Below are 55,925 nucleotides of genomic sequence, written 5' to 3'. Positions count from 1 at the left end.
GGGCGCGTCGTCGTATCCGGCGACGCGCCAGGTGCGCGAGCCGTGGCGGGAACAGGGCCACACGCTGGTCCGTACGGTGTCCTTCGCGGGCCGCGGCGTCGCCGAACTCGCCGTGGACTACGGCGGCTTCGCACTGCCGCTCGGTGACGCCTTCCTGGAGCGGGCCTTCGAGTGCTGGGTGCACGCGTGGGACATCGCGGACGCGGTGGACTACCCGTACGAGCCGCCGTCCGGGCCGCACCTGCACCGGATGATCGACCTGGCGGCCCGGCTGCTGCCGGGCGCGCTCGCGCAGCGGCGACGCGCGGGCCTGGCCGCCCCGGCGCGTGGCCTGGTCGCTGCGGGAGCGCCCGGGCGGACCCTGCACCTGGAGATCGAGGGCGCGGGTGGTGGCGGCTGGGACATCGCGCTGGACTCGCCGGGGGCGAAGCCGTCGGTGGAACGCACGGTGGCGGAGATCGCCCTGGACGGCATCGAGTTCTGCCAGCTGGCGGCCGGCCACATCTCGCCGGAGGACGCGGCGGTCGGCCAGCACGGCGACCGCGAGGCGATCCGCGACGTCCTGTTCGCGGCGGCCTCCCTAAGCCGGCTGTAGGGGGCGGGGACGGGACGGGGCTACGGCCGGTACGGGCATCTCCGCACGCGGCGCCTCCACCCACGCGGCTCCACCGCCAGGCGGGGGGTCGCGGGCCGGTGTCGGCAGGGTGAGGGGCGGCTTCGGAGGCGGGAGCTGCTCGGTCGGTAGCCGGAAAGAGGTGGGGGCTTCGGGGGGTGGGAGCCGCTCGGACGGGGTCGGAAGGCGCGGGGGACCCGAGGGGCGGGAGACGCCCGGACGGGCGCGCAGAGGGCAAGGGTGGCTTCGGGAGGTCGGGAGCCGCTTGGGCGGTGTCGGAAGGCGCGGAGGGCGCGGGGGGCGGGAGACGCCCGGACGGGCGCGCAGAGGGGCAAGGGTGGCTTCGGGAGGTCGGGAGCCGCTGGAGCGGTATCAGGGATGTCCTGGGGGTTTCCCGTCAGTCCCATCGTCTCTCCGTGTCGGGCCGGTCCCTCAAGGGCGCTCGTTCCTCGCGTCGCTTCGCGATGTCGCTGCGCTCCACCCTTGACCGACCGTCCCGCCACGGAAATCCGAAAGACTGCCGGGAAGCCCCCGAAGGAACGGGCCGGGGATCGAGCAAGAGACGGGGCGGCCAGCGATGCGCGGGCGGAGCCCGGTGCGCCCCAAATCGCTACGCGCTCCTGTGAGACGGCGTCCGCGAGCCCCGTGGGCTGGGCATAGGCCGCCATCGATCGCTACGCGCTCCTGCCGGACGGCGTCCGCGAGTCCCGTGGGCTGGGCATAGGCCGCCATCGATCGCTACGCGCTCCCCGACGACGGCGTCTCGCCCTCATCTGGGGCTGATGGGGGGGCGATATCGAGGGGCGGAAGGGTGATCCATCGGCTCAGCCGAACTCAACCCCCGTCAAGACAACCATGAGATCCCCGCCGCCGGTACAGACGGGGACAATTGGGGTGAATTGGCGGCTCTTTGAGGCGCGCACTCACCCAGACCTGGATTGGCATCGCTCCAGCCGTCATCTGACGCTTTTCCACCCCACACAGGGGGCCGGACGCCGTCCGTGAAGAGTGGAGGAAAGTTTCTGCGGCCCGTGACCAGCCCAAGACGGATCGCAGACGCGTGATCGAGGAGCGCGCAGCGGTTGGTGGCGGCTTATGCCCAGCCCGAGGGGCTCGCAGGCGCCGTCTCGCAGGAGCGCGTAGCGATCTGTCGCGCCTATGACCAGCCCGAATGGCTCGCTGACGCCGTCTCGCAGGAGTGCGTAGCGATTTGGGGCGGCTTATGCCCAACTCGCGGGGCTCGCTGACGCCGTCTCGCAGGAGCGCGTAGCGATTGGGGGCGGCTTATGCCCAGCCCAGCGGGCTCGCAGGCGCCGTCCGGCGGCAGCGCGTAGCGATTGGGGGCGCACCGGGCTCCGCCCGGACGCATCCGACGCCCCGTCCCTGAAATCTGGTCCCGGCCCGTTCCTCTGGGGGCTTCCCGGCAGTCTTTCGGATTTCCGGGGCGGGACGGTCGGTCAAGGGTGGCCGAAGGCCATCACGAAGTGACGCGACGAAGGAGCGCCCTTGACGGGCCGGCCCGACACGGAGAGACGATGGGACTGACGGGAAACCCCCAGGACATCCCTGATACCGATCCAGCGGCTCCCGACCTCCGAAGCCCCCCCGCGTCCTTCCCGTCGCCGCCCCGGTGGCTCCCGATCTCCCGGAGCCACCCCCTGCTCTCCGTCGCCGCCCCGGTGGCTCCCGACCTCCCGAAGCCGCCGCCCCGCCCCCGCCCCCCGCCCCCTACGCGTAGCGCTCGCGCAGTTTGTATTTCAGGACCTTGCGCAGGGCCTCGTTGCGGGGGAGGGGGGTCAGGAGTTCCAGTTGTTCCGGGAGTTTGTGGGTGGCCAGGCCCTCCGTGCGGAGGTAGGCCGTGAGTTGGGGGAGGGTGAGGGGGGCGGCACCCTCGGGTTGTTCGATCACCGCGCAGACGCGTTCGCCGCGGGTCTGGTCCGGGAGGCCGATGACCGCTGCGTCCGCGACGCCCGGGAGGCGGTGGAGGAGGTCCTCGATCTCCTTGGCGGAGATGTTCTCGCCCTTGCGGATGATGACGTCCTTGCTGCGGCCGGTGAGGACCAGGTAGCCGTCCCGGGTCAGGTGGCCGAGGTCGCCGGTGATCAGGTAGCCGTCGTGGTCGAAGACCTCGGCCGACTGGTCCGGGTTCAGGTAGCCCTGGCAGACCGCCTCGCCGCGCAGGCGTACCTCGCCGTCGGTGTCCGGAGGGAGAGGGGTGCCGTCGGGGGTGGTGATGCGGATGGACATGCCCTCCGGGGGGCGGCCCTCGGTGGTGGCGAGGTTCTCGGCGGTGTCGTCCGGGGCGCCCATGGTGATCATGGGGACTTCGGTCATGCCGTAGCCGTGGGTGAGCTGGCAGCCGAGTTCGCGGACCACCGCGTGGTAGATCTCGGGGGGTTTCGGGGCGCCGCCGCCCGCGAGGAGGCGGAGGGTGGGGATGAGGGGGACGTCGGGGGCCTTGCGCTGTTCCGTGAGGAACGTGGAGTAGAAGGCGGTGGATCCGCCGGCGACGGTGACCCCGTGGCGGCGGTAGCCGTCGAGGGCGTCCGGCATCGCGAACTTCTCGAAGAGGACCGCGGGGAAGCCGTAGAGCAGCAGCATCACGGTGTAGTCCGGGCCGGCTATGTGGGCGTAGGGGAAGGCCATCGAGCCGACGTCGGACGGGGTCAGGTGCAGGGCGTGCGCGAGGCAGGAGCCGCCGGCGATGAGGGAGCGGTCGGTGTGCAGGACGCCCTTGGGGTCGGAGGTGGTGCCGGAGGTCCAGTAGATCCAGCGGACGTCGGTGCCGGAGGCGGGCGGCGGGGGCAGTACGGCCGGGTCGCCGTCGGGGAGGGAGGCGTAGGCCTCGAAGACGCCGCGGGCGCCGAGCCGCCGGGCCATGGCGGGGTGGTCGTGGCCCCGCCACACCCCGGGTGTCGCGAAGAAGTCGGCCTTGGCCTCGCGGAGTGCGAAGCCGACCTCGCGGTCGCGGTAGAAGGGGATGACGGGGGTCTGTACGGCGCCGATCCGGGCGAGGGCGACGGAGAGCAGTACGGTCTCGATGCGGGTGGGGAGCTGCCAGGCGACGACGGTGCCGGGGCGTACGCCCATGTCGTACAGGCCTGCGGCGACGCGTTCGGAGCGGTCGCGCAGTCCGCCGAAGGTGAGCGTGCGGTCGGCGGCGGGGTCTTCGGCCGCTTCGATCAGGACGGTGGTGTCCGGGGTGAGTGCGGCCCGGCGGGTGACGAGTTCCCACAGGGTGCGGGAGCGGCTCAGTTCTGTCGCGGTCGCGGTGTCCGTCATCCCAGACCTCTCTTCGGCCATCCGCCAATAACTGACGCTCAGTCAGATCTGGCGCAGAGCGTAGAGCGCCGACGCTTGTCGGTCCAGGGGTGGCGGGGCTAGCTTGTTTCTGACGATCCATCAGATCGGCATGGGATCGGCACGGAATTGGCACGGGATTCGCACCGGATTGGGGAGCCCATGGAACTGCCTCGAATCATCAGCGTCGACGACCATGTGATCGAGCCCGCGCACCTGTTCGAGGTCTGGCTGCCCGCCAAGTACCGCGACCGCGGTCCCAAGGCGCTCACGGCAGGCATCGGTGAGCTCCAGTACACGGGCGGCAAGTACGTGATCTCCATGGATCCGGACGGCCCGCCGACCGACTGGTGGATCTACGAGGACCTGAAGTTCCCGTACAAGCGCAACATCGCCGCCGTCGGCTTCGACCGCGACGACATGACGCTGGAGGGGATCACCCGTGAGGAGATGCGAAAGGGATGCTGGGACCCCAAGGCGCGCCTCGCCGACATGGACCTCAACCACGTCGAGGCCTCCCTGTGCTTCCCGACCTTCCCGCGCTTTTGCGGGCAGACCTTCGCCGAGGCACACGACAAGGAGGTCGCCCTCGCCTGCGTGCGCGCCTACAACGACTGGATGGTCGAGGAGTGGTGCGGTGACAGCGGCGGTCGGCTGATCCCGCTGTGCATCATCCCGCTGTGGGACATCGACCTGGCGGTGGGCGAGATCCGGCGCAACGCGGCCCGCGGGGTGCGCGCCGTGACCTTCTCGGAGATCCCGACCCACCTGGGGCTGCCGTCGATCCACTCCGGCTACTGGGACCCCTTCTTCGCCGTCTGCCAGGAGACGGGCACGGTGGTCAACATGCACATCGGGTCCAGCTCGCAGATGCCCGCGGCCTCCCCGGACGCGCCGCCCGCCGTGCAGGCGTCGCTCAGCTTCAACAACGCGATGGCCTCGATGATGGACTTCCTCTTCAGCGGAGTGCTCGTGAAGTTCCCGACGCTCAAGCTGGCTTACAGCGAAGGGCAGATGGGCTGGATCCCCTACGCCCTGGAGCGCGCGGACGACGTGTGGGAGGAGCACCGGGCCTGGGGCGGGGTGCGCGACCTGGTTCCCGAGCCGCCGTCGACGTACTACTACCGGCAGATGTTCTGCTGCTTCTTCCGCGACAAGCACGGCATCGCCTCGCTCGACGTCGTCGGCCGCGACAACGCGACCTTCGAGACCGACTACCCGCACGTGGACTCGACCTTCCCGCACACCAAGGAGGTCGCCCTCGACCACGTGCGGGGGCTGGACGAGGAGACGGTCTACAAGCTGATGCGCGGCAACGCCATCCGCATGCTCGGCCTCGGCCTCGACATGGACAGGGACCGGGACATGGACAGGGACCCGGACAGGGACCGGGACCGGGACCGGGGCCGGAACAAGGGCGCGGGCCGCTGATGGACCTGACGTACACCGACGAGGAGCGGGACTTCCGGGCGCGGCTGCGCGAGTGGCTCGCCAAGACCCTCCCCGAGCTGCCCGCCCGGCCGTCCCCGGACGACTGGCCGGGCCGGCGCGCCTACGACCTGGGCTGGCAGCGCAGGCTGTACGAGGCCGGGTACGCCGGCCTGCACTGGCCCGTGGACGCGGGCGGCCGCGGCGCCACCCCGACCCAGCACCTGATCTTCCTGGAGGAGACCGAGCGCGCCGGCGCGCCCTACGTCGGCGCGAATTTCGTCGGGCTGCTGCACGCCGGCCCGACCATCGCCGCCGAGGGCACGGCCGCGCAGCGGGCGCGCTGGCTGCCGCCCGTACTGCGCGGCGACGAGGTGTGGTGCCAGGGGTTCAGCGAGCCGGGCGCAGGCTCCGATCTGGCCTCCCTGCGGACGCGCGCGGTCCGCGACGGCGACGACTACGTGGTCAACGGGTCGAAGATCTGGACCTCGCACGCCGAGGTCGCCGACTGGTGCGAACTGCTCGTGCGCACCGATCCCGAGGCCCCCAAGCACCGCGGGATCTCCTGGCTGGCCATGCCGATGGACGCGCCGGGGGTGACCGTACGGCCGCTGCGCACGCTCGCCGGGTCGACGGAGTTCGCCGAGGTGTTCCTCGACGAGGTGCGGGTCCCGGTCGCCGACCGGATCGGCGCGGAGAACGACGGCTGGCGCGTCACCATGGTCACCCTGTCCTTCGAGCGGGGCACCGCCTTCGTCGGCGAGGTCGTCGCCTGCCGCCGCACCCTGGGCGAGCTGGCCCGTACGGCGAAGGCGAACGGCCGCTGGGACGACCCGGCGCTGCGGCGCCGGCTGGGCCGGCTGTACGGGGAGTTCGGCGCGCTGTGGCGGCTGACCCAGTGGAACGTGAGCGAGGCGGAGCGGTCGGCGGGCGGGGTCCCCGGCATCGGCGGCTCGGTCTTCAAGCTGGCCTACTCGCACGCCCGCCAGGAGCTGTACGACACGGCGGCGGAGGTCCTGGGGGCCGCGTCGCTGTCCCTGGAGGAGGAGTGGACCCTGGACCGGCTCTCCTCCCTCTCGTACACGATCGCGGCGGGTACCTCGCAGATCCAGCGGAACATCGTCGCCGAGCGGATCCTCGGCCTCCCGAAGGGGCGGTGAGCGGGGTGGACTTCCAGCCGACGGAGGACCAGCGGGCCCTGCGGGCGGGCGTACGGGGCCTGCTGGAGGGCCGGTACGGGCGGGAGGCGCTGCGCGCCTCGGTGGACACGGGCGTCGCCGTGGACCGCGGGTTGTGGCGGGAGCTGGGCGGGGCGGGCTTCTTCGCGCTGCGGCTGCCGGAGTGCGAGGGCGGTGTGGGGCTGGGGTTGCCGGAGGCGGTGCTCGTCTTCGAGGAGGCGGGGCGGGCCCTGGTGCCGGGGCCGCTGGTGGCGACGCACCTGGCGGCCGGCGTGGTGCCGGGGGCCGCGGCGGGAACGGCCGTGGTGACCGCCTTCGACCTGGGCGGTGACCTGGTCGCCCACCTGGGCGAGGCGGACGCGGTGCTCGGCGCGGCGGAGCTGCCGGACGGAGAGCCGGTGCGAGCGGCGGACCCGCTGACACCGCTGCACCGGGTCCCGCGGCGCGGCGACGTCGGCCCGTACGTGCCGGAGGGGGCGCTGCTGACGGCCGCGCTCCAGGTCGGGAGCGCACTGCGGACGGTGGAGCTGGCGGTGCGGTACGCGGGCGAGCGCGAGCAGTTCGGGCAGCCGATCGGGGCGTTCCAGGCGGTCAAGCACCTGTGCGCGCAGATGCTGGTGCGGGCGGAGGTGGCCCGTACGGCGGTGTACGCGGCGGCGGTGACGGGCGGGGCGGGAGAGGTGGCCGCGGCGAAGCTGCTGGCGGACGAGGCCGCCGTCCACAATGCCCGGGCCTGCCTTCAGGTGCACGGCGGGATGGGCTTCACATGGGAGGCGGACGTGCACCTGCACCTGAAGCGGGCGTGGGTGCGGGCCGAGCAGTGGCGGACGGCGGCGGAGGCGGAGGAGCTGCTGGCGGCGGAGCTGCTGGACTCGGCTGGTGGCCCGCCTGCTGCAGGGTGACCCGCCCGGTGGCCCGTCCGGCGCCCGGTTGCCCGCCGTGCCGCGGTGGCCGGGCGGCTCGGTGTGACGGGTGGGGCGGGAGGGGTGCTGGTGGGGGTGCGGGATCAACGACGCGGGACGCATGTCCGATTACAGAGAGTTGATATCGCTTTGTGTCCTTCGCCCGCGGCATTACGGCCCGGAGTCAGGGGCCTACTCCGGTACGCTCCCACGAATGCGAGCGGTTGAGCGGCGTGAGCGTCGCACAGTATGCACCACGCCTACTCCTTCGCGCGGGAATATGCCCGAAGCGCTTGTTGTGGTGACTGTACGTCAACCATGCTGCTACGCAAGGGGGTCACGTTCGGTGATCCCGCCCCGTCGCGAGGCGAAGTGTCCGCCGGTTCGGATGGTGTGAGCGGTGCAGGTGCTTCAGGTTCAGCTGGAGGTAGGCGCGGATCCCGCCGAGGTCGGCCGGGCCCGCCGGTGGGCGCGGTCCCGGCTGGCGGGGTCCGGCATAGGGGACGACGAGCCGCTCGCCGAGACACTGATCCTGCTGATCTCCGAACTGGTCACGAACGCGGTCGTGCACACGGGCTGTCCGGCCGTGCTGCGCATGCTGCTCGGGGGGCCGGGGGTGCGGGTCGAGGTGGCCGACGCGAGCGACCGGGCGCCGGCCCGTCGGCAGGCCTGCGGAGAGGACACGGGCGGGCGCGGCCTGGAGCTGGTGGACGGCCTGGCCGACCGGTGGGGCTGGCAGCGCGAGGGCGCGGGCAAGCGGATCTGGTGCGAGATCGACCGCGCGCGGAAGGCGGAGTCGGACGCTGCGACGAGCGGTGCCTCGGCGAGCGGTGCCTCGGCGGACGCCTCGTGCTGCACGTCGGAAGTTCACACTCCCGTGCGGGAACCGCGCGTGTACCTCTAACGAGGTGTTGACGGTTCGTTACCTGTTGATCACCCTGGTGTGGAGCGATTCGACGCGAGGGGACGCCAAGGACACGCCTTGACGAGTGCGGGTCGCGGGGTGGCGGCTGCCGTGCCGCGCTCGGGGCGTGCATGAGCGCCGCCGCCACCCGCATCTCTGGGCGGGTGGCGGGGCGCAGGCCGGCCGCCGGAACGCAGGCCGGCCGCCGGTGCGCAGGTCAGCCGTCGGTGCAGATCACGTCGTAGGGGCGGCCCACCGACATGGTCAGCCGAATGGGGTCGGTGGTGCCGGAGGGGCACTCTTCCTTCGTCTTGACCAGGCCGAGGACCTTGAGTGCGCCCGAGCCGCCGCAGGGGACCTCCTTGGCCTGGGAGGTCACGCAGTCGCCCTTGACGAGCTGGCCGCCGCCGGCGCCCGCGTCGCCGGGGTGGTCGTTGGACACGTTGCGGCCGCAGACGGTGTTGGTGGGGATGCCGCTCGACTTGCCGCCGTTGTAGGAGATGCTCACCTCGATCATCACGTCGGTGCCCGGCGGGCACTGGATCGAGCCCGGCAGGATGCTGGCTTCCTTGATGTCGATGGCCTTGAAGGTGGCCCCGGCGTCGGAGCAGCCGGTCCGCTTGTACGCGTCGGCGCCCTTGGACGGGTCGGGGCCGCCGCAGTCGCCGACCTTCCACGCGCTGGAGGTGTCGGAGGAGGACTCGGGGGACCCGGGGTCCTTCGCCGTGGGCTTGGCGGAGGGCGAAGCGGTGGCGGAGGTGGACGTGGACGACTTGCCGTCGTCGGCGCCCAGCACCTTGGAGGCGCCGTAGGCGCCGCCGACGACCAGGGCCAGGACCAGGAAGGGGACGAACTTGTTGCTCCCGCGCCGCTGCGGGGCTCCCGGGGTGAAGGGCGGCGGCTGCGGGGGCGGGGACGCCTGGTACGGGTTGGTCATGCGCTTCTCCAGTGCTGAGGGTGGTGAGGAGCGGGGGGTGACGCGAGAACGGTGACGCGTCATGGACACAACATGGTTCCACCCGGCGTGGCGCCCGGGCCCCCGGGGTGGTCCCACCCCTCGCTACCTGCACGGACGGGTCTCAGAGGATGGCCACCGGGGCCACTGGGGTGCCGGTGCCGCCCACGAAGGGCTCGGGCATGGCGGAGAGGAAGAAGGCGTAACGGTTCTCTTCTGCACAGGCTGTGGACAGTTTTTCGAGGTCCCAGTTCTGGCCCTGGTGCATGCCCATCTCCACGAGGTCGAGGGCGTGGACCGGCAGCCACAGGTTCTCGATCTCCGGCGGGAAGATCTCGAAGGTCAGGGTGTCGTTGGCGACGGCCGCCACGTCCCGCGCGTGGAACCACTCCGGCGTACGGACGGACAGCCCGGGGGACGGGAAGCCGTATCCGTGCTTGTCGCCCGCGAGGTAGACCTGGAGCTGGCCGGTGCGGACCAGGACGATGTCACCGGCGCGGACGGTGACCCGGCCGAACTCCTCGGCCCGCGCCAGGTCCGCCGGGGTCACCGCGTGGTCGCCCGGCAGGCGGTCCAGGCCCTTCGCGCGGGCCACGTCGAGGAGCACCCCGCGCGAGACGATGGGGGTGGCCTTGTCGATGCCGCTGAACTCGGCCCGGCCGTGCGCGGTGATGGTGCCGGCGGGACGGCCGTTGTAGATCCGGCCCGAGTGTGAGACGTGGGTGAGGGCGTCCCAGTGGGTGCCCGCCTGGAGGCCCATGCTGACGGCGTCGTCGCTGCACGCCACCGTGCCCGGACCGAAGAGCTCCTGGTTGATCTGCACCATCGTGTGCAGCGGGTTGATCCGGCCGGGGATCATGCCGACCTGGACGCCGTCCTCCTTGAGGGGCAGTGCCAGGGGGATGCGGCGACCGCTGCGGATCTCCGCGGCCGCACTCCGTACGACCTCGTCGGTGATCAGGTTCAGGGTGCCGATCTCGTCGTCGGCGCCCCAGCGTCCCCAGTTGTTGACGCGCTTGGCGATGTCGTGGAACTCGGCGGGCAGGGTCATCGGCGTCGACGGCTCCTCGCGTGGATGCGGATGGATGCGTATGCGTATGCGTATGCGGGTGTGGATGCGGATGTCGATGCGGCAACGGGGGCTTGTGCAGGTGCATCTGACTACCCATAGAATCTAACGGTCCGTCAGAAAATGCGGGAAGGGGCCGACGTGGGGAACTTCTTGGCAGGCAAGGCCGTCGCCGTCACCGGCGCCGGCCGGGGCATCGGACGGGCCGTGGCACTCGCCGCGGCCGCCGAGGGCGCCAAGGTCGTCGTCAACGACTACGGCGTCGGCATCGAGGGCGGAGAGCCCACGAGCGAGATCGCCGACGGCGTCGTGAAGGAGATCCAGGCCGCCGGAGGGGAGGCAGTCGCCGTCGCCGACGACATCTCCACCATGGCGGGCGGCCAGCGCATCGTCGACACCGCGCTCGCCCGGTACGGCCGCATCGACGGCGTCGTCTGCGTGGCCGGCATCCTGCGCGAGCGGATGCTGTTCAACATGTCCGAGGAGGAGTGGGACCCGGTGGTCGCCACCCACCTCAAGGGCACCTTCACCGTCTTCCGCGCCGCCTCCGCCGTCATGCGCCGCCAGGGATCGGGCACCCTGATCGGCTTCACCAGCGGCAACCACCAGGGCTCGGTCGCCCAGGCCAACTACAGCGCCGCCAAGGGCGGGATCATCTCGCTCGTCCGCTCCGCCGCACTCGGCCTGGCCAAGTACGGAGTCACCGCCAACGCCGTCGCACCCGTCGCACGCACCCGCATGTCCGCGGGCGTCCCCATGGAGCTCAAGGAGATCGGCGAGCCCGAGGACGTCGCGGCGCTCGTCACCTACCTCCTCTCCGACAAGGCCGTGGCCGCCGGCGGCGAGCGGATCACCGGGCAGGTCTACACGATCGCCGGCCCGAAGATCGCCGTGTGGGCGCAGCCGCGCGAGCTGCGCGCCGGATACGCCGAGGGCTCCTGGACCCCGGAGAAGATCGCCGACTTCCTGCCCGGGACGGTCGGCACCGACCCGATGCCGATGCTGGCGCAGCTGGAGGCCATGGCCAAGGCGGCGGCCGCCAAACACCGCCCCAACGCCTGACGGGGGGAGCGGCGTGGACTTCAGCTTCGGGGCCGAGGACGAGGAGCTGCGCACCCGGGCCCGGGCGTGGCTGGCGGAGCGCCTCGTGGGCCCGTACGCGCAGGCCGCCGGCCTCGGCGGGCCGGGCAGCGAGCACGAGGGAGTGGAGGCCCGGCGGGCGTGGGAGCGGGAGCTGGGGCGCGGCGGCTGGATCGGACAGGGCTGGGAGGCCCCGGCCGGTGCGTACGGGCAGCGGCGGCTCTCACTGACCGGCCAGGTGGTGTGGGCCGAGGAGTACGCGGCGCTGCGCGCGCCCGGCCGGGTCGGGCACATCGGGGAGAACCTCCTCGCGCCCACCCTCATCGCCTACGGCAGTCAGGAGCAGCAGCGCCGCTTCCTGCCCGCCATCGCGCGCGGCGAGGAGCTGTGGTGCCAGGGCTACAGCGAGCCTGGCGCCGGCTCCGACCTCGCGGGCATCCGCACGGCCGCGGTGCGCGACCCGGCCGACGGGCTCTTCCGCGTCACCGGGCAGAAGATCTGGACCTCCCTCGCCCGCGACGCCGACTGGTGCTTCGTACTGGCTCGCACCGAGCCCGGCTCGCGGCGCCACCGGGGACTGTCCTTCCTGCTCGTACGGATGGACCAGCCGGGCCGCGTGGAGATCCGGCCGATCCGGCAGATGTCGGGGACCTCGGAGTTCAACGAGGTGTTCTTCGACGGGGCGGTGGCGGCGGAAGTCGTGGGCGGGGAGGGCGACGGCTGGACCGTGGCCATGGGCCTGCTCGCCCTGGAGCGCGGGGTTTCCACGCTCGTCCAGCAGATCGGCTTCGCGGCCGAACTGGAACGGGTCCTCGCGCTGTACGCGGTGTCGGGGGCCGCTCCGGGGGCCGCTCCGGGGGCGTCGGCCGACCCGGTGGTCCGCGACGGGCTCGTGCGGCAGTGGGCCGAGCTGCGCACCATGCGGTGGAACGCGCTGCGGACCCTGGGCGCGCACGGGGATCCGGGCGCGCCGAGCGTGGCCAAGCTGCTCTGGGGCGGGTGGCACCGGCGGCTCGGGGAGCTGGCGGTGGAGGTCCGGGGGGCTGCGGCCGCGGCCGGGCCGGCGGCGTGGGCGCCGGAGCTGCCGTACGAGCTCGGACTCGACGAGGAGCAGCGCCTGTTCCTGTTCACCCGCGCCGACACGATCTACGGCGGTTCGGACGAGATCCAGCGCAACATCATCGCCGAGCGCGTGCTCGGCCTGCCCAAGGAGTCCAGGTGAGAGGCGTCGTGTTCGACGGCAAGCAGGCCCGGGTGGTCGACGACCTGGAGATCCGGGATCCGGGGCCGGGGGAGGTGCTGGTCGCGATCGGGGCGGCGGGGCTGTGCCACAGCGACCTGTCGGTGATGGACGGGACGATCCCGTTCCCGCCGCCGGTGGTGCTGGGGCACGAGGGCGCGGGAGTCGTGGAGGCCGTCGGCGAGGGCGTTGCGCACGTGGCGCCCGGCGATCACGTGTCGCTGTCCACGCTGGCCAACTGCGGGGCGTGCGCGGACTGCGACCGGGGCCGGCCGACGATGTGCCGCAAGGCGATCGGGATGCCGGGGCAGCCGTTCTCCCGGGGCGGCAAGCCGCTCTTCCAGTTCGCCTCGAATTCCGCCTTCGCCGAGCGGACGGTCGTCAAGGCCGTGCAGGCGGTGAAGATCCCGGCCGACATCCCCCTCACGTCGGCGGCGCTCATCGGCTGCGGGGTCCTGACCGGGGTGGGGGCGGTCCTGAACCGGGCCCGCGTCGACAACGGCGAGACGGTGGTCGTCATCGGCACCGGCGGCATCGGGCTGAACGTGCTCCAGGGCGCCCGGATCGCGGGCGCCACGACGATCGTGGCGGTCGACGCGAACCCGGCGAAGGAGGCGGTGGCCCGGCAGTTCGGGGCAACGCACTTCATCGACACGTCCGCGGTGGCCGACTCGTCGGCGGCGGTCCGCGAGATCCTGCCGACCGGTGCCGACCACGCCTTTGAGTGCGTGGGCAACGTCAAGCTGATCCGTCAGGCCGTAGACCTCCTCGACCGGCACGGCCAGGCGGTGCTGCTGGGGGTGCCGGGCTTCGAGGAGGAGGCGTCCTTCCTCGTCTCGTCCGTGTACCTCGACAAGACGATCATGGGCTGCCGGTACGGGTCCTCGCGTCCCCAGCGCGACATCGCGCTGTACGCGGAGCTCTACCGCCAGGGCAGGCTGCTGCTGGACGAGCTGGTGACGGAGGTCTACCCGGTCGAGGACTTCGCCAAGGCCGTCGACGACGCCCACCACGGCCGGGTGGCGCGCGGGGTGCTCACCTTCTGACCCGTCCGACACGACGACTGCCGGTCCGCTCCCAGCGGGTGGACCGGCAGTTGGCCCTTCGGCAGTCGCTCAGTCGGCGAGGCGGCCGAAGCGGCCCTTGTGGAAGAGGAGCGGATCGCCCTCTCCGGCCGCGCCCATGGCCACGACCCGACCCACGACGATGAGGTGGTCGCCGCCGGTGTGGACGGCGTGGATCCGGCAGTCGATCCAGGCGGGCACGGCGTCGAGCTGCGGCGATCCGGTGACGGGGGCCGGGGTGTGGGTCACCCCGGAGAACTTGTCCGCGCCGCTGACGGCGAAGGACCGGCACAGCTCGCCCTGTTCGGCCCCGAGGACGTTGACGCAGAACACCCCGGCGCGGGCGATCCGGGGCCAGGTCGTGGACGTACGGGCCACCATGAAGGTGACCAGGGGCGGGTCCAGGGACAGCGAGGCGAAGGACTGGCAGGCGAAGCCGGCCGGCCCGTCCTCGTCCTGCCCGGGAGGCGCGGTGATGACCGTGACCCCGCTCGCGAAGTTCCCCAGTACCGCTCGGAACTCGGCGGGGCTGACCGGGGCGCGCTCGTGCTCGCCGACTGCCCGCAGGTCGGGACGCGGCAGGGCGTCGACGGACTCGGGTTCCCGCTGCGCCGAGGCGGAGGTCGGGGAGCCGACTGACCTGAGGTACCGGACGACGGTGGCCGCCATCCCTGCATGTCCCATCACACCTCCGATTGAAGCTGACGGTTCGTCAGATTGGAAGCCCGGTGCGGGCAGGACCTCCGGTACGGGACGCGGGCAGGTGTGCCGGCTGACCGGCACCCCAACGCCGGGGAGCTGCGGATCCTGCGCCGCACCGGCGCGGCGCCGCACCCGCACGGGTGAAACCGGGCGGGTGGCCGGGCCCGTACACCCGCTCGGGGGAGGAGGCTCGGCATCGTGGCAGTGACCCCGTACCGCCGCCGTACCCCGGGAGAGACCATGCTCGGCACCGACTTCCGTACCGGATCACCCAACTGGCTCGACCTCGGCAGCCCCGACACCGACGCGGCCGCCGCGTTCTACGGGGCCGTCTTCGGCTGGGAGTTCGTCTCCGCCGGCCCCGAGGCCGGCGGGTACGGCTTCTTCCGGCAGGACGGCAAGACCGTCGCCGCGCTGGGACCGCTCACCGAGGAGGGGGCCCGGTCGGCCTGGATGCACCACTTCATGACCCCCGACATCCAGGCCACCACGGAGGCCGTCCGGGCCGGCGGCGGGACGGTGCGGACGGAGCCCATGGACGTCATGGGAGAGGGGTGGCTGGCGCAGTTCACCGACCCGCAGGGCGCCGAGTTCGCCTGCTGGCAGCCCGGGAACACCGCCGGCTTCGGGGTGGCCTCCGCCGAGAACACCCTGGTGTGGGCGGAGCTGCACGTACCGGACCCGGTGGCGGACATCGCCTTCTACGCCGCACTGTTCGGGTGGCGGCAGGCCGAGATGCAGTCGCCCGGGATGACCTACCGGGTCCTGAGCACCGCCGACGGCGACCAGGAGGACGCCTCCTTCGGCGGGGTCGCCCCGCTCGGCGAGGGTGCGGGCGACGGCCAGGAGGCGCGCTGGGTCCCCTACTTCCACGTGGCGGACGTCGACGCCACCATCGCCCGCGCCCGGGAGAACGGCGGGTCCGTTCTCATGCCGGCCGCCGACGTGCCGGACGTCGGGCGGATCGGCTGGCTCGCGGACCCCGCCGGCGCGGTGTTCGCGCTGCTGAAGCCCGACCCGCGGATGTAGGGGGGTCTTGCCGATCAGGCCGGGCGCGCGGGCCTGATCGGCAAGACACCCCCTGGGCCGCCCGGCGACGGGCTCTGATCATCGGCCGAGGTACTTGGGCGTGCGGCGCTCCACGAAGCCCGCCACGCCCTCGTTCGCGTCGGCCGTGGTCATGTTGATCTCCTGAGCGGTGGCCTCGGCGGCCAGCGCGGCCGCCCGGTCGCCATCCAGCGAGGCGTTGACCAGCTGCTTCGTCATGGCGAGGGCCCGTGTGGGGCCCTGGGCGAGCCGCTCGGCCCACTCCCGGGCGGCGGCCTGGAGCTCCTCGGCCGGAACCACCTTGTTGACCAGGCCGAGCCGTGCGGCCTCGGCCGCCGGGACGGCGTCGCCGAAGAACATCAGCTCCTTGGCCTTCTGCGGGCCGACCAGGCGGGGCAGCAGGTACGCGCCGCCGCCGTCGGGGACCAGGCCGCGGCGCACGAACACCTCGATGAAGCGGGCCCCCTCGGCGGCGATGACGAGGTCGCAGGCGAGGGCGAGGTGCGAACCGATGCCGGCGGCCGTGCCGTTGACGGCGGCGAGCACGGGCTTCTCGCAGTCGAGGACCGCGGTGATCAGGCGCTGCGCGCCGAGGCGGATCATGCGGGCCACGTCGCCGGCGACGCGGTCGCCGCCGGCGGGGCCGCCGCGCAGATCGGCGCCGGCGCAGAAGCCCTTGCCGGTGGCGGTGAGGACGACCGCTCGGACCGCGGGGTCGGCGGAGGCGTCGGTCAGCAGCGTGATGACGCGTTCGCGCTGCGCCGGGGTGACGGCGTTCATGGCGTCGGGGCGGTTGAGGGTGATCCAGGAGACGTTGTTCTCGGTGCGGTGCAGGACGTCGTCCTCGGGGGCGCCGATCATGTGAAAACTCCCGTTCGGGGCGGTCTGGTGTGGTGGGTGCGGCGCCGTTGCGGAGGCGCTGCCCGGCCCCCGCGAAGCGCACGCACGGACGGGATCCGGGGCCCCGTGGGCCCCGCCCCGGGAAACGGAGAAGGAGCGGGGCGGGAGGGGCGCCGCGCAGCGGTGGCCGGGCGGCGGGGGCAGCGTCAGCGGCAGATGGCCAGGGCGTCCAGGGCGACCGCGCCCTGGCCCCGGGGAAGGACCATCAGGGGGTTGATGTCCAGCTCGGAGATTTCGTCGCCGAACTCCAGGGCCATGCGCTGGATCCGGAGGATGACCTCCACCAGCGCGTCCACGTCCGCCGGGGGCGCTCCCCGGACGCCCTCCAGGAGGGCATGGCCGCGCAGCTCCGTGAGCATGGCGCGGGCCTGGTCCTCGCCGAACGGCGGGACGCGGACCGCCGCGTCGTGCAGGACCTCGACGAGGACGCCGCCCAGCCCGACGGTGACGGTCGGGCCGAAGAGGTCGTCCTGGGTGACCCCGACGACCATCTCCACGCCGCGTTCCACCATCTGGCAGACCAGGATCCCGTCGAGCGGGACGTTCTCGTAGCGCGCGATGTCGGTCAGCTCCCGGTACGCGTCGCGGATCTGGCTCGCGGAGGTCAGGCCGATCTTCACCAGGCCGAGTTCGGTCTTGTGGCCCAGCTGCGGGCCGGAGGCCTTCATCACCACCGGGTAGCCGACCAGCCCGGCCGCGCGGACCGCCGCCGCCGCGCTCGTCACCAGCTGCTCACGGGGCACCCGTATCCCGTAGGCGCGCAGGAGCTGCTTCGCGGCGTGCTCGCTGAGCCGCTGTCCCGGCCGCATGAGGGCCTTCGCCTTGCGGTACGAGGGTGACGGCGTGCGGGGTGCGTCCTCGAAGGGGGAGCGGTAGCCGGCGGTGAAGCGGTGGTGGCCGAGGTAGGCGCGTACGGCGGTGATGCAGTTGCCGAAGGTGCGGAAGGTGGCCACGCGGGAGGAGCCGAGGAGGGTGGTGCGGTAGGCGTCCTCGGTGCCGACGGGGGAGCCCCAGATCACGCAGATCAGCTTGTCGCTCTGCTCGGCCGCGTCCACCAGGTCCTGGGCGAGCCTGTCGCTCATCGGGGGGAAGGGGCCGGTGATCGGGCAGATCAGGACGCCCACCGAGGGGTCGGCGAGGATCGCGTCGATGATCTTCCGACCGCGCCAGTCGCCGACCGGGTGGCCGCCGTTGTCGACGGGGTTGGCGACGTTCAGGTACGGCGGGATCCACTGGTGGAGTTCGTCCTGCTTGGCCTGCGAGAGGGCGGGCAGGGTCAGGCCCGCCTCGGTGGCCAGGTCGGAGAAGTGGGCGCCGGTGCCGCCGGAGATGGAGTACACGACGACGCCGTCGGCCTTGGGCCTGCGGGCCCGGGCGAGGAGGGCGGCCGTGTCCTGGAGCTCGTCGAGGCCGTCGACGCGGATGACGCCGAACTGGCGCATGGCGGCGTCCACGACGGTGTCGGCGCCGGTCAGCTTCCCGGTGTGGGAGGCGGCCGTCCGGGCGCCGGTCTCGGTGCGGCCGACCTTGACGGCGACGACGGGAACGCCGTTGCGGGCGGCCCGGTCGGCGGCGAGGAGGAAGGACCGGCCGTCCTTGAGGCCCTCGACGTAGCAGGCGATGGCACCGACCTCGGGCTGCTCGGCGAAGTAGGAGATGAAGTCGGAGGTCTCCAGGTCGGCCTCGTTGCCGGTGGGTGCCCAGTGGGACAGCCGGATGCCCAGTTCCTGGAGGGTGTAGACGGGCCGGCCCTGGTGGCCGGACTGGGTGATCAGGGCGATCGCCGGGCCGTCGAGGTCGTCGCGGAACTCCTCGAAGGCGTTGAGGTTGGTGTTGGGGCCCAGCAGGCGCAGGCCGGAGCGCCGGACGGCGGCGGCGAGGCGTTCCTGGGCGGCGGCTCCGGCGCCGCCGGTCTCCGCGAAGCCGGAGGCGAAGGCCACGGCGAACTTCACCTTGGTGTCGGCGAGTTCCTCGATGACGGGCAGCGGGTCGGAGACCAGCAGGACGGCGAGGTCCACCTGCTCGGGCAGGTCGGCGACGGATGCGTGGCAGGCCAGGCCGAAGACGGTGGGGCGGGTGGGGTGCACGGGGTGGATCCGGGCGCCGACGCGCTCCGCCCAGCCGATGAGCCGGCGGGTGATGCCGGTGTTGGGCCTGCCCTCGGTGTCGGAGGCGCCGATGACGGCCACGGACTCGGGCCGGAAGAACCGGTCCAGGTCGGGTACGTCGGCGTGCAGGGGCCGTCCGCTGACGTCCACGGGGACCGCGTCGTCGGCGGAGGGGGCCGCCGACGAGTGGACGGCCGCCCTGGGGGTCTCCCCGCAGGCCTCGACTCGTGCGCGGAAGTCGGTGGTGAGGGTGCCGTGAGTAGATCCAAGCATCGTTCCGCCCGCTCCTGCTCGATGAACCTCGATGGAACTCAATAACTGACGTGTAGTCAGATTACTGAACTGACGTGTCGTCAGGAACAGGGCTGCGCAGGAAAGCTGGTGGAGGTGATGTGGTGAACGTTGGCAGACTCCGCCGGAACCGGTCCAGAGTGCACTTCCGGCCGAGATCACCCGCGTCTCGCCGCCGGGGACCCTGGATGGGCGCCCGTGTCCGTGTCATGATCGATCCCATGACCGCTGTCCGAAAGGCCCGTGCCGCGTAGGCGGCCCAGCGCGCTGCGCGCGCAACGAGCACTGCCCCGACCGGTGTACGCGGGCGCCGAGCACTGCCGGAGCGACCGGCCGCCCGGACCGTGGCCCGCCCGCATCGACCGGCTCTCGTCGCGGACGACCGCCGCGATCCACCGCGAGGAGTGCCGCCCGTACGACGAGGGCCTCTGGCCCGGGGCGACCCTGACCGCTCTTGAGACCTGTCGCCACTTCCTGGCCCTTCCGGGCCGCTGGTTGTACCTGCGGCGGGACTACTGCGCCTGCGAGCACTGCGACCTCCGCAACGACATAGCCGTCGCCAGGGACCTCCTCCAACTGGTCGTGAGCAGGCTTCCTCCCCGTCCGCGCCGGGAGCTGGAGGCGGTGCTGGCCGCACTGGACGGGCAGCTGTGGCGCCGCACCGTACCCGACCCGTTCGCCCGCCGGCAGCCGCACCGCAGGGGGGCGTGGTGGCACCAGCGCCTGTACGACCTGGACCACCTCCTGTGACGGGCCGACGGGCGCCACTCAGCGGTCGGCCGTCTGCCGCGCCACCGCCTTGGCGATCCTCTCCGCGTCCAGGGCCATCTCCCGGAACATGCCGCTGATGGGGTTGGTGAAGCCGGTGAAGTACAGGCCCCGCGCCCCCTCGCTCGTACGGGCGCCGTGCGCGCGGGGCCGGCCGCGCTCGTCCAGCACCCCGAGGTGGCCGACCAGCCCCTCCAGCCGGCGGCTGTACCCGGTGGCCGCGATCACCGCGTCCGGGGTGATGCGCGAGCCGTCCGCGAGCACCACCTCCGGCCCGTCGAAGGACTCCACGGCGGCCACCGGCTCCACCCGGCCGGCGCGCACCGCGTCGACCAGGCCCACGTCCTGGACCGGGATCGCGCCTTCCCTGACCCTGCTGTAGAGGCCGGTGGCGGGGCGCGGGAGCCCGTACGCCGACAGGTCCGGGACCGAGGCCCTGGCCACGAGCGCGCCCAGCCGGTCCACGAGCCCCACCGGCAGTCGCCGCACGAGGATTCCGCTGCGCTGGGCGGGCCAGCCGGCGGTGGAGCGGCGCATGATGTGCGGGGCGGTGCGCACGGCGATCCGCACGCGTGCCGCGCCGCCCTCGGCGAGGTCGGCGGCTATCTCGGCGCCGGTGTTGCCGGCGCCGACGACGAGGACGTCCTGGCCGGCGTAGGGCTCGGGGTTGCGGTAGTCGGCGGCGTGCAGCAGCCGCCCGCCGTACGAGTCCGTGCCGGGCCAGTCGGGCAGTTCGGGCGTGTGGTTGAAGCCGGTGGCGACGACGACGGCCGCGGCGGTCAGCACCCGCCCGCCGCTGGCGTGCAGGGTCCAGCCGCCCTCCCCCTCGGGGCCGGGCTCGATGCGGGTCACCTCGACGCCGGTGACGAGCTCCAGCTCGTGGAACTCGGCGTACTTCTCCAGGTAGCGCACGACGTTGTCGCGGGAGACCCAGCGGCCGAACCGGCGCGGCATCGCCAGGCCCGGGAGGGCGGAGAGCCGGCGGGTGGTGTGCAGGTGCAGCCGGTCGTAGTGGCGCCGCCAGGACGTGCCGACGGTGTCGGACTTCTCGACGACCACCGCTCGGACGCCGCGGGCGCGCAGGGCGGCGGCCGCGGCTAGGCCGCCGGGGCCGGCCCCGATCACGTACACGGGACGGGGCTGGGTGGTCATGTCGACTGCTGGTGTGGGGACTCCGGGCATGAGGTGTGATCGTATCGCCACGCTGGGTTGATGGGTCTCGGACGAGGAGGGAATCGATTGCGGATCGGTTACGGCCGGGGCTCCCGGGCCCGTGCGCGGAAGCCGTGGCCGGCCGGGGCCTTGCGGGATCGCTCCGCATCCGCTGAACTGACGTACCGTCAGATCGAGGGTGAGAGGGGTGGGTGCTGCCGATGCAGACCGTCTGGCTCAGTGGGGCCGAATGGCTCGCCGTGCTCCGGATAGGCCTCGGCCTGTGGTGGCTGGAGAGCTGGCGGCACAAGGACAAGAAGGGCTGGTTCGAACGCGGCACCGGCATCGCGTGGGCCGCCGACGTCGCGAACAAGCACCGCTGGACCTTCGTCAAGAGCGGCTTCCACCGCATCGTCGCGCCGCGGCCCAAGGCGATGGCCTACACCGTCGTCTACGCGGAACTCGCCCTCGGACTGGGCCTAGTGTCCGGCTTCCTGACCCCGATCGCGCTGATCGGCGGACTCCTGCTGAACCTCCTCTACCTGGTGCTGATGATCCACGACTGGGCCGAGCAGGGACAGAACGCGATGATGGCGCTCATCTCGCTCGTCGCGCTCCTCGCCATGTCCTGGCAGACCTGGTCCCTCGACGCGGCGATCGGACTGTTCCTGTGAGCGGCACGGCGCGCCACGACCTCCCCGAGACCGACGACTTCACCCGCCCCTACTGGGACGCGGCGGCGCAGGGCCGGCTCCTGCTGCGCCGGTGCGGCGACTGCGGGCGGGCACACCACTACCCGCGCGAGTTCTGCCCCCACTGCTGGGCCGGCGAGGACCGGGTTACCTGGGAGACCGCGAGCGGCCGGGCCACCCTCTACACGTGGTCGGTGATCCACCGCAACGACCTACCGCCGTTCGGCACGCGCGTCCCCTACACGGCCGCCGTCGTCGACCTGGCCGAAGGACCGCGGATGATGACCGAGGTGGTGGACTGCGAGGCGCCGGACCTGCGCATCGGCATGCCGCTGACGGTCACCTTCCGCGAGAGCGCGGACGGGGTGTGGACGGCGGTCTTCCGGCCGGAGCCCACCCCGGCCTGAGGGGTCGCCGGGCCCCTCACGGCCAGAGCAGCTCGCGGACCCACGACCCGCCGGCGGCGCGCCGGTAGCGCAGACGGGTGTGCCTGCGGGCGGCGTCCCCCTGGAAGAACTCCACCTCGGCGGGTGCCAGTACGTACCGCGTCCAGGTCGGAGCCGGCGCGTCCGGCTCCGACCCGGCCCGCTCCCAGGCGGCCGCCGAGGCCCGCGCCAGCTCCTCCACGGAACCCAGCACCTCGCTCTGCCGCCCCGTGAGCGCGGCCGCCAGCGCACCGCGCGAACGGACCGCCAGGTCCGCCCGGCTCTCCTCCGCGCCGCATGCGGTGACCTCGCCCCTCACCCGCACCTGCCGGCCCACCGACGGCCAGTAGAACCCGAGCGCCGCCTCCGGCCGCGCGGCCAGCTGCACGCCCTTGGCGCTCGTGGCGTGCGAGGCGAAGTGCCAGCCCCGCCCGTCGACGTCGTGCAGCATCAGCGTCCGTACGTCGGGCCGCCCCTCGCCGTCCACCGTGGCCAGGCTCATCGTGTGCGGCTCCGGCTGCCCCGCCCCCGCGGCGTGCACGAACCACTCCCGGAACAACGCCACCGGCTCGCTGGGCGCGGCTGCGGTGTCGAACTCCGGGAGCGGGGAGTCCCACACGCGCAGGGCGTGCAGGACGGCACGGAATTCCTCGTCGCTGATCTCGCTGATCTCGCTGCTCATGCCGCCCAGGCTAGTTGCGAGAGGAGACGCAGGTCACACCGGCCCGTGCCGCCGTCCATGTCACAGGGCGTCGGGCCACCTCGTCTCAGGGACGTAGCCACTGACGACGACGGAGGAGCACACCATGGACGCGCGACTGAACTACTTCGCCAGCCCGACCGCCGGCAAGGCCCTCAAGCACCTCATGTCGGCAGGCAAGGCGGTCAAGGACTCGCCGCTGCCGGCCGCGACGCAGGAACTCGTGGCGCTGCGCGTGAGCCAGATCAACGGCTGCGCGTTCTGCATCGACATGCACACCAAGGACGCCACCGCGGCCGGCGAGACCCCGGTACGGCTGCACCTGGTGGCGGCGTGGCGGGAGGCCGCCGTCTTCACCGAGGCCGAGCGGGCCGCACTGGAACTGGCGGAACAGGGCACCCGGATCGCGGACGGCGCCGGCGGGGTCGGCGACGAGGTGTGGGCGAACGCCGTCAAGCACTACGACACGGAGCAGCTCACCGCCCTCACGCTCCTGATCTCCTTCATGAACATGGCCAACCGGCTGAACGTCATCGCCCAGCAGCCCGGGGGCGACTACCAGCCCGGGCAGCTCCACTGACGAGGGCCCCGCCCTTGCGACGGGCGGCCGTCGGTCCGGATGATCACCGGAGGACGCCCGCGCCGGTGAACACGGCCGGGCCGGAGGACTTCAGGGGGAACCAGGCATGAGCAAGGTCGAGGAATTCGAGGAACTGCGGTCGCTGCTGTTCTCGATCGCCTACCGGATCCTGGGCAGCGTCGGCGAGGCCGAGGACGCCGTGCAGGAGACGTGGCTGCGCTTCGACGCCACGCAGACCCGGCCCACGTCGACCAAGGCCTTCCTGTCGGCGACGGTGACGCGCATCTCGATCGACGTACTGCGCTCCGCGCGCGTGCGGCGCGAGCAGTACACCGGCCCCTGGTTCCCCGAACCACTGCTCAACGACCCCTACGAGGACCCCGCGCGGGCGGTGGAGCTGGCCGACTCGGTGTCCGTGGCGGCGCTGCTGCTGCTGGAACGCCTCAGCCCGCTGGAGCGGGCGGTGTTCGTGCTGCGGGAGGTCTTCGCCTTCGACTTCGACGAGGTCGCCGCGGCGGTGGGGCGCTCGGAGGCCGCGTGCCGCCAGCTGCTGGTGCGGGCGCGCCGGCACATGGACGCCGGCCGGCCGCGGTTCGCGGCCGACCGGCGCGAGCGGCGGGAACTGGCGACGCGGTTCTTCGACGCACTGAAGGACGGCGACGTGGGCGGGCTCCAGAACCTGCTGGCGGCCGACGTACAGCTCGTCGGCGACGCCGGCGGCAACGCCCCGCAGCTGGCCAAGGCCGTCACGGGCGCGGCGAACGTCGCCCGCCTGCTGGCGGCGGTCTACCCCTGGCTGATGCGGATCGACGTGACGTGCGAGCCGCACGAGGTCAACGGCGAGCCCGGCGCGATCTTCCGCGACCGCGACGGCAAGGTGCTCCACGTCATGGCCCTCGACGTGCTCGACGGCCGGATCCGGACCATCCGCGGCCTGAACAACCCCGAGAAGCTCACCCATGTGGGCCCGGTCGCCGACGCCTGGGCCGTCGCCCGCGAGCTGAAGGAGGCGCGCCGCCGGACGACGGCCTGACGATCAGACGGCCCGGCCGAAGGAGGCGGCGAGCCGGGCGCCGGTGTGGCGCACGTCACTTCCGGATGCCGCTCATTCTTCGGCCCGCCGAAGGTCATCACTACAACGGCACCCTACGAAGGAGACTCGCCATGGCCGACACCGTGAAGGGCCCCGCCAGCTACTTCCCGTCGATCGAGAAGAAGTACGGCCGGCCGATCTCGGAATGGAAGGACCTCATCAGGTCCTCGCCGCTGACCAAGCACATGGAGCTCGTCGCCTGGCTCAAGACGGAACACGGCCTGGGTCACGGCCACGCGAACGCCCTGGTGGCCGACACGCTGGCGGAGCGCAACTAGGCGCCGGGCGGGGCCGGGGGGCGCGGCGGTGGCTTCGGGAGGTCGGGAGCCACTCGGGCGGCGGCGGGGAGGCGCGGGGGCTTCGGGCGTCTCCCGCCCCCGAAGCCCCCCAAGCCCCCCAAGCCCCCGCCCCCCGAGGCCCCCAAGCCCCCGCCCCGCCCTACCCCCGTCCCAGCAGGACCGTGCCCGAGGAGCAGAACCAGCCGCCTGTGCCTGAGGTCAGGGCTACCTGGGGGAGGTCGCCGCCGGGCTTGGTGACCTGGCCCGCCCCCGCCTCGCCGCGGAGTTGGCGGACCGCCTCGACCAGCAGGAACAGGCCGCGCATGCCGGGGTGGCAGGCCGAAAGGCCTCCGCCGTCCGTGTTGACCGGGAGTTCTCCGTCGCGCAGCAGGCGGCCCTTCTCCACGAAGGCCCCGCCCTCGCCCTTCGCGCAGAAGCCGAGGTCCTCCAGGGTCACCAGGGTCATGTACGTGAAGGCGTCGTAGATCTCCGCGAGGTCCACGTCCGCCGGGGTGAGCCCCGCCCGTTCGAAGGCGATGCGGCCCGAGACGGCGGCGGGGGAGACGGTGAAGTCCTCCCACTCCGACATGGTGGTGTGGGACACGGAGGTGCCCGAGCCCAGGACCCACACCGGCGCCTTGGCGGTGTCGGGCACGTGGTCCTCCGCCGCCAGGAGCACCGCGCAGCCGCCGTCCGAGCGGATGCAGCAGTGCAGCTTCGTGAAGGGGTCGGCGATCATCTCGCCGGACAGGACGTCCTCGACGGTGATCGGGTCGCGGAACATCGCGTCGGGGTTCGTCGCCGCGTTCGCCCGGGCCTGTACGGCGACGGAGGCGAGCTGCTCCAGGGTCGTCCCGTACTGGTGCATGTGGCGGCGGGCGGCCATGGCGTACTTGGAGATCAGCGTGTGGCCGTACGGGACCTCGAACTGCAGCGGTCCGCGGGCGCCGAAGGAGAGGTTCGAGGTGCGGCGCCGGGCCTTGATGTCGGCCCGGGCCGTGGATCCGTAGACCAGCAGCACGGCATCGGCGTGGCCCGCGGCGATCGCGTCCGCCGCGTGCGCGGCCATGACCTCCCAGGTCGAACCGCCGACGGAGGTGGAGTCGACCCAGGTCGGGCGCAAGCCGAGGTATTCGGCCACCTCGACCGGTGCGAGCGTGCCGAGGCCGGCCGAGGCGAAGCCGTCGATGACGGAGCGGTCGAGGCCGGAATCGGCCAGGGCGCGCCGGGCGGCCTGTGCGTGCAGTGCGTAGGGGGTGGGGCCGTCCACCCGGCCGCAGTCCGAGAGGGCGACACCGACCACCGCGACCCGCCGGCCGGGGCGGGGGGCGCTTCCAGGTGTGAGTCCAGGCATGCGAGGACGGTACATCTGACGTATCGTCAGATGCTAGGCCCCGGCCGCCGTGCCTCGACTCCGACCCCTGGGCCGCCTCCGGGGCCCCCGGTCCGCGCGCAACCCGCCGCCGTCGCCCCCTGTGCATCTCCCGCCCGCCGTCCTAACATGACGGCCCGTCAGATACGGGGAGGAGCCCGACGATGGATGCCGCCTTCACCGCGGAGCAGGACGAGATTCGGCGTACCCTGCGCGAGATCCTGGGCAAACGCTGCGGCCCCGACGAGGTCCAGGCCGCCGTCCGCACCGCTGCCGGATACGACCGCGAGCTGTGGCAGCAGCTCTCCCGGCAGCTCGGGCTGCCGGGCATCACCGTCGCCGAGGAGTACGGCGGGGTCGGCTGCGCCCCCGCCGACCTGGCTCTGGCCTGCGAGGAGACCGGGCGGGTGTTGCTGCCCTCGCCGCTGCTGGCCACCGCCGCGCTCTGCGTGCCCCTGATCGCCGCCCTCGGCACCGCCGCCCAGCGCTCCGCGCTGCTCCCGCCGCTGGCGTCCGGCGGGCTGACCGCCGCCCTCGCCGTCCCCGGCCCGGCGCTCGCCACCGCCCTCGCGCTGACCGGCGAGGACACCGCGGGCCGGTGGTCCGGCGGCGGCCGGGCCGGCGGGGTCCAGGCCCGTGCCGACACGGACGGCGACGGCTGGCGGCTGTACGGGGAGGCCGCCCAGGTGCTCGACGGGCACAGCGCGCGGTTACTGCTGGTCGCCGCGCACACCGGCGGCTTCGCGCGCAGCCGTACGCTGCTGTTCCTCGTACGGGAGGACGCGCCCGGCCTCGTACGGTCCCGGCAGACGGTGCTCGACGAGACGCGCCCACAGGCACGGATCCAACTCCGCCACGTACCGGCGGAGTTGCTCGGCGAGCGCGAGGAGGGGGCCGACGTGCCGGGGGCCCTCGCCGCCACCGGGCGCACCGCCTCGGCCGTGCTCGCCGCCGAGGCGGTCGGGGCGGCCGGCCAGGCGCTCGCGCGCACGGTGGAGTACGTGTGCCGGCGCGAGCAGTTCGGCCGGGTGATCGGCTCCTTCCAGGCGGTCAAGCACCGGCTCGCCGACCTCTACGTGCAGGTCCAGGCGGCCCGCTCGGCGGCCTACTACGCGGCCTGGGACCCGGACCAGGGCGGGCTCGCACTCGCGCAGGCGCTGGAGGCGCTGCGGCTGACGGCGGGAGAGGCGATCCAGCTGCACGGCGGCATCGGCTTCACCTGGGAGCACGACGCGCACCTCTACTTCAAGCGGGCGGCCTCCGACGAGCTGCTGTTCGGTCCGGTGCACCGGCTGCGGGCGCATGCCGCGGACCGCGCGGGCCTGTTCGCGCCGGCGCCCGCCCCCGTACCGGCCGCCGCCACCCCGCCCGCGCCCGGATCCGCCGCCGCGGCTCCTGCCGCGTCCCCGCCCCCACAAGAGAAGGTGGCCGTCTGATGGCTCGCGTGGCTCCCGGCGTCAGGCTGATGCAGAAGGTCTCCTCGACCATGCTGTTCGCCAAGATCGCACCACACTTCATCCCCGCCATGGACAAGGCGGTGCACAGGCTCACCCGCGGCAAGGTCATGCTGAGCGCCCGGATGCTGCCCGGCGTGCTCCTCACCGCCAAGGGCGCGCGGACCGGTGAGCCGCGCACCACACCCCTCGCGTGCATGCCGGAGGACGGAGGGAGGAGCTGGATCCTGATCGGGTCCAACTTCGGCCGGCCCGGGCACCCGGCATGGACCGGAAACCTGCTCAAGCACCCGGACGCGCACGTGAGTTGGCAAGGGAGGGACATCGCGGTACGGGCCCGGCTGCTGGCGGGTGAGGAGCGCGCGGCGGCATGGCGGGCGGTGCTGGGGTTCTGGCCGCCGTACGCGACGTACCAGGCGCGCATCGAGCGTGAGATCCGGCTGTTCCGCCTGGAGCGTCGCTGATCCCGGGCGGGTGGTGGCGCCGGTGCGGGGCCGGCCGGGGGCGGCGGACCCGGAGCGGGTCCGCCGTTACCTGGTCGGCTTCTTGCCGGTGATGCCGAGGTGGACCAGCAGTGCCAGGTTCGGCTTGAGCTCGGCCTGCTTGACCCCCCAGGCCTGGAAGCCCTTCTGGTGCGAGGCGACCGCGGCCAGCATCGCGACCAGCGAACCGGCCATCGCGGCGGGGCTGACGTCCTTGTCGACCTTGCCCTTGGCCTGGAGCTCCTTCACCGATTCCGTGAGGGAATTGGTGACCGAGTTCAGGATCTTCATGCGAATCTTGTAGAACCGCTTGTCGCCCTCGGCCGCGCCGAGGTCGACCACGCGCAGGATCGCGTCGTTGCGACGCCAGAACTCCAGGAAGCCGTCGACGAGTTCTTCGGCGGCTGACCACCCGGACTTGCCGACCCAGGTCCGGCCCTCGACGAGCGACGTCAACTGCGCGCCCTCGGTGGCCATTTGTTCGGCGATCTCCAGGACGGCGCCTTCGACGTCCGGGAAGTACTGGTAGAAGGTCGCGGGGGAGGTGCCGGCCTTGCGGGCGACGTCGATCACCTTGACGTCGCGGTACGGCGAGGAGCTGAGCATCTCGCCGAGGCAGTCGAGCAGCTTCTGCCGCGTCGCCTGGCCGCGCCGGCCGGCGACACGCCCGTCGACGGTGCGTACTTGTCCTGTCATGCCGTCAGCTTACCGAGGGGTGATCGGCGCGCTATTCGGCCGCCTGCAAATGGGGTTACGGGGTCCCTGGCCTGGGTGGAAGGGCGTCCAGGGCGGCCGCGGAGGCGGATTCCGGCCGGTACGGCGCGTGGTCACGGCCCGGGTACGGCGCGTGGTCGCGGGCCGGGTGCCACCGTGCTGCAACCCCCGCCGTGTCGCCTGGTTCCGCGCGGTTTCCCCCGAATAGTCTTATCAACAGGCTGTGGACAAGTTTTCGGACGGATCATGGCTGGGAGAGGGTGGGAGGGTACACACCCCCGCAGAACGGAAGGAACCGGGCCCATGGCCGCATTCGTGGAAGGCGTACCGTGCTGGGTGGACGCCTCGCTTCCGGACGTCGAGGCGGGCAAGCGGTTCTACGGCGAACTCTTCGGATGGACCTACGCGGACAGCGCGGGCGCCCAGTACGGCCACTACACGCAGGCCTACAGCCGGGGCCGCAACGTCGCCGCCCTCGCCCCCAAGCCCGACGGCCGGATGCCCACGGTCTGGGGCGTCTACCTCTACACCACCGACGCCTACGCCTGTGCCCAGCGCATCCGCGCCGCCGGCGGCCAGATGGTGATGGACCCCATGCCGGTCGGCCCGTACGGCACCGCCGCGATGGCCGCCGACCCGGGCGGAGCCGTCTTCGGGCTGTGGCAGCCCGGTACCCACCACGGCTTCGAGGCCCAGCAGGAGCCGTACACCTACTGCTGGAGCGAGGTCTACACCCGGGCCCGCGACGCCGTGGACGTCTTCTACGCGAAGGTCTTCGGCTACGTCCCGCAGGACCAGGACGACGCCGGGGTCGAGTACCGCATCTGGTCGCCGCCCGGCAGGGCGCCCGGCACGGACACCGCCGTACTGGGCCGCAGCCTGATCACGGACGCCTTCCCGGAGATCATGCCGGCGCATTTCCTCGTCTACTTCGCAGTCCCGGACTGCGACCAGTCCGTGGCGACGGCGCAGCGGCTCGGCGGCCGGGTCACCGCGGACCCCTTCGACACCCCCTACGGGAGGATCGCGGTCGTCGCGGACAATCAGGGGGCGGTCTTCGGGCTCCTGTCGGAACCCCGCACCAAGGCGGACGGATAGCCGCCGCGGACGGATCGCCGGGCAGATCACACCGGGCTGCTCGCCGTGCCGGGGCCGGACCCGCCCCGGGCCTGACAGAATCGGGTTGCGCGACCCGGGCTGCGCCCCGGAGTGAGACGCTGCACGGGGCAGGGCCCCGTGCCGGTGGGAGCGGGCCCGGTGGGTGGCCCGTACGGGGAGGTGTGGAGGCGAGTGGTGGAGCAGCTGACGCAGCACGACCCGAGACGGATCGGCCCCTTCGAGGTGCTGGGACGGCTCGGCGCCGGCGGCATGGGGCTGGTCTATCTCGCGCGGTCCGCGTCCGGACGGCGGGTCGCGATCAAGACGGTGCGGACCGAGCTCGCCGAGGACCAGCTGTTCCGCGTGCGGTTCACCCGCGAGGTGGAGGCGGCGCGTGCCGTGTCCGGCTTCTACACGGCCGCCGTCGTCGACGCCGACCCGCGGGCCGCCGTGCCGTGGCTGGCCACCGCGTACGTCCCGGCGCCCTCCCTGGAGGAGATCGTCAACGAGTGCGGGCCCATGCCCGCGCAGGCCGTGCGGTGGCTCGCCGCCGGCATCGCCGAGGCCCTGCAGTCCATCCACGGCGCCGGCCTCGTCCACCGCGACCTGAAGCCGTCCAACGTGCTCGTCGTCGAGGACGGCCCGCGCGTGATCGACTTCGGCATCGCGAGCGGTGTCTCGAACACCCGTCTGACCATGACGAACGTCGCCGTCGGCACCCCCGCCTACATGTCGCCCGAGCAGGCGAAGGACTCGCGCAGCGTCAAGGGCGCCAGCGACGTCTTCTCGCTCGGCTCCACGCTGGTCTTCGCCGCGACCGGGCACCCGCCGTACCACGGGGCGAACCCGGTGGAGACGGTCTTCATGCTGCTGCGGGAGGGTCCGAACCTGGAAGGGCTCCCCGAGGAGCTGCGGCCGCTGATCGAGTCCTGCATGCAGATGGACGCCTCGCTGCGGCCCACCCCGGCCGACCTGCAGGCGCAGCTGGCCCCGCACCTGTTCGACGGCGGCGACGACAGCGGCACCGCGTCGGCATGGCTGCCCGGCCGGGCCGTCGCGATGATCGAGGCACGGCGCGCCGGCAACCGTACGCCCGCCGCGGCGGTGCCCGCGCCCGGCCGTGACGGTGGCGGCGGTGGCGGCGCGGGAGCCCGCGGGCCGCTGTCCGAGCAGGCGACGCACCGCCGTCCGCGCGGCGGCGAGGGCTGGGTGGACCCGCGTACCGGTCAGGCCGTGCCGCAGCGTCCCCACCACCCGCCGCGGTCCCCCGTGCCCTCGGGCGAGCCCGTACGCCTGGGCGGCTCGCCGGTGCCGATCGGGCCCGGCCCGTTCGCGACGGCCGCGGCGTCGGCGGCGCACGCCTCCGCCGGGGACCCGGCGACCGGCTGGGTGCGCTCGCCCGACGGGTCCGCACCCGCCCATGCGACCGGACCGGTCGCGCCGTCCGTACCGAGCCCCGGCCCGGCGCCGGACAGCGGCCGCTGGCGGCCGTGGCGCTTCCGCATGTCGAACGAGGTCTGGGGCACCCCGACCGTCGCCGGCAACCTCCTGTACGTGACCTCCTTCGAGGTCCACGCGCTGGACGTGGCCAGTGGCCGCCGCCAGTTCAAGACACGCGACGTCGCCTGGTCCATGGCGGTCGCCGACGGCCGGATCCACGCCTCCGACGGGCCCTCCCTGTACGCGCTCGACGGCTCCGACGGCTCCGAGCGGTGGCGGCTGTCCACCGACGCCTGGGTGTACGCGCTGCGCGCCGAGCGCGGCACGGTCGTCACCGCCACGCGCGGCGGCGGCGTACAGGCCTGGGAGGCGTCCAGCGGACACAAGCTGTGGGAGCTGACCGGCGCGCAGAGCGACTTCGAGACGCCGGAGGCGGCCCCCGTCCTCCACGACGGCACGGTGTACGTGTGGCAGGACGCGCGGCTGCGCGCCCTGGACGCCCGCAGCGGCCGCGAGTCCTGGTCGTACCCGGTCGGTGACGCGGGCTCCTGCGGGAACGTGCCCGTCCGGGTCACACCCGCCCCGGACGGCAACGTCTACGTCGCGGCCGGCACCCGGGTGCTCTCGGTTGACCGGGCCTCGGGCCGGGTCCGCTGGCACTTCGAGGCCCCCGCCGTCTTCCTGGCCCCGCCGGCCTTCGCGCCGGGCGCGGCCGTCACGGGCGGCGGGGTCTACCTCGCCGACTACCTGGGCACCGTCTACGCCCTCGACGCCGCCACCGGCCAGGACCGCTGGCGGATCGCGACGGAGTCGCGGCAGTCCTCCGACCCGGTGCTGGTGGTGGGCGGCAACGTCCACCTGGGCGCGGGCAGCGCGCTGTACACGCTCGACGCGGTCACCGGTACCCCGAAGTGGCGGTTCGCGGCGGGCGGGGAGATCACGGGCCTCCCGGCGGTCGCGGACGGCCGGGTGCACTTCGGGTCGGCCGACCACTGCCTCTACACCCTGGACGCGGCGGGCGGCCAGCTGCGCTGGAAGCTGGCCACGGGCGGCGAGATCACCGGTGCCCCGGTCGCGGAGGCGGGCGTGGTGTACGCGTGCAGCAAGGACCGCTGCGTGTACGCCCTGGACGCGGCGAAGGGCACGGGCACCCGTACGAGCGGGTGACCCGACAGGGGTCGGGGACGGCCCCGCCGGGTAGCACCGCACCGGGAGTGACAGGATGTACCCCATGAGCAACGTCTACTTCGACATCAACATCAACGGCGAGTCCGCGGGCCGCATCGTCTTCAAGCTGTACGACGACGTCGTCCCGAAGACCGCGCGCAACTTCCGTGAGCTGGCCACCGGCCAGAACGGCTTCGGCTACGCCGGCTCCGGCTTCCACCGCATCATTCCGCAGTTCATGCTCCAGGGCGGTGACTTCACCAACCACAACGGCACCGGCGGCAAGTCCATCTACGGCGAGAAGTTCGAGGACGAGAACTTCCAGCTGAAGCACGACCGCCCGTACCTGCTGTCGATGGCGAACGCCGGCCGCAACACCAACGGCTCGCAGTTCTTCATCACCACGGTCGTCACCCCGTGGCTCGACGGCAAGCACGTCGTCTTCGGCGAGGTCGTCGAGGGCTCGGACCTCGTCGACAAGATCGAGGCCCTGGGCTCCCAGTCCGGCGCCCCCAAGGGCAAGGTCGAGATCGCGGCCTCCGGCACCGTCGCCTGATCACCACCCGCCTGTACGGCCGGTCGGCCCCGCCCCCACCCGGGGGCCGGGGCCGCCGCCGTTTCCGGCGAGCCCCGCGCACGGCCGACGGGACGCGTCAGCGCAGGCGGGGCTGCGGGGCCGTGCGGCGGTTCGTGAAGAGTTCCGCCTGTTGTTCCGGCCGGAGGTTGCCCAGGGCGATCAGTGCCGGGGCCTGGGCCAGGGCCTGGTGGAGCGCGGCCTGCTTCGCCGACCACAGGGCCCGTACGGTGCCCTGTACGGCCTGCGTCGGGAAGCCGGCCAGGGTCTGGGACGCCCGCAGGGCAGCCGGGAGCAGCCCGTCCGGCTCGGCCAGCTCCGAGACCAGGCCGATCTCGTGCGCCCGGCGTGCGGAGAGCCGTTCGGCCGTGCCCATCAGGGCCATCCGGGCGGCCTCGCCGAAGGGCATGCGCTGCGCCATGTAGACGGCCTCGTACGCGCTGACCATCCCGTAGGCGGTGTGCGGGTCGAAGAAGGTGGCCGTCACGGAGGCGATGAGGAACTCCGACTCGCCCAGCAGGTAGAAGGCCCCGCCGCAGGCCATGCCGTTGACGGCGGCGATCACCGGCTTCCACAGGTCGCAGGACTTGGGGCCGATCGCGAGGAGCGGGTCGTCGGCCGAGTAGGGCGAAGCGGGTTGCGGCACCTCGACGCCGCGGTCGATGCCGGTGCAGAAGGCGGCCGTTCCGGCGCCGGTCAGCACGACCGCCCGTACCTCCTCGGCGAACCGGAGCTCCCGCCACGCCTCGCCCAGTTCCGCGGCGGTGGCCAGGTCGACGGCGTTGTGCCGGTGTTCCCGGTCCAGGGTGACGACCGCGACCCCGGTGGCCTTGTCGCGGTCAACCCGCAGGGTCATGACTTCTCCAGGAGCCAGCGCGGCACCGTCATACCGCCCAGCTCGGTGAAGGCCACGTGGACGCGGGCGCCGATGCGCAGCCGGGCCGGGTCCACGGAGTCGAGCGGGGCGTCGGCGGAGGCCACCAGGTTCCCGGCGAGCCGGATGTGCGGGGCGTCGGAGAGCTCGACGAGGATCACGTTGTACGGGGCCTGCGCGGCGTAGGCGGGGAGCAGCGGCGGGTGGGGCCGGACGTAGGACCAGATGCGGCCGCGGCCGCTCATGCGGCGCCACTCGCCGGCGAAGGACCGGCAGTGCGGGCAGCAGGGGCGGGGCGGGAAGCGCAGCCGGCCGCAGTCGGTGCAGGTCTGGACGCGCAGTTCGCCCCGGGCGGCGTACTCCCAGAAGGGGGCGCCGTCCTCGTCGGGGACGGGCAGGAGCAGGCCGTCCGCGGGCACGGCGGGTGGGGTGGGTGTGGCGGAGGGAGCGGAGGTAGCGGACGGGGCTGGTGGGGCGGCGGACGCGTCGGACGTGGTGGTCATCGGTCAGCTCCTCAGCAGGATCGCGGACGTGGGGACGCCTTCGCCGGCCGTGACCAGGCAGGTCGCGGCGTCCGGAACCTGGGCGGTGGAGACGCCGCGCAGCTGCTTGACGCCCTCGGTGATCAGGTTGAAGCCGTGCACGTAGGCCTCGCTGAGCCCGCCGCCCCCGGTGTTGATGGGGAGCCGCCCGCCCAGTTCCAGAGCGCCGCCTTCGGTGAAGGCGGCTCCTTCGCCGCGCCCGCAGAAGCCGTAGCCCTCCAGGGAGAGCGGGATGAGCGGGGTGAAGGCGTCGTAGATCTGGGCGACGTCCACGTCCTGGGGGCCGAAGTCGGCCTGCTTCCACAGGTGGCGGGCGGCGGTCCAGGCGGGCCCGGACAGGGGGTCGTCGTTCCAGTAGTTGACCATGCCGTGGTGCTGGGAGGGCAGGCCCTGGGCGGCGGAGTGGACGTACACGGGCGTGTGGCGGCAGTCGCGGGCCCGTTCGGCGGAGACGACCACGCAGGCCAGCGCGCCGTCGGTCTCCAGGCAGTTGTCGAAGAGGCAGAGCGGGTCGCTGATCATGCGGGAGGTCATGTACATCTCGCGGGTCAGCGGGCGTTCGTACATCATCGCGGCGGGGTTCTCGTTGGCGCGGTTGCGGCAGGCCATCGCCACGTTGAAGAGGTGGTCGCGGGTGGCGCCGTACTCGTGCATGTAGCGCCGGGCCAGCATGCCGATCTCGTCGGCGGGGCGCAGCAGGCCGAAGGGCCGGGTCCACTGGCCGGGGGTGGGCAGCTGGACGGCGGTGTTCTTCCACGGGCGCGGGCCGGAGCCGCGTTTGCGGGAGCGCCAGGCGACGCCGACGGTGGCCTGGCCGGTGGCGACGGCGGCGGCGAGGTGGCCGACGGTGGCGCAGGAACCGCCGCCGCCGTATCCGATCTTGGAGAAGAAGGTGACGTCGCCGGCGCCGATGGCCTTGGCGACCTCCACCTCGTCGGTCTCCTCCATCGTGTAGGAGGAGAAGGCGTCGACCTCGGCAGGGTCGATGCCCGCGTCGGCCAGGGCCGCCAGGACCGCCCGGCAGGCGAGTTCCTTCTCGGACTGGGGCAGATGCTTGGCGAAGGCGGTCTGCCCGATGCCGACTATCGCCGTAGCGTCCTTGAGCGTTGCCGCCATCGCCACCTCCGGGATGCGCCAGTACTGACAGCCGCGAAGGCTACAGCTAATCTGACGGATAGTCAGCTATTCGGTTCGCGGGAGGGTGACACGCATGGGCGACGACGGGCTGCGCGAGGACGTGGGCGTACGCGGGGGCGTACGCGGGGACGCGGGCGAGCGCGCTCCCGAGGACGCGCGCGGAGACCTGCGCTGGGGCACCGTCGCGGGGCTCGTCCGGTCGGCAGCGGCACGGTACGCCGACCTCGAGGCCGTCGTCGACGGGCGCGTGCGGATCCGTTACGCGCAGCTCGGGGAGCGCGTCGAGCGCGCCGCGGCGGCCTGCATGGCCGCCGGGGTGCAGCCGGGCGACCGGGTCGCGGTCTGGGCCCCCAACACCCTGGACTGGATCGTCTCCGCGCTCGGCGCCGTCTCCGCCGGCGCCGTCCTCGTCCCCCTCAACACCCGTTTCAAGGGCACCGAAGCGGCGTACGTCCTGCAGCGCAGCCGGGCCCGGCTGCTCTTCGTGACCGGCACCTTCCTCGGCACCTCCTACATCGCCTCGCTGCGCCGGGCCGCCGCCGAAGGAGCCGGTCGCGGACCCCTGCCCGGGCTGCCGCACCTGGAACAGGTCGTCGTACTGGCCGAGGACGCCCCCGACACCTTCCGCACCTGGAAGGACTTCCTCGCGGGCGGGGACCGCGTCACGGCGGAGGAGGTCAGCGAGCGTGCCGAGGCCATCAGCCCCGACGCCCCCTCCGACATCATCTTCACCTCCGGCACCACCGGCAGCCCCAAGGGCGCCGTCATCACCCACGCCCAGTCCCTGCGCTGCTACGACGTGTGGAGCGAACTCGCCGGACTGCGCAAGGGCGACCGCTACCTGATCGTGAACCCCTTCTTCCACACCTTCGGCTACAAGGCCGGGATCATCGCCTGCCTGATGCGCGGGGCGACGATGGTCCCGCAGCCCGTCTTCAACGTGGACACCGTCCTCGCCAACGTCGCCGCCGAGCGGATCTCCGTACTCCCCGGGCCGCCCACCCTGCACCAGTCCCTCCTGGACCACCCCCAGCGCGACCACCACGACCTGTCGGCCCTGCGCCTGGTGGTCACCGGCGCGGCCGTGGTCCCGCTCCGGCTCGTCGAACGGCTGCGCGACGAACTGCGCATCGCCACCGTCCTCACCGCCTACGGGCTCTCCGAGGCGGGCGGCATCGTCACCATGTGCCGCCGGGGCGACCCCGCCGAGACCATCTCCGCCACCTCGGGCCGGGCCATCCCGGACACGGAGGTGGCGGTCCTGGACGGCGCCGGGCGCCCCCTGCCGGCCGGCCGCGCCGGCGAGATCGCGGTTCGCGGCTACAACGTCATGCAGGGCTACTTCGAGGACCCCGACGGGACGGCGGCGGCGATCACCCCGGAGGGCTGGCTGCACACCGGCGACGTCGGCGTGCTGGACGAGCGCGGCAACCTGCGCATCACCGACCGGATCAAGGACATGTTCATCGTCGGCGGCTTCAACGCCTACCCGGCCGAGATAGAGCAACTCCTCGGCCTGCACCCGGACATCGCCGACGTCGCGGTCGTCGGCGTCGCCGACCCGCGCCTCGGCGAGGTCGGCAAGGCGTACGCGGTCCGCCGCCCCGGCTCCACCCTCACCGCCGACGACCTGATCGCCTGGTCCCGGCGGGAGATGGCCAACTACAAGGTCCCCCGCGCGGTGGAGTTCGTCACCGAGCTCCCCCGCAACGCGAGCGGCAAGGTCCTCAAGCGCGAACTCCGCGCCCGCTGAGGCGGCGGGTGCGGGGTCAGCGGGCGTAGGAGCCGATGCCGACCAGGCAGTACACGTACTGGTTGAGGACGATGGAGCCGCGCATGTAGCGGTAGGAGAAGGCGTACTGGGTCTTGGGGTTGTCGTCGCAGCCGTTCAGGTCCGAGGTGCCGGGGATGCTCTCGATCACCCGGTAGTGCGCGTCGGAGGCCGAGCAGGGGACCTCCTCGACGCCGCTGACGCTGCGGGGCGTCGTCGAGTCCGGCAGTTGGCCGTTGAGGCAGGTGCCCCGGTCGAACGGGCTGGGTTCGGGGCTCGGCTCGACGCTCGGTTCGGGGACGTACGGCGTGGTGGCGGCCGCCTCGGGGGCCGACGGCCAGGGCGACGGCGTGGGCGACCAGGAGGGCGACCACGGGGAAGACCAGGTGGGGGTGGAGTCGGCGGTGGGCTTGGCGTCCGAGCCGTCGTCGCCGTCGCTCAGCACGAAGAAGCCGATGACCAGGGCCGCCGCGATGGCGAGCCCCACCAGGCAGCCGCGCCCGCCGCCGGACGACGGGGCCGGGGCGGTCTGCTGCACACCCGTCGGCGCGGCCGCTCCGCCCGCGGCGCCCGTGGGCGGGGGAGCGATGCCCCCGGCCCCCGCGATCCAGGCCGCGCCCGCTCCGGAGACGTGGATGCGCAAGCGCACCTCCTCGCCGCCGGCGCGGACCTTGACCAGGTCGCCGTGCCGGCAGGGCGGTATGCGCAGCCGGACCGTGCCGGTCGGCAGTTCCACGGGGAGGATCACACCGTAGGTGGCCTGCTGGGGGGTGATCGTTACGAGCATTTCCTGTGACGACACCGGCTGCTCCAGGGAGTGAGGTGGTGCGCAGGCTGCCTGACGGTTCCTCACGGATTGTGCCCTGTGTCCTGATGGTGACGCAGCCGTTCCGCCAAGCCCCGGCCCCGGCGTCCGCGGGGCGTCAGGAACGGCGGGCCAGGACCAGCCGCCAGCGCGGGGCGCCGCCGGGCAGGCGGCCGAAGTGCTCCAGCGGGATCGTCTCCACCGTGAAGCCCGCCGCCCGCAGGTCCGTGCGCACGCCGCTCAGCGGGAAGGTCCGGTAGTACATGACGAACGGCGGCCGCCACACGGCGTTGCGCACCCGCATCACGGCGTCGAAGCCGGCCACCGCCCACCACACCGGTGAGCTCGCCGGGATCGGGGCGCCGATCGGGAAGGCGAAGACCCCGCCCTCGCGCAGCGCGGAGCGGACCCCGGAGAAGAGCGCGGGCCGCTCGGAGGGCAGGAAGTGGCCGAAGGCCCCGAAGCTGACCGCCAGGTCGTAGCGGTCCGCGAGCTCCGCAGGGAGGGCTCGTGCGTCGGCCCGTACGAAGTCCACGCGGTCGTCGTCCGCGTGCGTGCGCCGGGCCTCGGCGAGCATGCCCGCGCTGAGGTCCACCCCGGTGACCCGGTCCCGGCACAGCCGCCGCAGCATGCCGGTGCCGGCCCCCGTGCCGCAGCACACGTCCAGGCCGGCGCCGAAGCCGCCCTCGTGCTGGGCGAGGGTCTCCTCGACCGCGTCGAGCATCCGGTCCGGGGTGCGGAAGGGGGTGTGGTCGAACTTCGGCGCGAGCAGGTCGTAGCCCCGCTCGACGGAGGAGAGGCCCTGCACTGCCAGTTCGCGGACGCTCGGCCCGTGGGAGGAGAACACGCCCCCAGCCTATGCCCGCGCCCGGGAGCCCGGCCGGGAGTCCGCCCCCGAGAGCGGCCGTGAGTCCGGCCGGGCTTGCGCGCGTGCGGCGGTCGCGGTGGCTCCCCCTCCGGGCCACCGCGACCGCCGTTCCCCCGTTGCTCCCCCGAGCCCCCCGTTGCTCCCCCGAGCCCCCCGTTTCCCCCGTGGGCTCCCCCGTACGTCGTGCGCCGGTTACGGGCGCGGACCGGACGCGTGGTTGTCCAGCGTCTGGATCTCCTCGCCCGCGGCCGGGTCCTCGGTCGGCGGCTTGATCTCGATGCCCGACGCGTGGTTGTCCAGGGTCTCGATCTCGACGCCCGAGGCGTGGTTGTCGAGCGGCTTGACGGTGCCGTCGTTCGGCAGAAGATTCTCGTTCGTCGTCATCGGTTCTCCTGATGGATGGGTGGGACCCGTTCGGCGATTCCCCCGATGACCGCCGAACGGGTGATCCTTCCAAACGGCCCGGGTGTCCCCCGACGCACCGGGTCGATGCACTTATCGTGCCGTTCGGCGATAAACGAACGATGAACGCCTCGTTCAACGGACGTCCCTGCAGGTCAGGCGGCGATCTCCGTGGCCAGCAGGGTCTGCACCTCGGCCAGTTCTGCCGAACCCAGCTGCTTGAACACGGTCTCCGCGTCCCGCCAGCAGGCCCGCGCCCGGTCCGTCTGCCCCAGCCGCCGCAGCGCCTTGCCCAGGACGGTCAGCACGGTCGCGCGCCGCCACTCCCCGCCGATGCCGCGCAGCGCGATGGCCTGCTCGGCGTGCGCGGCGGCCAGCGTGGGCCGGCGCGCCGCGAGATGGGCGACGGCGAGCCGGAAGTGGGTCACACCCTCCCACAGCGGCTGCCGGTTGTCGTGGAAGAGGGCCAGGGCCTCGGTGAGCTGCGCGAGGGCCTCGCCGAGCCGGCCCGCCTGGGTGAGCGCGATGCCCAGCGCGTAGCGGCCGTTGGCCAGGCGCAGGGACAGGCCCATCCGGTCGTAGATGGCGATGCCCTGCTGCGCGAGGTCTATGGCGCTGGTGAGGCGGCCCAGCTCGGCGTGGATGCGGGAGAGGTTGCACAGGGCGCTGGCCTCGCCGACGTTGTTGCCGTCGGCGCGGAAGTTCTGGATGGCCTGCAGCAGGTACCGCTCGCCGTCCGCGTGCCGCCCCTCGTACAGGGCGATGATCCCGCGGTCGTTGGGAGCCCAGCAGCTCGGCAGCGGGTCGCCGGCCTCGCGTGCCAGGGCCGTGGCCTGGCGGGCCTCGTCGTCGGCCTCGGCGAAGCGCCCGGCGACCAGGTGGACGTTGGTGAGGGTGGTGCGGGCGCGGCCCTCGGCGTACGGGTCCTTGGCGGCCTGGGCGGCGTCGCGCAGGGCGGTCGCGGCCGACTCGTACTGCTTGGAGTTGGCACCCGACTCGGCCAGGTCCTTGGCCGCCCACAGCAGGTCCACGCCCCGGCGCAGGACCGGTGAGTCGCCGCCCCGTACGGACGCCTGCCGTACGCACGCCAGCAGCGGGCCGGCCTCGGCGTACAGCCAGTCCAGGGCCGTGCGCGGCTCGGCGAAGACGAGCCCGGGGTAGTGGGTGTCGGACAGGTGCGCGGGCAGCCGGTCGCCAGGGCGTTCCAGGGCGTAGACCCCGGAGGCGGTGGCCAGGTAGAAGTCCAGAAGGCGGTCCAGTGCCGCCTCGCGCTCGCTCGGCGGCTGCTCGTCGCGCTCGGCGCAGGCACGCGCGTAGAGGCGTACGAGGTCGTGGAAGCGGTAGCGGCCGGGGGCGGCGGACTCCAGGAGGGAGCAGTCGACCAGAGCCTCCAGGAGGTCCTCGGTGTCGTACTCGGGCAGGTCGAGTACGGCGGCGGCCGCGGACAGCGAGATGTCGGGGCCGTCGGCGAGGCCGAGGAGGCGGAAGGCGCGCTGCTGGGCCGGTTCCAGCTGGCCGTAGCCGAGCTCGAAGGTGGCCTTGACGGCAAGGTCGCCGGCCTGGAGTTCGTCGAGGCGGCGGCGTTCGTCGGCGAGCTTGGCGGCGAGGACGGAGACGGTCCAGGTGCGGCGGGCCGCGAGCCGGGAGGCGGCGATGCGGATGGCCAGTGGCAGGAAGCCGCAGGCGCCGACGACGTCGAGGGCTGCCTGGCGTTCTGCGCCTACGCGCTCCTCGCCGACGATGCGGGTGAAGAGCTGGAGGGCCTCCTCGGGGCTCATCACGTCGAGGTCGACGAGATGGGCCCCGGCGAGGCCCGCCATGCGGACCCGGCTGGTGACGAGGGCGGCGCAGCCGGCGGTGCCGGGCAGGAGCGGGCGGACCTGGGCGGCGTCGCGTGCGTTGTCGAGGAGGACCAGGACGCGGCGGCCGTCGAGGGTGGAGCGGTAGAGCGCGGCCCGGTCGGCCGGGGAGTCGGGGATGGCGGTGTCGGGGGTGCCGAGCGCGCGCAGGAAGGAGCCGAGGACGGCCTCCGGTTCGGCGGGGCGTGCCTCGGTGCCCTGGAGGTCGACGTAGAGCTGGCCGTCGGGGAAGTGCGGGCGGGCGGCGTGCGCGACGTGCACGGCGAGGGTGGTCTTGCCGACGCCGCCGATCCCGGCGAGCGCGGAGACGGCCATGACCTGGTCCTGGGCGCCGCCGGAGAGGATCGTGCCGAGCTCGGTGACGAAGCTGGAGCGGCCCGTGAAGTCGGGTACGGTCGCGGGCAACTGGGCGGGCCTCACGTGAGCGGCGGTGGCGGGCGGGGCGGGGTCTTCCGCGCGGGCCAGATCGGCGTCGGCGTTCAGGATGCGCTGCTGGAGGGCGGCCAGTTCGGGCCGCGGGTCGACGCCGAGTTCGTCCGCGAGGAGGCGGCGGGTGTCGGCGTAGACGGCGAGGGCCTCGGCCTGCCGGCCGCTGCGGTAGAGGGCGAGCATGAGCAGCTCGCGCAGCCGTTCGCGCAGCGGGTGGGCGGCGGTGAGGGCGGTCAGCTCGGAGACGGCCTCGGCGTGGTGGCCGACCTCCAGGTCGAGGTCGAGGCGGGTCTCCAGCAACTGCAGGCGCCATTCGGCGAGCCGGGTGCGCTCGGTCTCGGCGTGCGGGCCGGGGACCCCGGCGAGGGGTTCGCCCTCCCACAGGTCGAGGGCGCGGGCCAGGAGCGTACGGGCGAGGGTGCGGTCCCCGGCGGCCCGGGCCGCGTCGGCGTCGGCGGCGAGGCCGCGGGCGACGCCGAGGTCGAGGGTGGCGGCGGAGCGCAGCCGGATGGCGTAGCCGCCGGACTCGGTGACGAGCAGGCCGGGGGCGACGACCTTGCGCAGGCGGGAGGCGTAGGTGCGGATGGTGGCCAGGGCCTGCTGGGGCGGGTCCTCGCCCCAGATGGCGTCGATCAGTTCGGGTGCGGTGGCCGTGCGGCCGTCACGCAGCAGGAGTACGGCGAGCAGGGCGCGCTGCTGGGGGGTGCCGGAGGGCAGGGCCTCGGCGCCCCGCCAGGCCCGGACGGGCCCGAGGACGGCGAACCGGGAGTCGCCCGCGGTGGTGTCACCTCCGGCGGTGGTGCCGCCCACGGCGGTGGTGGCGGGTCCGGAGGTGGTGTCGCCCACGGCGGTGGTGGCGGGTCCGGCGGTGGTTCCGGGCCGTCCCGGGTCGGCTTCGGCCGGGGCGGCTGCCGCGGAACCGGGCCGGGCAGCGGCCGCGCCGGGCTCCACCGGACCCGCGCCTGCCGACGGGGATGCGGTGGGGGCGGCGGATTCCGGTCCCGAGCCCGCACCCGTTCCGCTTGCGATGGCCGTCGGCCATACGGGCCCGGCGGGGGAGCCGCCGGTGGCCGGACCGGCGCCGGGGCGGACGGCTGCCGCGGGAGCGGTTTCTGATGCGGCGGCAGCCGCACGGACCTCGGGGTGGTTCCGCGGGTGCGGGATGGCCGGTACGCCGTCCATCTGTCGTCCCCCCTGCCTTCCGTCGGTGTAAGGGTCAGTCTGCCCTGTCTCGTGTGTACCCGTCAGCCCGTCCATGACCGATCACAGACCAACTAGCTGACGGCCCGTCAGATCAGCGCTACCGTATGAGCCATGGAGACCTTCCCGAAGATCATCTCGGTGGACGACCACACGGTTGAACCCCCCCACGTCTGGCGGGACCGGCTCCCGTCCAGATACCGGGACACAGGACCCCGCGTCGTCCGCGCCCCGCTGAAGGAAATGACCTTCCTCGGAGGCAGGTTCGCGCCCGTCATGGGAGCCGCGGGCGACGACGGCCCGATCGGCGACTGGTGGGTGTACGAGGACCTGCACCGGCCGCTCACCCGCCTCGACACCGCCGTCGGGTACGACCGCGACGAGATCAAACTGGAAGTCATCACCTACGAGCAGATGCGCCCCGGATCCTTCTCGGTTCCCGACCGGCTCGCCGACATGGACGTCAACCACGTCCAGTCGGCCCTCTGCTTCCCCACCTTCCCCCGCTTCTGCGGCCAGACCTTCACCGAGGCCGAGGACCGTGAGCTGGGCCTGCTCGGCGTACGCGCCTACAACGACTGGATGGTGGAGGAGTGGTGCGGCCCCGACGCCCGGGGCCGCCTGATCCCCCTCACCCTGATCCCGCTGTGGGACGCCCGCCTCGCCGCCGCCGAGGTCCGCCGCAACGCGGCGCGCGGCGTGCGCGCGGTCGCCTTCTCGGAGATACCCCCGCACCTCGGCCTGCCGTCCATCCACACCGACGAGTGGGACCCCTTCCTCCAGGCGTGCGACGAGACCGGCACGGTCATCGCCATGCACATCGGCTCCTCGTCCCGCATGCCGTCCACCTCGGCGGACGCGCCGCCGGCGGTCGGCTCCACCATCACCTTCGCCAACTGCTGCTTCTCGATGGTCGACTGGCTGATGAGTGGCAAGTTCGAACGCTTCCCCAACCTGAAGATCATGTACGCGGAGGGCCAGATCGGCTGGATCCCGTACATCCTCGAGCGCGCGGACGTCGTCTGGGAGGAGAACCGCGGCTGGGGCGGGGTCGCGGACAAGGTGCTCCGGCCGCCGTCGGAGCTGTTCGCCGGGCACGTCTTCGGCTGCTTCTTCGACGACGCCTTCGGCCTGAAGAACCTCGACTCGATCGGCGTCGGCAACGTCCTCTACGAGACCGACTACCCCCACTCCGACTCGACCTGGCCCAAGTCCCGCGAGGTCGGCGCGGCGCAGATGGGCCACCTGGCCCCCGACGTGGTGGACCGCATCGTGCGCGGCAACGCGATCGACCTGCTCGGCCTCACCCCGGACGGCCTGTGGGCGGGCCCCGGGGCCTGACCCGCGCCTCTCGGCCGGGGCCCGATCGGACCGGTGCCCGACGGCTCGTGACCGCGCCGACAGTGACCCCCCGCCGCCGCTCACCGCCTCCGCGAACTCATCGGCCCCCTCGGCGGGAGGGCCGCACGGGCCGTGGGGCCCGTGCGGCCGGTGCGGGGCTACTTCGGCGTGACCCAGACCTGGCGCTTGTTGGTGTTCGCCGTGTAGAGCTGGACCACGGTGCCGTTGGCGGTCGCGCCGCCGGTCGCGTCGAGGACCTTGCCCGACGCCACGTGGACGATCTGGCCCTTGGCGTTGACCGACCAGCGCTGCGCCGCGGAGCCGTTGCAGTCGTAGAGGCTGATCTTGTTGCCGTTGGTGCTCGCGTTGCGCGCGTTGTCGAGGCACTTGCCGAGCGCGCGGAGGGTGCCGTCCTTGCCCAGGATCCAGGACTGGGCCGCGGTGCCGTTGCACGTGTAGAGCTGGATCGGCGTGCCGTTGGCGGCCTTGCCGCCCTTGACGTCCAGGCACTTGGAGCCGATGCCGCTCACGCGGCCCTGCGGGGACAGCGCCGCTCCGGCGCCGGCCGCGAGGCGGCGCAGGCCCTGCACGTCGAACTGCTGGACGTAGGTGCCCGCCCGCTTGTCCTGGTAGGCGTACGCGGGGGAGCACATGACCGGGAACTGGCCCGAGTCGGTCCCCTTGACGCAGTCGCCCCTGTTCAGGCTGCGGTTGGCGTGCGTCAGCCCCAGTGTGTGCCCGAGCTCGTGGCTGACGTGGTTGCGCATGTACGTCTCGCCCATGGCGGCGGTCGGCTTGCCGGCCGGGGTGAAGAACGAGTCGTCGACGTAGGCGTGCCCGCTGGTCACGGTTTCGGCGACGGAGGAGCTGGTGAAGCCGCAGCTGAGGTTGGCGGTGCCCGTGCCGTCGCGGACCACCTTCCAGCCGGTGCTGCCCATGGTGCCCTCGCCGGCCGGCGGGACGCACGGGCGGTGCAGCACCCCCACGATCACCTCGCCCTTCGGCCGGACGTAGTCCCAGCCGACCGGCTTCGTGTCGACGGTGACCGGCAGGTTCGTGACGCGGCGCAGGTCCGCGGCGGAGGCCTGGACGTACGGCCCCAGCCAGTCCGCGGACTTCTGGTCGTAGAACTTGATCGTGTAGCCGGTCTTCAGCCACTTGGTCGCGCCGCTCAGCTTCCAGCCCTCGCCCTGCGGCGGGGCGGGTGCGGCGCCCGCGGCGGCCGCGGCGGCCGATCTCGGGGCGGCCATCGGCGACGCCGTCGGCGGGTCGAGCGACATGACGCCGTTCCTGAAGACCGTCCCGTCGCTGCCGTGGGTGGCGGAGTCCTCCACGTGGGCGTCGGGCGCGTCCCCGGCCGGCGGGGCGCTGTCCGCGGGAACCTCGGTGTCCGTGGTGCCGGTGGTGCTCGTGGTGTTCGTGGTCCCGGTGGTGTCCTCGGTGCCGAACGCGGTGGAGGGGAGCTGAAGGGTTCCCACGATCGCCGCCGCGGCCGCCGCGGCAACGATGGATATCCGGTGCTTGCCTGTGAATCGCAAGTTTTCGTTGCCCTCTCGTCAAGATTCTCTTTCCGCGGGCCCGCGCGGCGGCGGGGGCGGCGAGAACCGAGGCGATGATAGGCGAATCGGCCAAAGGACCCACAGCGGCCCCGAGTTGGCCCGTTCGCGCTATCCGCCCTCGGTGACGGACCGGCTACGCAGGGGTCGTCCCGCGCCTTGCACCCGGCCCTGTGGTCAAGGCATGCTTCGCCAGGGCAAAGCGGAAGGATCATCATGCCGGTGGACAAGCGGAGCGTCGTTACTGCGGTGCTGTGTGCGATGGCGGCGTTGGGGGCTTCCGCGGCGGTGGCGGAGCTCGCGCCGCCTCCCGAGGCGACCGCGCCCGCGCGGGCGAAGGCGGCGCAGCCCTCCCTGTCGGCCACGGCTCCCTCGCGCTCGCACGCGCCGAAGCCCCAGCTGTCCTCCCCGCCCGCAACCACCCTGCCGCCGGCCGTGACGCCCCCGCCCGGCGGGCCCGCCGCCTTCACCGGGGCCCTGTTCACCAACGGCCTGGACAGCGACCACTTCTGCACGGCCACCGTGGTGCACAGCCCCGGCCGCAACCTCATCGTCACCGCCGGGCACTGCCTGCTCGCCGGGGATCAGGGCGCCGGCACCGCCGTCTTCGCCCCGGCCTACGCCAACGACACCGCCCCGTACGGCACGTGGAAGATAGAGCAGGTCTTCGAGGACGCCCGCTGGGCGGAGGGGACGGACGACGACTACGACCTCGCCTTCGCCACGCTCGCCCCCGACGCACAGGGCCGCTCGATCGAGGACGTGACCGGCGCGGCCGTGCTGGACACCTCCGGCCGGGCCGGCGAGGAGGTCACCGTCACCGGCTACCCCGCCGACCGCAAGATCCCCCGTACCTGCACGGCGACCGCCGTCCGCGAGAGCGCGACCCAGCAGCGCTTCGACTGCGCGGACTTCCCGGGCGGCACCAGCGGCAGCGCGTGGATCGCCCGCGACGGCAAGATCGTCGGCATTCTCACGGGCGGCGACACCGACGACGTCTCGACCAGCACGGTGCTGGGGGAGTACGCCGCCTCGCTCTACACGAAGGCCACGTCCAAGTCCCCCACGGGCCGCTAGGGCACGTCCCCGAACGGCCTGTGTGACGGGGCGGCGGCAGCGGCTACTGCCAGAAGATCCGTTCGATGACGATCTGCGGCTCGGCGGTGCGGTGGACGAAGGTGTAGCGCAGCCAGCCGTGGCCGCGGTCGAAGTAGAGGATGTGGGCGCCGCGGGGGTCGGTGGAGCGGGCCGGCTCGATGCTCACCCTCGTGGTGTCGAGATGGTCGTCGCGGTACGGATGCCGTGACGTCTTCAGCTCCGTGACCGCGTCGGTGATCCGCTCGCGCACAGCGGCGGGCAGCGCGTCCCGGTACTCGGTGGCAGCTTCGTCCAGTGCGTGGCCCACGGGGGGCCGGTGAACTCTGCGCTCACTCGCCGGGTCCGAGCGCGGCCACCCGGTGGTGGATGCGCGACGCCTCTTCCAGCAGGTCCCTGGCCTTGTCGGGGTCTGCGCACTCGGCCGCCCGCTGCTCGAGATCACGCACGTGGTGGTCGAGGTGGGGGTCTCGGGCGAGCGCGTACTCGCCCCACCAGCGCGCCAGGAACGCCGGCGCCGCTCCGATGTCGTAGGTGTCGGCGACTCTTGCCCGCCAGTTGGCTTCGAAGTCGTCCAGGAGCTGCGGAGCGTGGGCGGCGATCGCCGCCCGCAACGCGGGAATGCTCCGCTCGGGCATCGGGGGGACACCGTGGGCGGGCCCCGGGGCGGTGGTCATGAGACTTCCTCTTCCGGTCGGCGCCCTCCACGATAGTGCGCCGGGTGCCGTCCTGTGAGGCGGCGGCGCAATCGTCGGAGGCGGTGGCGGAGGATCGGCGCCGCCCTGGCGCGCCCTGCCGATCGGCCCGGGGTCAGGCCAGCAGGCCCAGGTGGACCGGCTCTGTCGCGGGGTTCGTGAGGAGGTCGGAGAGGCGGGGCGGCCAGACCGGTTCGCCGAGGGTGGCCAGGCGCTGGGCCGACAGCCACTGCCAGTGGATGCCGGGGGCCTCCAGCACCGGTTCCCGGTGGGGGCCCGTGGTGACGTAGATGTGCTCGTGCTGGCGCACCGGTACGCCCTGGTGGGTGAAGTCGTGCTCCCAGGTGCACAGCAGCCGTTCCGGCTCCAGGTCGGTCCAGCCGGTCTCCTCGCGCAGCTCGCGCCGGACGCAGTCCTCGGGGCTCTCGCCGGGGTCGATCCCGCCGCCGGGCGGCAGCCAGTGGATGCCCACCTCGACGTTGTTCTCGCGGAAGAGGAACACCGACCCGGTGGGGGACAGGATGACAACGCGCGCCGCGTGACGTGGAGTTCGCCTCATCGATTCAGGGTACGTCGGTGATCGGCTCCGGGGGCGGGCTTGCGCCCCCCTGGTTCCCCGGAGCGATCACCGGACGCCGCCCACGCCGGACCCGAGCCGAAGCTGATCGGTGTCGGCGCTCGGGGCCGCCGAGCCGGCGGCCTGCCCGCAGGAGGGCCTGACGGTCGTACGGACCCCCGCGCCGCTGACCGTGACGGGCGACCAGGCGCTGCCGGGCCGCCTCCTGCACAACCTGCTCATGAACGCGGTGCGGCGCCACCGCGCCGGGGGGCCGGATCGAGGTGCCCACCTGTGAGGACGGGGAACCGGCGGTGTCCACCACCGGCCCGGTGACCGATCGGGCGGGCGTGCCGGGGCTCCTTGAGCCCTTCCGCCGGCGCGCCGAAGGGCAGCACACCGCAGGTGAGGGCGCCGGTCGGGCCTGTCGATCGCCGCGTCGATCGCACGGCCGCACGAGGCGGAGCTGAGGGCCGGGGCCGATCCGGGACCGGAGGGCGGCCTGATGGTGCGCGTCCGGTTCCCCGTGTCCGGCGTGGCGCGCACATCGCGCACAACGCGGACAAACCATCTCTGATGGTGTGTTGAGGTACGGTCGGTTGAATGAGCAAGCACGCCCGAGCACGCTCCCGTCCCGCCCGTACGTCCCGCCGTACGGCCCGTCGCGCGGCCCTCGCCGCCACCCTCGGCCTGCTGACCTTCACGGCCGGCTGGGCCTACGTCGCCCAGGATCCCGACAAGGCCGCGGGCGCGGCGCAAGCCCGCGAGGACTCCCGCCCCCAGCCCGTGGACCGGGCGGCGCGCGACATCCCGCGGTCGCCCCTCCAGGGCCTGACCGGGATCAGCGAGCAGACCCGGTCGAGGATCCCGGCCGAGTCCCGCCAGCTGATCCTCGTCACCGGCAAGGCCGTGGACTCCTCGGAGTCCACGGCCACCTTCTACACCCGTCCGGCGGCCGGGGCCGACTGGGTCAAGGTCGAGAGCTGGCCGGCGCGCAACGGGGCCCGGGGGTGGTCCACGGAGCGCACGTACGGCGACCTGACCTCGCCGCAGGGCGTGTTCGGGCTGACCGACGCGGGCGGCCTGCTGTCCCCGCCGCCGGGTACGCGGCTCCCGTACGACGAGGGCCGCGGCTTCGTCGCCACCGGGCGCGGTGTGAACGGGGAGTCCCTGGTGGGGTCCTTCGACTACGTCGTCGCCATCGACTTCAACCGCCGCCCGGGCCGGTCCCCGCTGGACCCGGTCATGCCGGACGGCGAGGACAAGGGCGGCAACATCTGGCTCCACGTGGACCACGACGGCCCCTCCCAGGGCTGCGTCGGCATCCCGAAGGAGGCCATGCGCAAGGTCCTGCAGACCCTGGACCCGGCGGCGAAGCCGGTCATCGTGATGGGGCCGGAAGGCTTCTGACGCGGGCGCCGGGGCCGCGCAGCAGCAGCCCCCGAGTAGGCCGGGTCGAAGACGCTGCACAGGATGCCGAGGCCGAGGATGGAGGGAGCGTCCTCCAGCACGCCGAACAGCAGGGTCGGGGCCAGGGTCCCGAGCCATTTGGCCACGCCGATGGTCAGGGACCGGCCCTGCGGGCCCTGCCGGGCGGCGTACACGGCGATGAACAGGGCGGACATCAGCAGGTTCTGCAGGAAGGCCGAGTAGCGGGTCGCGTCGTGCATCCCGAAATGCGCGAGGAACAGCCACTGCACGGCGAAGCCGGTGGCGAACAGCAGCGCCGACCAGCCGGCGAAGAGCGGCCGGGTCACGAAGTCCGGCAGTCCGGCGCGCCCGAAGCGCACGTACGTCCAGATGATCACCACGTCGGCCGTCGCCCACACCACGTTGAAGGAAAGGTGCGCGTTCGGACCGGCCTCTTGTCTGACGGGGCGTCAGGTACCACGATGGCCCGGCACCGATATGACGAATCGGCAGACGAAGGCGAGGCGGGTCCGCCATGGCGCGCGTGTTTCCGGAAGGTCGGCTGGTCTACGGGATGCAACTCCCGGTCCAGTCGCAGAGCACCCTCTACGCCGAACCCTGGGAGGCGTCGGCCACTGCCGCCGATCTCGCCGAGATCGCCCGGGCCGCCGACCGGTCCGGCTTCGGGTACCTGGCCGCCTGCGACCACGTGGCGATCCCGCGGCGGCTCGCGGGGCCCATGAGCACCGTCTGGTACGACCCCGTCGCCACCCTCTCCTTCCTCGCCGGGATCACCGAGCACGTACGGCTGATGAGCCACGTGGCGATCCTCGGCCTGCGCCACCCGCTGATCAGCTCCAAGCAGTACGCCACCCTCGACCACCTCTCCGGCGGCCGGCTGATCCTCGGTGTGGGCGCCGGCCACGTCCAGGAGGAGTTCGAGGTCCTCGGCGTGGACTTCGCGCGCCGCGGGCCCGTCCTCGACGAGACCCTGGACGCGCTGCGGGCGGCGCTCGGGCCGGAGGAGTACCCGGAGTTCGAGGGCGGGCTGTTCTCCTTCAAGGACCTCGGGCAGCTGCCCCGGCCCGCTCAGGCACGGATCCCCGTCTGGGTGGGCGGCTCCTCGCCCGCCGCCGTCCGCCGGGCCGCCCTCCGCGGGGACGGCTGGCTCCCCCAGGGCGACCCGCGCCACCGGCTCCCCGCGCAGATCGCCCGTATCCGCGAACTGCGCGCCGAGGCCGGGGTGGACGCTCCCTTCGAGGTCGGCGCGATCACTGAGGCGCTGTACGTCGGCGAGCCCGGCTGGGACACCGGCCGCCGCACCCTCACCGGCAAGCCGGAGGCGCTCGCGGAGTCACTGCGGGAGTACGGGGCGCTCGGCGTGGACCAGATCCAGGTCCGCTTCCGCAGCCGCGACCGCGCCGAACTCGTCGACCAGATCACCGCCTTCGGCGCCGAGGTGGCTCCGCACCTCAACGACACCCCCTAGAGACAGGGAGTACGGGCATGGGCAAGCTGGACGGGCGCGTCGTCATCATCACCGGTGCGGCGCGCGGCCAGGGCGAGCAGGAGGCCCGCCTCTTCGCCGCCGAGGGGGCCAAGGTGCTCCTCGGCGACGTGCTGGACGAGCAGGGCGCGGCGGTGGCCGAGGACATCGGCGAGGACCGCGCCCGGTACGTGCGCATGGACGTGAGCCGTGAGGAGGACTGGGCGGCGGCGACCGCCGCCGCGAAGGAGGCCTTCGGCCGGGTCGACGGCCTGGTCAACAACGCGGGCATCCTGCGCTTCAACGAGCTGACCTCGACCCCGCTGGAGGAGTTCCAGCAGGTGGTCCAGGTCAACCAGGTGGGCGCCTTCCTCGGCATCAAGACGGTGGCGCCCGAGATCGAGGCGGCCGGTGGCGGCACCATCGTCAACACCTCCTCCTACACCGGCCTGACGGGCATGGCGTACGTCGGCACCTACGCCGCCACCAAGGCGGCGATCCTGGGCCTGACCCGGGTGGCCGCGCTGGAACTGGCCGGCAAGGGGATCCGGGTCAACGCGATGTGCCCGGGCGCCGTGGACACCCCGATGGCCAATCCCGGCCTGCTGGACCCCGCGAACATGACCGACGAGGCCCGGGACGCGATGGCGGAGCTCTACCGGCGGGTCGTCCCGATGGGGCGGGTGGGGCAGCCCGAGGAGATCGCCAAGCTCGCGCTGTTCCTGACCGGCGAGGACTCCTCGTACATCACAGGCCAGCCCTTCGTCATCGACGGCGGCTGGATGGCGGGCGTCAGCATCCTGTAGCCGAGCATGGCTGATGGAGCGTCAGGTATTGACGCTCCGGGCCCCGCGGTGGAACAGTCGGGACATCGAATCTGACGCTACGTCAGAAAACAGAGGACGGTGAACCCCTTGGAATTCGGGCTCTTCGTGCAGGGATACGTGCCTGAGGCGCGGTCCAGGGTCGACCCCGAGGCAGAGCACAAGGCGCTGGTCGAGGAGACCGAGTACGTCATCCAGGCCGACAAGTCCGGCTTCAAGTACGCCTGGGCCTCCGAGCACCACTTCCTGGAGGAGTACTCACACCTGTCGGCGAACGAGGTGTTCCTCGGATACCTCGCGCACGCCACCGAACGCATCCACCTCGGCTCCGGCATCTTCAACCCGCTGGCGCCGGTGAACCACCCCGTCAAGGTGGCCGAGAAGGTCGCCATGCTCGACCACCTCTCCAAGGGGCGCTTCGAGTTCGGCACCGGCCGCGGCGCCGGCAGCCACGAGATCCTCGGATTCCTGCCGGGCATCGAGGACATGAACGGCACCAAGGAGATCTGGGAGGAGACCATCGCGGAATTCCCCAAGATGTTCCTCCAGGAGGAGTACGAGGGGTTCCAGGGCAAGCACTGGTCGCTGCCGCCGCGGAAGGTCTTCCCCAAGCCGTACGGCAAGGCCCACCCGGCCATGTGGTACGCCGCCGGCTCGCCGTCCTCCTACGCGATGGCGGCCAAGAAGGGCCTCGGCGTGCTGGGCTTCAGCGTGCAGAAGGTCTCCGACATGGAGTGGGTCCTCGACCAGTACAAGACGGCCATCAGGGAGGCGAAGGCCATCGGCGCCTTCGTCAACGACAACGTGATGGTCACCTCCACCGCGATCTGCGCCGAGACCCACGACAAGGCCGTCGAGATCGCCGTCAACGCCAACATGAACCGCTTCCAGTCGCTGGTCTTCCGCTACCACGACACCTTCCCGCGGCCCGAGGCGATCCCCGAGTGGCCCGAGACGCTGCCGGAGTACAACGCGGAGATCATCGAGCTGCTGATCGCCGAGGAACTCCTCATCTGCGGCGATCCCTCGGAGGTGCGGGCCCAGTGCAAGCGCTGGGAGCAGGCGGGCGCGGACCAGCTCTCCTTCGGTCTGCCGACCGGCGTCGGTCACGAGGACACGATGACCACGATCAAGCTGATCGGCGAGCACGTGATCCCGCAGATCGACACGGACCCGGTCCACCGCACGACGCGGTTCCGGCAGGCCGCCTGACCCCTGCGGGGCGCATCAACGGGGACGGCGTCTTCCCGGACCGCCGTCCCGCACCGGCCCCGGCCGGGGCCCATGCCGAGGCCGCGGTCGCCCCGGCGGCCTCCGGCCGGGGCACAGATCCAGCCTCGGCGTTTGAGGCGCAGGGTCCGGGGCGGCTCCACCGGACAACCCGGCTCCGCCGGGCACCGGACTCCGCCCGGAGCCGCGCCCCGAACGCCGGCAAGGCTGAAAGTGCGAAGGGACGTCATGCTCGACCACCTGATCAAGGGCGCGACCGTCGTGGACGGCACCGGCGCCCCCGCCCGCGTCGCAGACCTCGCCATACGCGACGGCCGCATCGCCGTCATCGCCGAACCCGGCACCGTCACCGAAGAGGCCCGCACCAGCGAGGACGCCACCGGCCTCGTCCTCACCCCCGGTTTCGTCGACCCGCACACGCACTACGACGCCCAGCTCTTCTGGGACCCGTACGCCACCCCCTCCATGAACCACGGCGTCACCACCGTCGTCGGCGGCAACTGCGGCTTCACCCTCGCCCCGCTCAACCCGGACCGCCCCGAGGACGCCGACTACACCCGCCGCATGATGAGCAAGGTCGAGGGCATGGCCCTCAAGGCCCTGGAGGAGGGCGTCGACTGGACCTGGTCCACCTTCGGCGAGTACCTCGACGCCCTGGAAGGACGGATCGCCGTCAACGCCGGCTTCATGGTCGGGCACTGCGCCCTGCGCCGCCACGTCATGGGCGAGGCGGCCGTCGGCGGACAGCCCACCCCCGAGCAGATGCAGCAGATGCTCGACCTCTTCCACGACGCCATGAACGCCGGCGCCTGGGGCCTGTCCACCACCCAGTCCTCCACCCACTCCGACGGCGCCGGGGCCCCCGTCCCCTCCCGGCACGCCGAGCCCGCCGAACTGCTCGCGCTCTCCCGGGCGGTCGCCGAACACGAGGGCACCCAGCTCGAAGCGATCGTCGCCGGCTGCCTCGACCAGTTCTCCGACGAGGAGATCGACCTCTTCGTCGAGATGAGCGCCGCCGCCGGCCGGCCCCTGAACTGGAACGTGCTCACCATCGACGCCGCCGTCCCCGAACGGGTCCCGCGCCAGCTCGTTGCCAGCGAGCGCGCCCGCAAGGCCGGAGGCCGCATCGTCGCGCTGACGATGCCGATCCTCACCCCCATGAACATGTCACTCAACACCTTCTGCGCGCTGAACCTCATCCCCGGCTGGGGAGAGGTCCTCGGGCTGCCCGTCCCCGAGCGGATCGCCGAACTCCGCGACCCGGACGTCCGCGCCGAAATGCTGCGCCGCGCCGACAGCAAGGAGGCCGGGGTCTTCCGGCGCCTGGCCGACTTCGGCCGGTACGTCATCGGCGACACGTACAGCAAGGAGAACGAGGGGCTCTCCGGACGGGTCGTGAACGACATCGCCGCCGAACGCGGCCAGGACCCCTTCCAATGCCTCGTGGAGATCTGCGCCAACGACGAACTGCGCACCGTGCTCTGGCCGATGCCCACCGACAACGACCCGGCGAGCTGGGCCCTGCGCGCCGAGACCTGGCGGCACGAGGACGTCACGCTCGGCGGCTCCGACGCCGGCGCGCACCTGGACCGGATGTGCGGAGCCCCGTACACGACCCGCTTCCTCGGCGACTGCCTGCGCGGCCGCAAGCTGGTGCCGCTGGAAGAGGCCGTACGGATGCTCACGGACGACCCGGCCCGGCTGTTCGGGCTGCGCGAGCGCGGCCGGCTCGCCGAGGGCTACCACGCGGACCTGGTCCTCTTCGACCCCGAGCGCATCGAGGCGGGCCCGGCCACCCTTGTCCACGACCTGCCCGGCGACAGCCCCCGCCTGGACGCGCGGGCCGTCGGCATCGTCTCGGTACGGGTCAACGGCGTCGAGACCGTCCGCGATGACGAGGTGACGGGCGCCGTCCCCGGCACCGTGCTGCGGTCGGGCCGGGACACGAGGACGGTGAGCACGCGTTGAACACGCAACCCCTCTACATCGGCGGCGAGTGGGTGGAGCCGGCCGGCGGCCACTACGAGGTGGTCAACCCGGCAGACGAGTCGGTGGTCGGGCTCGCCCCCGAGGCCTCGCGCGAACAGGTCGCCGACGCCGCCCGCGCCGCGGCCGAGGCCTTCGGGAGCTGGTCGCGCACGACCCCGCAGGCACGGGCGGCGATCCTCGACCGGGCCGCGGACATCATGCAGCGCGAGTTCGATCCGTGGACGGCGCTGGCGCAGGCCGAGACGGGCGCGCCGACCGGGATCGCGCGGGGCATGCAGGTCGGCGTCGGCGTCGCCCGCTTCCGCCGGTACGCCAAGGGCGCTCTGGAACCGGTCGAGAAGGGGCTGCCGCCGCAGGTCACCGAGGCCGGCCCGATGGGGAGGGCGAGCATCCTGGGAGCGCTGGAGGTCCGCCAGCCGGTCGGCGTGGTCACCTGCATCACCTCCTACAACAACCCGTGGGCGAACCCGGCCGGCAAGGTGGCACCCGCCCTGGCCATGGGCAACACGGTCGTCGTGAAGCCGGCCCCCCAAGACCCCCTGTCCGTCTTCAGGATGGCGCAGGCGCTGCACGAGGCCGGGGTCCCGGCGGGCGTCGTCAACGTGGTCGGCGGGCAGGCGGTGGAGGTCGGCGAGGCCGCCGTGGACTCCCCGTACGTGGACATGGTGTCCTTCACCGGCTCCACCGGCGTCGGCCAGCGCATCGCGGAGGTCTGCGGCCGCACGATGAAGCGGCAGCTGATGGAGCTCGGCGGCAAGGGCGCCGCCGTCGTCCTGGACGACGCGGACCTGGACGCGGCGGTGATGGGGATCGGGACCACCTTCTCCTTCTACTCCGGCCAGATCTGCACCGCCCCCACCCGCGTGATCGTCCACCGGTCGGTCTACGAGCAGCTCATGGAGAAGCTCACCGGCTACCTGGCCTTCATGAAGGTCGGCGACCCGGCGGCGGCCGGAACGGTCGTCGGCCCGGTCATCTCCGCGGCCCACCGCGACCGTGTGGAGTCCTACGTGGAGCTGGGCAGGAAGGAGGGCGCGCGGATCGCCTACGGCGGCGAGCGCCCCGTGATCGGTGACGGCCGCGGCT

General features: G+C 72.9%; 51 protein-coding genes and 1 pseudogene (2 of these 52 running past the window's edge). 30 read left to right on the top strand and 22 right to left on the bottom strand.

The annotated features are described in order from the left end of the window. Window positions 1–595, top strand: partial view of a maleylpyruvate isomerase N-terminal domain-containing protein gene (locus ACZ3X1_RS20200; RefSeq protein ID WP_467280496.1) — the final stretch only. It extends 659 nt beyond the left edge of the window; only the last 595 of its 1,254 coding nucleotides appear in the window; the start codon falls outside the window, past its left edge; it ends in the stop codon at window positions 593–595. A gap of 1,746 nt (window positions 596–2,341) precedes the next feature. Here the strand turns inward: ACZ3X1_RS20200 and ACZ3X1_RS20195 are convergent. Next, window positions 2,342–3,895 (bottom strand): class I adenylate-forming enzyme family protein, encoded by a 1,554-nt coding sequence (locus ACZ3X1_RS20195; RefSeq protein WP_467280495.1) that lies wholly within the window; start codon window positions 3,893–3,895, stop codon window positions 2,342–2,344. A gap of 180 nt (window positions 3,896–4,075) precedes the next feature. Here ACZ3X1_RS20195 and ACZ3X1_RS20190 point away from each other — a divergent pair, with 180 nt between their 5' ends. The 4 genes from ACZ3X1_RS20190 (at window position 4,076) to ACZ3X1_RS20175 (ending at window position 8,325) form a co-directional block, all read left to right on the top strand. Then, entirely contained in the window at window positions 4,076–5,344 is a 1,269-nt protein-coding gene (locus ACZ3X1_RS20190) for an amidohydrolase family protein (protein ID WP_467280494.1), read from the top strand. Beyond that, a complete protein-coding gene (locus ACZ3X1_RS20185; protein ID WP_467280493.1) occupies window positions 5,344–6,501 on the top strand; it encodes an acyl-CoA dehydrogenase in 1,158 nt (385 codons plus the stop codon). Before ACZ3X1_RS20190 ends, ACZ3X1_RS20185 begins: the two co-directional genes overlap by 1 nt. A gap of 5 nt (window positions 6,502–6,506) precedes the next feature. Next, window positions 6,507–7,421, top strand: coding sequence for an acyl-CoA dehydrogenase family protein (locus ACZ3X1_RS20180; RefSeq protein WP_467280569.1), 915 nt, complete (start codon window positions 6,507–6,509; stop codon window positions 7,419–7,421). Window positions 7,422–7,821: 400 nt separating this feature from the next. Next, entirely contained in the window at window positions 7,822–8,325 is a 504-nt protein-coding gene (locus tag ACZ3X1_RS20175; RefSeq protein WP_356813018.1) for an ATP-binding protein, read from the top strand. 217 nt (window positions 8,326–8,542) lie between these two features. Here the strand turns inward: ACZ3X1_RS20175 and ACZ3X1_RS20170 are convergent, their stop codons facing one another. Next, entirely contained in the window at window positions 8,543–9,262 is a 720-nt protein-coding gene (locus ACZ3X1_RS20170) for a hypothetical protein (protein WP_356813017.1), read from the bottom strand. Between the two features lie 142 nt (window positions 9,263–9,404). Further along, window positions 9,405–10,331, bottom strand: a complete 927-nt coding sequence (locus tag ACZ3X1_RS20165) for a cyclase family protein (RefSeq protein WP_467280491.1) — start codon at window positions 10,329–10,331, stop codon at window positions 9,405–9,407. 159 nt (window positions 10,332–10,490) lie between these two features. Here ACZ3X1_RS20165 and ACZ3X1_RS20160 point away from each other — a divergent pair, with 159 nt between their 5' ends. Genes ACZ3X1_RS20160 through ACZ3X1_RS20150 form a run of 3 tightly spaced genes read left to right on the top strand, consistent with a single transcriptional unit; the run spans window position 10,491 to window position 13,715 of the window. Continuing rightward, window positions 10,491–11,411: an SDR family NAD(P)-dependent oxidoreductase gene (locus tag ACZ3X1_RS20160; RefSeq protein ID WP_390076327.1), complete on the top strand. Its 921-nt coding sequence runs from the start codon at window positions 10,491–10,493 to the stop codon at window positions 11,409–11,411. A 13-nt stretch (window positions 11,412–11,424) separates the two neighbouring features. Beyond that, entirely contained in the window at window positions 11,425–12,651 is a 1,227-nt protein-coding gene (locus ACZ3X1_RS20155; protein WP_467280490.1) for an acyl-CoA dehydrogenase family protein, read from the top strand. Further along, window positions 12,648–13,715, top strand: coding sequence for a Zn-dependent alcohol dehydrogenase (locus tag ACZ3X1_RS20150; protein ID WP_467280488.1), 1,068 nt, complete (start codon window positions 12,648–12,650; stop codon window positions 13,713–13,715). Before ACZ3X1_RS20155 ends, ACZ3X1_RS20150 begins: the two co-directional genes overlap by 4 nt. A gap of 69 nt (window positions 13,716–13,784) precedes the next feature. Here the strand turns inward: ACZ3X1_RS20150 and ACZ3X1_RS20145 are convergent, their stop codons facing one another. Beyond that, complete coding sequence (locus ACZ3X1_RS20145; RefSeq protein WP_467280568.1) at window positions 13,785–14,402, bottom strand: flavin reductase family protein; 618 nt, start codon at window positions 14,400–14,402, stop codon at window positions 13,785–13,787. A 273-nt stretch (window positions 14,403–14,675) separates the two neighbouring features. On the opposite strand from ACZ3X1_RS20145, the gene ACZ3X1_RS20140 reads away from it, so the two are divergent. After that, the gene (locus tag ACZ3X1_RS20140; RefSeq protein WP_356813046.1) at window positions 14,676–15,464 is read left to right on the top strand and encodes a VOC family protein; all 789 of its coding nucleotides are present in this window, start codon (window positions 14,676–14,678) and stop codon (window positions 15,462–15,464) included. 78 nt (window positions 15,465–15,542) lie between these two features. Here ACZ3X1_RS20140 and ACZ3X1_RS20135 read toward each other — a convergent pair whose 3' ends face one another. Together ACZ3X1_RS20135 and ACZ3X1_RS20130 are read right to left on the bottom strand one after the other, a co-directional pair. Then, window positions 15,543–16,343, bottom strand: coding sequence for an enoyl-CoA hydratase/isomerase family protein (locus tag ACZ3X1_RS20135; protein WP_467280487.1), 801 nt, complete (start codon window positions 16,341–16,343; stop codon window positions 15,543–15,545). A gap of 185 nt (window positions 16,344–16,528) precedes the next feature. Then, on the bottom strand, window positions 16,529–18,763 hold the full coding sequence (locus ACZ3X1_RS20130; RefSeq protein ID WP_467280486.1) for an acetate--CoA ligase family protein: 2,235 nt from the start codon (window positions 18,761–18,763) through the stop codon (window positions 16,529–16,531). A gap of 261 nt (window positions 18,764–19,024) precedes the next feature. On the opposite strand from ACZ3X1_RS20130, the gene ACZ3X1_RS20125 reads away from it, so the two are divergent. Beyond that, entirely contained in the window at window positions 19,025–19,531 is a 507-nt protein-coding gene (locus tag ACZ3X1_RS20125) for a hypothetical protein (RefSeq protein ID WP_467280485.1), read from the top strand. Window positions 19,532–19,549: 18 nt separating this feature from the next. On the opposite strand, the gene ACZ3X1_RS20120 is transcribed toward ACZ3X1_RS20125, so the two are convergent. Further along, window positions 19,550–20,731, bottom strand: coding sequence for a flavin-containing monooxygenase (locus tag ACZ3X1_RS20120; protein ID WP_356813008.1), 1,182 nt, complete (start codon window positions 20,729–20,731; stop codon window positions 19,550–19,552). Window positions 20,732–20,922: 191 nt separating this feature from the next. Between ACZ3X1_RS20120 and ACZ3X1_RS20115 the strand changes: the two genes are divergently transcribed. Further along, a complete protein-coding gene (locus tag ACZ3X1_RS20115; RefSeq protein WP_356813007.1) occupies window positions 20,923–21,375 on the top strand; it encodes a DoxX family protein in 453 nt (150 codons plus the stop codon). Continuing rightward, window positions 21,372–21,800, top strand: coding sequence for a Zn-ribbon domain-containing OB-fold protein (locus tag ACZ3X1_RS20110; RefSeq protein ID WP_356813006.1), 429 nt, complete (start codon window positions 21,372–21,374; stop codon window positions 21,798–21,800). Before ACZ3X1_RS20115 ends, ACZ3X1_RS20110 begins: the two co-directional genes overlap by 4 nt. A 16-nt stretch (window positions 21,801–21,816) precedes the next feature. Here the strand turns inward: ACZ3X1_RS20110 and ACZ3X1_RS20105 are convergent, their stop codons facing one another. Then, entirely contained in the window at window positions 21,817–22,500 is a 684-nt protein-coding gene (locus ACZ3X1_RS20105) for a pyridoxine/pyridoxamine 5'-phosphate oxidase (RefSeq protein WP_467280484.1), read from the bottom strand. Window positions 22,501–22,624: 124 nt separating this feature from the next. Here ACZ3X1_RS20105 and ACZ3X1_RS20100 point away from each other — a divergent pair, with 124 nt between their 5' ends. The 3 genes from ACZ3X1_RS20100 to ACZ3X1_RS20090 all read left to right on the top strand — a co-directional run bounded on the left by ACZ3X1_RS20100 (window position 22,625) and on the right by ACZ3X1_RS20090 (window position 24,469). Further along, window positions 22,625–23,098: a carboxymuconolactone decarboxylase family protein gene (locus ACZ3X1_RS20100; RefSeq protein WP_467280483.1), complete on the top strand. Its 474-nt coding sequence runs from the start codon at window positions 22,625–22,627 to the stop codon at window positions 23,096–23,098. A gap of 106 nt (window positions 23,099–23,204) precedes the next feature. Next, on the top strand, window positions 23,205–24,131 hold the full coding sequence (locus ACZ3X1_RS20095) for an RNA polymerase sigma-70 factor (protein ID WP_356813002.1): 927 nt from the start codon (window positions 23,205–23,207) through the stop codon (window positions 24,129–24,131). Between the two features lie 131 nt (window positions 24,132–24,262). After that, a complete protein-coding gene (locus tag ACZ3X1_RS20090; protein ID WP_356813001.1) occupies window positions 24,263–24,469 on the top strand; it encodes a DUF4287 domain-containing protein in 207 nt (68 codons plus the stop codon). 160 nt (window positions 24,470–24,629) lie between these two features. Here the strand turns inward: ACZ3X1_RS20090 and ACZ3X1_RS20085 are convergent, their stop codons facing one another. Continuing rightward, complete coding sequence (locus ACZ3X1_RS20085; protein WP_356813000.1) at window positions 24,630–25,823, bottom strand: thiolase C-terminal domain-containing protein; 1,194 nt, start codon at window positions 25,821–25,823, stop codon at window positions 24,630–24,632. 182 nt (window positions 25,824–26,005) lie between these two features. On the opposite strand from ACZ3X1_RS20085, the gene ACZ3X1_RS20080 reads away from it, so the two are divergent. Together ACZ3X1_RS20080 and ACZ3X1_RS20075 are read left to right on the top strand one after the other, a co-directional pair. Then, a complete protein-coding gene (locus ACZ3X1_RS20080) occupies window positions 26,006–27,277 on the top strand; it encodes an acyl-CoA dehydrogenase family protein (protein WP_467280482.1) in 1,272 nt (423 codons plus the stop codon). Further along, window positions 27,277–27,759: a nitroreductase family deazaflavin-dependent oxidoreductase gene (locus ACZ3X1_RS20075; RefSeq protein WP_390076340.1), complete on the top strand. Its 483-nt coding sequence runs from the start codon at window positions 27,277–27,279 to the stop codon at window positions 27,757–27,759. Before ACZ3X1_RS20080 ends, ACZ3X1_RS20075 begins: the two co-directional genes overlap by 1 nt. A 66-nt stretch (window positions 27,760–27,825) precedes the next feature. Here the strand turns inward: ACZ3X1_RS20075 and ACZ3X1_RS20070 are convergent, their stop codons facing one another. Then, complete coding sequence (locus ACZ3X1_RS20070; RefSeq protein WP_356812997.1) at window positions 27,826–28,473, bottom strand: TetR family transcriptional regulator; 648 nt, start codon at window positions 28,471–28,473, stop codon at window positions 27,826–27,828. A gap of 321 nt (window positions 28,474–28,794) precedes the next feature. Between ACZ3X1_RS20070 and ACZ3X1_RS20065 the strand changes: the two genes are divergently transcribed. From ACZ3X1_RS20065 to ACZ3X1_RS20055, 3 genes are all read left to right on the top strand, one after another. After that, entirely contained in the window at window positions 28,795–29,589 is a 795-nt protein-coding gene (locus ACZ3X1_RS20065) for a VOC family protein (protein ID WP_356812996.1), read from the top strand. 192 nt (window positions 29,590–29,781) lie between these two features. Next, window positions 29,782–32,196: a protein serine/threonine kinase AfsK gene (gene afsK / locus ACZ3X1_RS20060; RefSeq protein ID WP_467280481.1), complete on the top strand. Its 2,415-nt coding sequence runs from the start codon at window positions 29,782–29,784 to the stop codon at window positions 32,194–32,196. Window positions 32,197–32,260: 64 nt separating this feature from the next. Beyond that, complete coding sequence (locus ACZ3X1_RS20055) at window positions 32,261–32,752, top strand: peptidylprolyl isomerase (RefSeq protein WP_356813957.1); 492 nt, start codon at window positions 32,261–32,263, stop codon at window positions 32,750–32,752. Between the two features lie 97 nt (window positions 32,753–32,849). Here ACZ3X1_RS20055 and ACZ3X1_RS20050 read toward each other — a convergent pair whose 3' ends face one another. The 3 genes from ACZ3X1_RS20050 to ACZ3X1_RS20040 form a co-directional block, all read right to left on the bottom strand. Further along, window positions 32,850–33,626 carry an enoyl-CoA hydratase/isomerase family protein gene (locus ACZ3X1_RS20050; RefSeq protein WP_467280479.1) on the bottom strand — a complete coding sequence of 259 codons (777 nt, stop codon included), beginning with the start codon at window positions 33,624–33,626 and terminating at the stop codon, window positions 32,850–32,852. After that, entirely contained in the window at window positions 33,623–34,048 is a 426-nt protein-coding gene (locus ACZ3X1_RS20045) for a Zn-ribbon domain-containing OB-fold protein (RefSeq protein WP_467280567.1), read from the bottom strand. Before ACZ3X1_RS20045 ends, ACZ3X1_RS20050 begins: the two co-directional genes overlap by 4 nt. Window positions 34,049–34,150: 102 nt before the next feature. Then, entirely contained in the window at window positions 34,151–35,302 is a 1,152-nt protein-coding gene (locus tag ACZ3X1_RS20040) for a lipid-transfer protein (RefSeq protein ID WP_467280476.1), read from the bottom strand. A 94-nt stretch (window positions 35,303–35,396) separates the two neighbouring features. On the opposite strand from ACZ3X1_RS20040, the gene ACZ3X1_RS20035 reads away from it, so the two are divergent. Next, the gene (locus ACZ3X1_RS20035) at window positions 35,397–37,076 is read left to right on the top strand and encodes a FadD3 family acyl-CoA ligase (protein ID WP_467280475.1); all 1,680 of its coding nucleotides are present in this window, start codon (window positions 35,397–35,399) and stop codon (window positions 37,074–37,076) included. Window positions 37,077–37,092: 16 nt separating this feature from the next. Here ACZ3X1_RS20035 and ACZ3X1_RS20030 read toward each other — a convergent pair whose 3' ends face one another. From ACZ3X1_RS20030 to afsR, 4 genes are all read right to left on the bottom strand, one after another. Next, window positions 37,093–37,896, bottom strand: coding sequence for an LppU/SCO3897 family protein (locus ACZ3X1_RS20030; protein WP_467280474.1), 804 nt, complete (start codon window positions 37,894–37,896; stop codon window positions 37,093–37,095). Between the two features lie 121 nt (window positions 37,897–38,017). Further along, the gene (locus ACZ3X1_RS20025) at window positions 38,018–38,746 is read right to left on the bottom strand and encodes a class I SAM-dependent methyltransferase (RefSeq protein WP_467280473.1); all 729 of its coding nucleotides are present in this window, start codon (window positions 38,744–38,746) and stop codon (window positions 38,018–38,020) included. Between the two features lie 213 nt (window positions 38,747–38,959). After that, complete coding sequence (locus ACZ3X1_RS20020; RefSeq protein ID WP_356813964.1) at window positions 38,960–39,151, bottom strand: hypothetical protein; 192 nt, start codon at window positions 39,149–39,151, stop codon at window positions 38,960–38,962. 173 nt (window positions 39,152–39,324) lie between these two features. Further along, a complete protein-coding gene (gene afsR, locus ACZ3X1_RS20015; RefSeq protein WP_467280565.1) occupies window positions 39,325–42,267 on the bottom strand; it encodes an SARP-family global regulator AfsR in 2,943 nt (980 codons plus the stop codon). A gap of 504 nt (window positions 42,268–42,771) precedes the next feature. Between afsR and ACZ3X1_RS20010 the strand changes: the two genes are divergently transcribed. Further along, complete coding sequence (locus tag ACZ3X1_RS20010) at window positions 42,772–43,998, top strand: amidohydrolase family protein (RefSeq protein ID WP_362633076.1); 1,227 nt, start codon at window positions 42,772–42,774, stop codon at window positions 43,996–43,998. 158 nt (window positions 43,999–44,156) lie between these two features. Here the strand turns inward: ACZ3X1_RS20010 and ACZ3X1_RS20005 are convergent, their stop codons facing one another. After that, a complete protein-coding gene (locus ACZ3X1_RS20005; RefSeq protein ID WP_467280472.1) occupies window positions 44,157–45,476 on the bottom strand; it encodes a ricin-type beta-trefoil lectin domain protein in 1,320 nt (439 codons plus the stop codon). A 300-nt stretch (window positions 45,477–45,776) separates the two neighbouring features. On the opposite strand from ACZ3X1_RS20005, the gene ACZ3X1_RS20000 reads away from it, so the two are divergent. Next, window positions 45,777–46,631 carry a trypsin-like serine peptidase gene (locus ACZ3X1_RS20000; RefSeq protein WP_467280471.1) on the top strand — a complete coding sequence of 285 codons (855 nt, stop codon included), beginning with the start codon at window positions 45,777–45,779 and terminating at the stop codon, window positions 46,629–46,631. A 43-nt stretch (window positions 46,632–46,674) separates the two neighbouring features. Here ACZ3X1_RS20000 and ACZ3X1_RS19995 read toward each other — a convergent pair whose 3' ends face one another. The 3 genes from ACZ3X1_RS19995 to ACZ3X1_RS19985 form a co-directional block, all read right to left on the bottom strand. Continuing rightward, window positions 46,675–46,959: a hypothetical protein gene (locus ACZ3X1_RS19995; protein WP_467280470.1), complete on the bottom strand. Its 285-nt coding sequence runs from the start codon at window positions 46,957–46,959 to the stop codon at window positions 46,675–46,677. A 22-nt stretch (window positions 46,960–46,981) separates the two neighbouring features. Continuing rightward, window positions 46,982–47,326, bottom strand: coding sequence for a hypothetical protein (locus ACZ3X1_RS19990; RefSeq protein ID WP_467280469.1), 345 nt, complete (start codon window positions 47,324–47,326; stop codon window positions 46,982–46,984). A 133-nt stretch (window positions 47,327–47,459) separates the two neighbouring features. Next, entirely contained in the window at window positions 47,460–47,903 is a 444-nt protein-coding gene (locus ACZ3X1_RS19985; RefSeq protein ID WP_356813971.1) for an NUDIX hydrolase, read from the bottom strand. 109 nt (window positions 47,904–48,012) lie between these two features. Between ACZ3X1_RS19985 and ACZ3X1_RS19980 the strand changes: the two genes are divergently transcribed. Then, complete coding sequence (locus ACZ3X1_RS19980; protein ID WP_467280468.1) at window positions 48,013–48,198, top strand: hypothetical protein; 186 nt, start codon at window positions 48,013–48,015, stop codon at window positions 48,196–48,198. Between the two features lie 305 nt (window positions 48,199–48,503). Next, on the top strand, window positions 48,504–49,310 hold the full coding sequence (locus ACZ3X1_RS19975; RefSeq protein WP_356813973.1) for a L,D-transpeptidase family protein: 807 nt from the start codon (window positions 48,504–48,506) through the stop codon (window positions 49,308–49,310). 167 nt (window positions 49,311–49,477) lie between these two features. Here the strand turns inward: ACZ3X1_RS19975 and ACZ3X1_RS19970 are convergent. Further along, window positions 49,478–49,690: pseudogene (locus ACZ3X1_RS19970) on the bottom strand (transmembrane-type terpene cyclase); the annotation flags it as partial. A 155-nt stretch (window positions 49,691–49,845) separates the two neighbouring features. On the opposite strand from ACZ3X1_RS19970, the gene ACZ3X1_RS19965 reads away from it, so the two are divergent. The 5 genes from ACZ3X1_RS19965 to ACZ3X1_RS19945 form a co-directional block, all read left to right on the top strand. After that, on the top strand, window positions 49,846–50,799 hold the full coding sequence (locus ACZ3X1_RS19965; protein WP_467280467.1) for an LLM class F420-dependent oxidoreductase: 954 nt from the start codon (window positions 49,846–49,848) through the stop codon (window positions 50,797–50,799). A 17-nt stretch (window positions 50,800–50,816) separates the two neighbouring features. Then, window positions 50,817–51,602 carry an SDR family NAD(P)-dependent oxidoreductase gene (locus ACZ3X1_RS19960; RefSeq protein WP_467280466.1) on the top strand — a complete coding sequence of 262 codons (786 nt, stop codon included), beginning with the start codon at window positions 50,817–50,819 and terminating at the stop codon, window positions 51,600–51,602. Between the two features lie 108 nt (window positions 51,603–51,710). Then, window positions 51,711–52,832 carry an LLM class flavin-dependent oxidoreductase gene (locus ACZ3X1_RS19955; RefSeq protein ID WP_356813999.1) on the top strand — a complete coding sequence of 374 codons (1,122 nt, stop codon included), beginning with the start codon at window positions 51,711–51,713 and terminating at the stop codon, window positions 52,830–52,832. 246 nt (window positions 52,833–53,078) lie between these two features. After that, window positions 53,079–54,818: an N-acyl-D-amino-acid deacylase family protein gene (locus ACZ3X1_RS19950; protein ID WP_467280465.1), complete on the top strand. Its 1,740-nt coding sequence runs from the start codon at window positions 53,079–53,081 to the stop codon at window positions 54,816–54,818. Next, on the top strand, window positions 54,815–55,925 hold the 5' portion of the coding sequence (locus tag ACZ3X1_RS19945) for an aldehyde dehydrogenase family protein (protein ID WP_356813978.1). Its footprint extends 353 nt past the window's final position; only the first 1,111 of its 1,464 coding nucleotides appear in the window; its start codon is at window positions 54,815–54,817; its stop codon lies off the right edge, out of view. Before ACZ3X1_RS19950 ends, ACZ3X1_RS19945 begins: the two co-directional genes overlap by 4 nt.

The organism is Streptomyces sp. NPDC023541, from assembly GCF_055559995.1.
The sequence above is the reverse complement of the archived record's forward strand: the minus strand, read 5'-3'. Positions and strand labels throughout refer to the sequence as shown.

Bases quoted from the DNA above. Each gene is read 5' to 3' on its own strand.
- ACZ3X1_RS20195 (WP_467280495.1), bottom strand. From the start codon at position 3,895: ATGACGGACACCGCGACCGCGACAGAACTGAGCCGCTCCCGCACCCTG.
- ACZ3X1_RS20190 (WP_467280494.1), top strand. From the start codon at position 4,076: ATGGAACTGCCTCGAATCATCAGCGTCGACGACCATGTGATCGAGCCC.
- ACZ3X1_RS20185 (WP_467280493.1), top strand. From the start codon at position 5,344: ATGGACCTGACGTACACCGACGAGGAGCGGGACTTCCGGGCGCGGCTG.
- ACZ3X1_RS20170 (WP_356813017.1), bottom strand. From the start codon at position 9,262: ATGACCAACCCGTACCAGGCGTCCCCGCCCCCGCAGCCGCCGCCCTTC.
- ACZ3X1_RS20165 (WP_467280491.1), bottom strand. From the start codon at position 10,331: ATGACCCTGCCCGCCGAGTTCCACGACATCGCCAAGCGCGTCAACAAC.
- ACZ3X1_RS20145 (WP_467280568.1), bottom strand. From the start codon at position 14,402: ATGGCGGCCACCGTCGTCCGGTACCTCAGGTCAGTCGGCTCCCCGACC.
- ACZ3X1_RS20140 (WP_356813046.1), top strand. From the start codon at position 14,676: ATGCTCGGCACCGACTTCCGTACCGGATCACCCAACTGGCTCGACCTC.
- ACZ3X1_RS20135 (WP_467280487.1), bottom strand. From the start codon at position 16,343: ATGATCGGCGCCCCCGAGGACGACGTCCTGCACCGCACCGAGAACAAC.
- ACZ3X1_RS20130 (WP_467280486.1), bottom strand. From the start codon at position 18,763: ATGCTTGGATCTACTCACGGCACCCTCACCACCGACTTCCGCGCACGA.
- ACZ3X1_RS20120 (WP_356813008.1), bottom strand. From the start codon at position 20,731: ATGCCCGGAGTCCCCACACCAGCAGTCGACATGACCACCCAGCCCCGT.
- ACZ3X1_RS20115 (WP_356813007.1), top strand. From the start codon at position 20,923: ATGCAGACCGTCTGGCTCAGTGGGGCCGAATGGCTCGCCGTGCTCCGG.
- ACZ3X1_RS20105 (WP_467280484.1), bottom strand. From the start codon at position 22,500: ATGAGCAGCGAGATCAGCGAGATCAGCGACGAGGAATTCCGTGCCGTC.
- ACZ3X1_RS20100 (WP_467280483.1), top strand. From the start codon at position 22,625: ATGGACGCGCGACTGAACTACTTCGCCAGCCCGACCGCCGGCAAGGCC.
- ACZ3X1_RS20095 (WP_356813002.1), top strand. From the start codon at position 23,205: ATGAGCAAGGTCGAGGAATTCGAGGAACTGCGGTCGCTGCTGTTCTCG.
- ACZ3X1_RS20090 (WP_356813001.1), top strand. From the start codon at position 24,263: ATGGCCGACACCGTGAAGGGCCCCGCCAGCTACTTCCCGTCGATCGAG.
- ACZ3X1_RS20085 (WP_356813000.1), bottom strand. From the start codon at position 25,823: ATGCCTGGACTCACACCTGGAAGCGCCCCCCGCCCCGGCCGGCGGGTC.
- ACZ3X1_RS20080 (WP_467280482.1), top strand. From the start codon at position 26,006: ATGGATGCCGCCTTCACCGCGGAGCAGGACGAGATTCGGCGTACCCTG.
- ACZ3X1_RS20075 (WP_390076340.1), top strand. From the start codon at position 27,277: ATGGCTCGCGTGGCTCCCGGCGTCAGGCTGATGCAGAAGGTCTCCTCG.
- ACZ3X1_RS20070 (WP_356812997.1), bottom strand. From the start codon at position 28,473: ATGACAGGACAAGTACGCACCGTCGACGGGCGTGTCGCCGGCCGGCGC.
- ACZ3X1_RS20065 (WP_356812996.1), top strand. From the start codon at position 28,795: ATGGCCGCATTCGTGGAAGGCGTACCGTGCTGGGTGGACGCCTCGCTT.
- ACZ3X1_RS20055 (WP_356813957.1), top strand. From the start codon at position 32,261: ATGAGCAACGTCTACTTCGACATCAACATCAACGGCGAGTCCGCGGGC.
- ACZ3X1_RS20050 (WP_467280479.1), bottom strand. From the start codon at position 33,626: ATGACCCTGCGGGTTGACCGCGACAAGGCCACCGGGGTCGCGGTCGTC.
- ACZ3X1_RS20040 (WP_467280476.1), bottom strand. From the start codon at position 35,302: ATGGCGGCAACGCTCAAGGACGCTACGGCGATAGTCGGCATCGGGCAG.
- ACZ3X1_RS20035 (WP_467280475.1), top strand. From the start codon at position 35,397: ATGGGCGACGACGGGCTGCGCGAGGACGTGGGCGTACGCGGGGGCGTA.
- ACZ3X1_RS20020 (WP_356813964.1), bottom strand. From the start codon at position 39,151: ATGACGACGAACGAGAATCTTCTGCCGAACGACGGCACCGTCAAGCCG.
- ACZ3X1_RS20010 (WP_362633076.1), top strand. From the start codon at position 42,772: ATGGAGACCTTCCCGAAGATCATCTCGGTGGACGACCACACGGTTGAA.
- ACZ3X1_RS19990 (WP_467280469.1), bottom strand. From the start codon at position 47,326: ATGACCACCGCCCCGGGGCCCGCCCACGGTGTCCCCCCGATGCCCGAG.
- ACZ3X1_RS19985 (WP_356813971.1), bottom strand. From the start codon at position 47,903: ATGAGGCGAACTCCACGTCACGCGGCGCGCGTTGTCATCCTGTCCCCC.
- ACZ3X1_RS19975 (WP_356813973.1), top strand. From the start codon at position 48,504: ATGAGCAAGCACGCCCGAGCACGCTCCCGTCCCGCCCGTACGTCCCGC.
- ACZ3X1_RS19965 (WP_467280467.1), top strand. From the start codon at position 49,846: ATGGCGCGCGTGTTTCCGGAAGGTCGGCTGGTCTACGGGATGCAACTC.
- ACZ3X1_RS19960 (WP_467280466.1), top strand. From the start codon at position 50,817: ATGGGCAAGCTGGACGGGCGCGTCGTCATCATCACCGGTGCGGCGCGC.
- ACZ3X1_RS19950 (WP_467280465.1), top strand. From the start codon at position 53,079: ATGCTCGACCACCTGATCAAGGGCGCGACCGTCGTGGACGGCACCGGC.